This is a genomic window from Edaphocola aurantiacus (assembly GCF_019797745.1).
Taxonomy (GTDB): domain Bacteria; phylum Bacteroidota; class Bacteroidia; order Chitinophagales; family Chitinophagaceae; genus Edaphocola; species Edaphocola aurantiacus.
The window spans coordinates 571,432-612,983 of the sequence record NZ_VOSI01000004.1 but is presented as its reverse complement, the minus strand read 5'-3'; the positions used below and the strand labels follow the sequence as shown (position 1 = coordinate 612,983).

Below are 41,552 nucleotides of genomic sequence, written 5' to 3'. Positions count from 1 at the left end.
TTTTATTTTATCCTGCGTTTAAAAAAAAAAAAATGGTGTGCCCCCCCCCCCCCCCCCCCCCAACACTTTTAAACGGAATTCTTTACCTTGCAATTCAAAACAAAAGACCTTGCGTAAACATTTTGTACAAAATCTGCTGTTCCTCATCCTGGTTAATCTTATAGTAAAACCACTATGGATTATGGGTATCGACCGCACGGTGCAAAATACAGTGGGCAATACAGTATATGGCACTTATTATGCCATTTTCAACTTTACGCTGATCTTCCAGGTATTGCTGGACTTCGGTTTGCAGAGTTACAACAACCAGACGGTGTCCAAAGCGCCTCAGGCTATGCGTAACCTCTTTCCTAATATTGTTGTGGCCAAGCTGATCTTATCGGTCATATACCTGGCTATTGTCTTTATCCTGGGTTTGATCTGGGGCTTTGCCCAGCAGGATTTTATACTATTATCAATCCTGGCACTGCTACAGATTGCCAGTTCCTTTCTCTTATTTTTCAGAAGTAATATCTCAGCTTTGCAACGCTTTAAAACGGATAGTATATTCTCCGTACTGGATCGCTTTATCGTCATCGCTATCGTATCACTATTATTGTTCCTGCCGCAGATTAAGGCACATTTTAAAATCGAATACTTTGCCCTGGCCCAGCTTGTGGCGTTCTCTATAGCATTGATCGCAGCATTTAAAGTATGTACCCGGCTCAATACAATTCACTGGCATCATATACACTTGCGTAAGGTAAGGCTGGTATTGAAGCGTAGTATACCCTATGCCCTGCTGGTGTTCCTGATGAGCATTTATATGCGCTCAGATGTGGTCCTTTTAGAGAAACTGGCGGGAGAAGGCGTGGCCGGTAAGTATGCCGCAGCGTTTCGATTGCTGGATGTCAGCAATAATATGTCTGGTGTATTACTGGCAGGCTTATTATTACCGCTCTTCGGTAAGATGATTGCACAGAAAGAGGCCTTTCAGTCTATACTCAGACTTTCTGTAAACCTGCTGCTCCCTGCATCCTGGGGATTGGTGCTGATTACCCTGTTCTGGGGTGACCAGATCTTTACCGGTTTATACAAAGAAGTGACTACACAGGACACGCCTATATTGCAATGGCTCATGCTGTGCCTGCCCATGTACGCTATTAATTATATCTACAGTACCCTGCTTACTGCAAATGGCAGTATCAAAATCCTGGTACGCATTTCCCTGGTTGCGGTATTGCTTAACGTAGGACTGAATCTTTACGGCATTTATACTTCCGGTGGCGATGCCGCTATTTTCACAGCCCGCAATGCATTCATCACCCTACTCTTTACCAGCATCTGCAATATCTGGTTTGGCCGTAAGATCATGCAACTGCATTTCGATCCCAAATGGATAGCCAGGCTCCTGGCATTTGCCGGTCTGAGTTTTGCTGCAGCTTATGGTATTACACAAGTGGCAAGTGGCTGGTCTGTATGGCTACAAATCGCGGCAACAGCCGGTTTGGGCCTGCTGATCTACCTGCTGTGCGGCATTATTTCAGTAAAGGAATTACAAACTCCGCTGAAAAGATTTAATTCACCGCATAATTGATTTATAATTAAACCCTTAACAATCTTTTGTTTCTAATAAAGGCATTTATCCTCAAATAAATGTCAAATTTGCTATCTATATACAAAACAAACAATACAGCATATGAGGCTTTTCAGCACATTAATCGCAGTTTTACTGTCCGTTTCCATGTATGCACAGGAGATGCGAAAGATCTCCGGCATCGTAAAGGACAATTTTAACGAAGAAGTATTCGGAGCAGTAGTTCAATTAAAAACTACAGAAAACAAATACGTAAAGAGTACAACTACTGTCGACGACGGTAGCTTTATTATAGAAAATGTTGCAGCCGGCAAGTACATACTTTCTATTACCAGCATGGGTGCACAACCTATCGACAAAACAGTTGAGGTGGGTGAAAAAGACCTGAATATTGGTATTGTCAAATTCGGATCAGCAGCGACCAATCTTAAAGAGGTTACGGTGACCAGCACGGCCATTACCGGGCAGCAAAACCAGGATACCTCTACCTTCAATGCCAATGCTTACAAAGTTAATCCTGACGCTACAGCTGAGGACCTGGTGAGAAAAATGCCGGGCATTGACCTGAGCGGTGGTGATGTAAAAGCACAGGGTGAGAAGGTGAGTAAAGTACTGGTTGACGGTAAACCGTTCTTTGGCGATGATGCCTCTTCTACCCTTAAAAATCTGCCTGCTGAGGTTATCAGCAAAATCCAGGTGTATGATGAAAAAAGTGAGCAATCAAGACTGACTGGTGTGGATGACGGAGAAACGGTAAAAGCAATTAATATCATTACCAAAGCGGAAAAAAGAGAAGGTACCTTCGGCAAAGCTTACGCAGGCGGTGGCCTGGACTTCAATAGTCTCAAAGGCAATAGTAATATTACGGACGATGCCTTTCGCTACAGCGCCGGTGCGAATGTGAACTACTTTAAAGGAGATCGTCGCATCAGCATCATTGGTCAGAGCAATAATATCAATATGCAGAACTTCAGTTCGCAGGATCTGCTGGGTATTGCCAGCTCCAGCGGCGGACGCGGATTTGGCAGAGGCGGCCCTGGCGGCGGCAACAGCAGCAATAACTTTATGGTGAACTCCCAAAACGGTATTGCACAAACCAATGCTGTGGGCCTGAACTACACGGATAAACTGGGTAAAAAAGTAGAACTGACGGCTAGTTACTTCTTCAATAATACCAATACCAATACAACGCAGCAAACCGATCGCCAGTATGTACTGAACAATGAATCTGGTCAGACCTATGCAGAGCAGAGCAATGCTACTTCGCATAACTATAACCACCGTGTTAATGCACGACTGACATATACAATTGACAGCTTTAATACACTCCTGTGGATTCCGTCGGTATCATTCCAGCAAAATAACAGTACATCGAATATGCTGGGTAGTACCAACACGATTGACAACAGCATTGCGAATACTACCAAGAATGATTACACTTCCAAGCTGAACGGGTACAACTTCAACAACATGCTGATGTATTTCCACCGCTTCCGGAAACAGGGTCGATCTTTCAATATCCGTGTAAACAATACGGCTAACAGTAATAAGGGTAACAGCAACTTCTATGCAATCAACACTTACTACCCGACAACAAACCTGAACGACACACTGGATCAGTATGGCGATCAGAACCGTACCGGATGGAGTATGAATACTAATGTTGAGTACACTGAACCGATTACTAAAAACAGTGGTCTGCAGATCAGTTACACTAATGGATACCAGAAAACCAATTCTGACAGATTAACTTATAACTACGATTACAACACTTCTGCTTACACTGATCTGGATACTGCGCTGAGCAACCAATATACTACGGTTTATAAAACCAATGCTGCTGGTCTGCGCTATACATTCAACAATAAAAAGATCCGTTTCAATGCGGGTGCTGATGTACAGAAGGCGATCCTGGAAGGCGATCGCGTATTCCCTTACGTATCAGACATCAATAAAAACTTTGAAAACATTCTGCCTAGAGCGATGATGCGCGTGAACTTCAGCAAGACCAAAAACCTGGGATTGTTTTACCGTACATCAACTAATGCGCCAAGCGTAACGCAGTTACAAGACGTTATTGACAACTCTAATCCGCTGCAACTGACTTCCGGTAACACTGATCTGAAACAGGCGTATACGCATAACCTGTTCAGCCGTTACTCCAGCTCCAGCGCTAAGAACAACAGCATGTTCTTCGTGATGTTCAGAGGGTCATTGACCAATGACTATATCGGTAACAGCACTTATATCGCGGCAAATGATACTGTTGTGGGTAATAATGTATCTCTGGCAAAAGGTGGTCAGTATACGACACAACGCAATATGGATGGTTATTACAGCTTTAATGTATTTACCACATACAGCACTCCGATTCCGGCATTGAAATCTAACATCAATATTAACCTGAACGGTGGTATTACCCGTACACCTGGTTATATCAATGATGCGAAGAACTTTTCCAACAACCGTAATGCAGGTGTAGGATTAGTATTCAGCAGTAATATTAGTGAAAAAATAGACTTTACCTTGTCTTCCAATACAAACATGAATTTTGTAAAGAATACATTGAACAGTAATGCAGACAATAACTACCTGAACCAAAGTACCCGTTTAGCGGCCAACTATATTTTCTGGAAAGGAATGGTACTGAATACAGAACTGAACCACCAGTTTTATCAGGGTCTGACCAGCAATACTAACCAGAATTTCCTGCTCTGGAATGCTGGTATCGGAAAAAAATTATTTGCGAAGCAACAGGCCGAAATTCGCTTATCTGTATTTGACTTACTGGGTCAGAACAGAAGCATTGCACAAACCTTCACGGAAACCTATAATCAGACGGTTTCTTCGAATGTACTGCAACGTTATTTCATGCTGACCTTTACCTACAACATCAGAAACTTCAAGAAAGGCAGTTCTGAAAAAGACATGAGCAATGGCAATGAAGGTGATCGTATGATGCCTCCTCCGGGTGCTCCGGGTATGATGCCTCCCCCTCCGGGCGGCGGCGGCGGCCCAATGATGAATTAATCAAAATGAATATAAATATAATGGCGGGATGCAAATTGCATCCCGCCATTATATTTATATATACTCTTTGGTAATCTTATTTTCGAAGCATTATTTTTTTCGAAGCAAATCCGTCTTCTGTGGAGAAGGTAACCATGTACATACCGTTGGATAAACCGGAAAGGTTCAGATTGCGGGTACCATTCTGTGCCTTAGCAAAACCCGCTGTATATACTTCTTTGCCAGACAGGTCATATACTTTTACATTGATGTCCTGGCTGGATGTAAGGTTGTATTGCACCACCAGGTTACCATCAGTTACCGGGTTAGGATAAACAGAAATATTATCAGACAGGTCTTTAGCAGACGTTTTGATACCTGTTGTTGTAATCACCGAACAGTTCGATTTCACTGCACTAATAGTAGTCGCACCAGTATTAGCAGGATCAAGCCATGGTTTCAGTTTGCGGTTATCTGCGGTACCATTTACACTATAATCCCATACGTAGGAGAACTTACTGTAGGCTACATAATCACCGATATTAGTTGCTTGACCGGCAGCATTATTGATGCAGGAGGCCGGTACACTTTGATCGCCACCAATAGACAACTGGCCAATCAGGTAGCCATCTCCATTGAATAAGCCGCTACCCGATGAACCGGTAGATCCATAACTGTTTTCCAGTATCATAGCCCAGTGCGTATTAGCCGCTCCTAAGCTGGATGACTGGATCTGGTGGGTATACGATAATTTTTTATTATCGCCATCTGGGTGATGGAAGCCGATGAATTTCTTAGGCTCGCTGACACTGGTAGCAATACTACCACTGTTATTCCAACCAGACAATACTGCATCGTAGCTGCTTGGGATAGCTTGTTTCATCTGCAGCAGCATAAAGTCTCCTTTAATATTATTTGTACTTACACTGGAATTGTAATCAGCACGTGCTACAAAGTTCAGGCCCACCATGGTGTTGGAAGTCGGCTCCGCACCTGTTCCGGCACAGTTTTTATATTCAAAATTGAAACGGGTCAGTGCCTGGTTGAAAGTTGTGCTGGACACAGAGCCTGTTCCCTCACAGTGTGTTGCAGTAAGCAGATAAGCCTTACAGCTACCTACTGCATTACCCGTATTATTCACCAGTGTACCAGAGCAAAGGCTATATCCCTGGCCAGCCGGAATCAATATCTGTACGGTAGCTTTCCTGTTATTGGCATATTCTGTACCCTGCGGACATATTGCATTCACCATACAGGTAGAAGATAATCCATTCAGCTGATCGTCGACCTGATCCAGTGGCTGGTTGCCTGCATATATGCGCAGGTGCTCAATCGCACGGTGAAAAACGGCTGCTTTATCAGCATGCAGTTCGATGGCATTAATATCTACAAAAGGATCAATATTCAGCTCTACAGTTACCGTATTACCTTGTATGGCATCTGTTGCAAACGTACCGGAGGCGTCATTATTCTCTGCATCGAATGCGCCTAATACCTGTTTGTGGTTTTCATTGCTCAGGTATAAACGTACCCCTTTAGGCAGATTGAAACGATCATACAGCAGACCGATCGCCGGTGCACCGGCAATACTGATTTGTCCTCTCCATACGCGTTGGCCGTTATCCAGGGTTATCATCTGACCCGATTGCGGGAAACCAAAATCAGCTGTAGTATACAAAGCTGCCAGGAATGGTTTGGTAAAACGTGTATCTTCTTTGTCCTGTGCCAGGTAAGCATCCCAGTCCGGGTTGGCATACCGGGCTACCGGAATATTGTTAAAGTTGACATCTGTCTGGAAAGATAAGGGTAAACCTCCCTGGCTGATCTGGGCATGTGCACCATAAAAGGTACCTGCCAGTATTACGCCGATTAATAAAGACCTTTTCATTATAAATGATTATAAAATTGAGCTTACAATATTAACGAAAAAATAGATGTAAATCTGTTCCCAGGATCTGTACTTCAAAAAAATGACAAAGGAGTGGTACTATTTACAGTGCCACTCCTTTGTGTGTGTTATTCATTATGATTACTTCTGAATCATTACTTTTTTAGTGGTGAATCCTGCTTCTGTAGCTACTTTTACCAGGTACATACCATTCGGCAGGTTGCCCAGTTCCAGTTTGCGCACACCGGATTGTGCTTTTACGACTTCTGCCTGGTACACTGTCTTACCGCTTACATCATACACAGTAATATACATATTACCGGCATTAGGTAAGTTGTATTGCAGTTGTACATTGTCACTGATCACCGGATTAGGATAGATCGTAACATTATCAGACAGATCTTTGTTTACTGTATTTATTCCTGTACTGGACACGGTAGAACAATCTGCTGCATTTAAAGATTCTACAGTGGCTGCGCCTGTATTATTAGGATCCAGCCATGGTTTCAGCTTACGATTGTTGGCAGTACCATCAATACTGTAATCCCAGTCAAAAGAAAATCTGCTGTAGGTCACCCAGTTCATTGCATATACATCTGCTACCTGGCCTTTGGCATTTACATGACAGGAAGACGGCGGATTGGCCTCTCCGGCAACGGATGCAATACCGATCAGGTAGCCATCCGGATTAAATAAACCACTACCCGAAGATCCTCCGGCAACATAACCTTCCTGCAGCATCATTTCCCAGTGCGTATTGCTTACGCCGGAACCCAGATCAGTACTGCCTATAGTATAAGTATAAGATGTTTTTTTAGCATCGCCTGCCGGGTGGTGAAATCCTATAAATTTCTTAGGAGCACTGGTGGTGCGGCTGATATTGGCATTATTGTTCCAGCCGGCTACAATCGCATTGTATGAAGCGGGTACCGTCTGGCGCAGTTGCAGCAACAGGAAGTCTCCTTTAATATCTGAAGTAGAGAAGGATTCATTATAGTTGGCACGGGCTATTACATTAGCACCAGTCATAGACTGTGCAGTAGGCACCTGGCTTGAAGCAGCACAGGCACTTTTTTCGAAATTAAAACGAACCAGTATCTGATTGAAGGTGGTATTGCTTAAAGAGCCAGTACCCTCACAGTGAGATGCGGTAAGAATATAAGGTTTACTACAGTTAGCAGTACTATTTGCAGTGGTATTGACCAACGTACCGGAACACAGTGCGGCGCCGTTACCTGCCGGCAATAATGTTTGTACAGTTGCTTTTCTATCGCGTGAATAGCCATCTCCCTGCGGGCAGATCGCATTGATCATACATACAGAAGAGGCCCCAACAAGTGCGCTGTCAATAGCAGACGCAATCGTCTGTCCGCCACCAATGGTATATTGTGCCAGGTGCTCAATAGCACGATGAAATACAATTGCTTTATCAACGTGTAACTGAATATCACTCAGGTTTACAGCAGCGTCGATATTCAACTCTACATTAACCAGTCCACCTTGAACTGCATCTGTAATAAATACACCTGAAGGGTCATTATTAGTAGCATCGAAAGCACCTAAAACCTGGTTCTGCATTTCATTACTCAGGTACAATTGCACCCCTTTGGGCAGAGAAAACTTATCGTACAGCAGACCTATCGCCGGTGCATCCTGCACCATGATCTGTCCCCTCCATATACGTTGCCCGTTATCAAGCGTAACCAATTGCCCCGAGGCCGGAAAACTGAAATTTGCAGCGGTGTACAAACCGGCCAGGTATGGCTGATTAAAATCTGCCGAAGCCTGCTCCAGGTAAGCATTCCAGTCCGGATTACTGTAGCTGGACAATGGAATGTTGCTGTAGGATACTTTATTGCGTAAAGACAGTGGCAGGCCACCCTGGCTGATCTGCGCCTGGGCACTATATATTGTGCTTGCCAGGACTGCACCGATTAATAGAGATTTTTTCATTTATACTTCAAATAAAAATTAAGCTTACAATATTAACGAAATTACGAATATTAATATTGCTGCTAAAAAATATGTTAGTCCAATGACAAAGCACCTGAATACGCACGCTAGCATTCCAATCGCAACATCACATTAACTTAATGCAGTGCTAAAGCCTGTTTATAAAGGCTTGCGGCTTAAACCTTGGATATAAGTTGGCGTCATAGACTGATAACTTATAAAACCAGTAATAAAATGAAAACCTTTGTTTTTTATGCCCTGTTTTTATTTTTAGGGGCGATGCTTTTTCAAAGCTGCGTGGTGAGTCCTTATCCACGTCCATATTACCAAAATCATTACAGGCCACATGGTTATTACCGTAGTCCCGGCTATGCGCGACCACATATGTACCATGCACCCCGCCACTACAATAATCATTACCGCCCGAACCATCCGAGATGGTAGGGACCTGCTATAATAGTGTGGAGGTGAGCTTGTGTTAAATGCAAGAACGGTTCAGAATATCCGAACCGTTCTTATTACATATATCTCTCAAACTATCGTTGAATCATAATCTTTTTAGTAGCAAAACCATCCTCTGCCGCCACTTTCACCAGGTAGATACCATTTGGCAAACTGCTTACATCCAGTTTTTTCATACCGGATTGTGCTTTTAATACCTCAGCCTGATATACTGCCTTACCGGTTACATCATATAGGGTAATAGACAGGTTTGTCGCCGCCTGCAGATTGTATTGCAGTTGTACATGATAACCTGTAGCCGGATTAGGGTAAACGGAAATATTATCAGACAGGTCTCTGCTTACGGTATTTACACTTGTCGTATTGGCCGCAGAACAGTCAGATTTCACCGTAGCAACAGTAGTGGCACCGGTATTTGCCGGGTCCAGCCATGGCTTCAGTTTACGGGTAGTGGCCGCACCATCTACACTATAATCCCAGTCATACGCAAACTTGCTGTAATAAACGGCATCCATGGCATATACAGTCGCTCCGAAAGCATCTACTTTACAGCTGGCAGGTGGCTGATACTCCCCTGCTACCGAGGCGATACCTACCAGTACTCCATCAGCATTAAACAAACCACTTCCTGAAGAGCCGGGAGCCGCATAACCTTCGTTCCACAAAATCTCCCAGTGACTGCCGCTCGCACCTACATCTGCACTCTGCATGGCTTGTGTAGTGGATAGTTTTTTATTATCTCCATAAGGGTGATGAAACCCTATAAATTTCTTAGGAGCGGTATAACTGTTGGCTATAGACGGACTATTATTCCAGCCGGATAAAGTAGCACCTGCTGCCGTAGGAATATTCTGTAACAGCTCATACAACATAAAGTCTCCCTTGGTTTGATCTGCAGGAGTAGCAGAAGAGTACGCCGAACGGGCTACTTTCCTTACCCCTTGCAGGGTATGACTCGTAGTGGCCGCCGCACCTCCGGTACAGGCGCTGTTTTCAAAATTGAAGCGCACCAGGTACTGGTTAAAGGGGTTGTTGGCATCTTCTGAACCGGATTGATTACAGTGTGATGCAGTAAGGATATATGGCTTACAACTTGCGGTAGTATTGCCGGTATTGTTTACCAGAGTTCCGCTACAGGCCGACCCGTCGGAGTGAATGATCTGAACTGTTGCGGTACGGTTATTGCCATAACCCGTACCCTGCGGGCATATCGCATTTATGTTGCAGACAGATGATCTGCCATTCAGCTGGGCATCGATCTGATCCAGTGGCTGATCTCCGGAAATGGAATACAGCTTCAGGTGCTCGATAGCACGGTGGAAGACCATGGCCTTATCAATATGCAGTTTGATATTGTTCAGGTCTACATTTGCATCAATATTCAGTTCGACAGTAATTACATCGCCCTGTATCGCATCTGAAGAGAATACCCCATCCTCGATATTGTTGCTGTGATCAAATGCACCCATGACCTGCTTTTGATTGGCATTGCTCAGGAACATGCGTACACCTTTGGGCAGGAAGAAACGATCATACAACAAACCGATGGCCGGTGCGCCTGATATCTGTATCTTGCCTCTCCATATTTTCTGGCCATTATCTAAGGTGATGAGCTGGCCCGATTGCGGGAAGCCGAAATCCGTACCGGTCAGTAGAGCGACCTGCAAAGGATGATTGGTACCGGTTTGTTCTTTTTCCTGTTGCAGAAACGCATCCCAGTCCGGATTGGCATAAGTAGCTACCGGCATACTATTGTATATAGTTTTGTCCTGGAACGAAAGCGGCAGACCGCCTTTGCTGAGTTGTGCATGGAGGCTGCCTCCTGACACTATTGCACATACTCCGAATAATAAAAACAATTTTCTCATAAAGAATGCTTCATTTAATTTTCATCAAAAATAAAAGCCGTGATGCAGAGTACCCGGTTAATTAAGGTTAATCAAGCCCTGTTTAACCTTAATTAACCCAGGCAGGCTTTTATAGCCCTGCTACACGGCTATATCGAAAAAAACACATAAGCACCCACCAGGAGCAACACGACAATGCTTAAACCCAGTTCATAAGCATTCAGCTTGCGGCGATGACAAGCCACCAGGAGCAATAGGAGTAATAAAGACAGGTATATTAATCCCACCCGATGTTTTACCTCGCGCATCTCCTTCGGCAAAAGAGAAAGCGCATACGATAAACAGGCACTGATGGTCAGCAATATCCAGCCGAGAAAATCCTTTTTGTTGAATAATGTTTTAAACATAAGCAGTAGGTTTATTGGATAAAGTTGATGTAACAGAACGAAAGAAAATGGTAGCTTACCGGCTAATCTGGGCCGTAACAATTTGGCTACTTACTTCGAGAATGGCACTATCATCAGACTTCATTTCTATAATATCTGGCAATAGCTATAACTATTGCCAGATAATGTTTTACAGTTGAATATTTATCTTGCAGTTTTAAAATAGTATGTCATCACTCCGATCGCAGCAAAAGCCAGCCCTACCAGGATGCCACGTTTCATTAATACTTTATTATGCCTGTTGTAATATAGAAAAATCAACACCAGTATAAAGTTTATTGCCAGAGCGATATTTTTAGCCATCATAATTGTCTCATTACGATAAGAGGAAATAGGAATACTGAAGAATGCTATAAATAAGACAATAACGCCTAGCCATTTTTTATTAATACCAGCTTGCTTACGGATATTATAGTACATGTAAATAAATGCAAGGATACCCGCTATGAGCAGTGCTGCAAATTGGGCAAACTTAATCGTTGAATTACCATTGGCAGGAATGAGAACACTTACACCGCAAATGAATAAAGCTACATAAGCCAGCCATTGTTTCTGATATGTTGTGCGCATACAATCGTTATTTAGTGCAATTATTATAATTTATGAGGGCTCGATCTAAACAATTAGTATGCGCAATGCTTGCACAAGCTATTGTCCAACAGAAACCAAACTCCGGGCCGGGAACGGCTCCATAGGCAAGACCTATTAAATGGCAAAAACTATTGTGCCGAAAAGCTACTTTCTATAGTTTCATTTAAATATCGTGTCTGCTTTACGTTTTAATGTGCATCTATCGGATTCTGCTTAACCGGTTGATATTCAAACGGGGCCTCCATCATTGGTTTAGAAACCCACATTATAAGTAAATACAGGCCAGACATTAGTAGGATCCAAAATAAAAAGCGCTTCCATTTTCCCCTATTATAATAGAAAAACAATCCGAAAAAGATAGCGGCTATAAAGAGAGACACATTCATTATACAGTCTTTAATATCTTTCATTTCCTTTGGTATAAAAAAGGAAATTATTACAGAACCATAACATAAGAACATAGCAATAAAGCCCAGGTAGCGTTTATTTAAATCTCTAGTCATAAATTAATTTTTACAATTATTATAATCTCTTTGGGCACGTTCGATACAGCCATGATGATCTGCTATAGCTCCGGCTACCAAGACTGCATATCCCGCCAGGGCTGCACCTCCCGACAATGCCCCTCCTATTAAAGCTCCAGCAGTTCCCCAAAACATTGTTTTTGCGTATGCATCATTACAATCCTTAACATCCTGTGCATACTGCTGCCCGCAGGTCAATCCTATCGTTTGCCATACAATAATCTTATTCCACTCGTCAGACCAGAGTTGCGTAAGATCTGCCAGGCTCATATTAGCCAATGAAGGATATTTTTGTCTGATGGATTGCAGGTAACCGAAATTAGCCACTGCCAGATCTACAATCCGGTTGCCTTCGGAAATACCATAGGTAGTATATACTCCTCTCATTTGGTCAACTGTAGTGCAGGATTGTAATTGTGTTTTCAGTGCATCAAAATCAATGTTGGAATACTTTTCTCCCATATCTGCGGAAATGCGTCTCAATATTGTGTCATTGGTATACATCGCACGAAAATCCTGGTCTTCATGTAATACTGGTGTGGTCGTCGAAATGGTACTAAGTGTTGTAGGTTTCTGATTGTCCGGCTGCTGTGTCATCTTTGACTTATCGCAGGAGGTTACGGACAGTACACAGGCAGCAATCATAGCTGCAGTTAATTTCTTAAACATAGGTTTAGTTGTGGTTTTACCTTCTCCACTTTAATACAGGCTATCGAAGGAATTTATTTGCTCCTGTATTAACCATTCCCCTGGAGCTTTACCATACCGGTCCGATTCTGGAAGCTGTTATTTAGTGCACATATTAACGGCTACACAATTATCATTTGGCATAGATCAATTGAAGTATAATTATGGCTAATACAGGCCAAAAATGAAGATAATTTTCAACATAAAATCAAATTATATCACATATTTATCAATAGATATATTAAAAATTGATTAATAGAAGAAAATAATCAACATAAAGGATATAAAAAATGCGCTGCAAGAATCTTGCAGCGCATTTTTTATATGTAAAACCAGTTAAGGTCTTATACTAGCATCGTTACCGGGTTTTCCAGGTATGCTTTCAGTGTTTGCAGGAATGAAGCACCCACAGCACCATCTACCACACGGTGGTCGCAGCTCAGGGTCAGTTTCATGATATTACGTACCACGATTTCACCGTTCTCTACAACCGGAGTTGCTTCGATTTTACCTACCGCCAGGATACAGCTATCCGGTGGATTGATGATTGCCGTAAATTCATCGATATCCATCATACCCAGGTTAGATATGGTAAAGGTATTACCGGTAAATTCCTGTGGTTGCAGTTTTTTATCTTTTGCTTTTTTAACCAGTGTTTTCGCTTCTGCAGCAATAGCCGACAGCGGTTTCTGATCTGCAAATTTCACTACCGGAACGATCAGGCCGTCTTCGATAGCTACTGCAGTACCGATATGGATATGGTGGTTTTCTCTTACGAAATCGCCCATCCAGCTGCTGTTTACAGCAGGGTGCTTACGCAGTGCCATTGCAGATGCTTTGATCACCAGGTCATTGAAGGAAATTTTGGATTCAGATATAGCGTTCATTGCCGTACGGGCATCCATCGCTTTATCCATATTTACAGATATCTTCAGGTAGAAGTGAGGGGCGGTAAACATGCTCTCGCTCAGGCGTTGTGCAATTACCTTTCTCATTTGAGATAACTCAATGTCTGTATGAGATTCCTGACCTGCAATTACAGGTGCAGCCGTACCGGAAGCTGTGCTTGCTTTAGCAGCAGGTACATAATTCTCTACGTCTTTCTTTATAATACGGCCACCATCTCCGCTGCCCTTCAGCTCAGAGAGGGTGATACCTTTATCTTTAGCCATTTTTCTCGCCAGAGGAGAGATTTTCACACGGCTGTCATCGCTTTCTGTCTTTGTCTCCGCTGCAGGTGTTGCAGGAGCAGATGCAGCTGGTGCCGGAGCTGAAGTGCTTTCAGCAGCAGGTGCTTTATCTTTTTGTGCATAGTAATCCAGGTATGGTTGTACATCTGTACCCGCTTTACCCACGATAGCCATAACACCATTTACCGGTACGCCTTGTCCCGCAGGAACGGCCTGGTATAATAATACACCATCAGCGTAAGGCATTACTTCCATTGTCGCTTTATCGGTTTCTACCTCTGCGATAACATCGTCAGATTTAACCGTATCACCAACATTCTTAAGCCATGCCGCGATCTTACCTTCTTTCATGGTATCACTCAACAATGGCATCTGAATTACACTTGCCAGTGAGGTATCCGGAGCAGCAACCGGAGCCGCTGCAGCAGGTGCAGTTGCCGCCGGAGCCGGAGTGGCTTCAGCAGGTGCTGCAGGCGCAGCAGATTCATTCAGGTAAGAAGATATATCCTCACCCTCTTTGCCTATAATAGCTAAAATATCGTTTACCGGAATATTCTTTTTGTCGCTGATGTATAAAATGGTACCGTCGACATAGGGCATTACTTCCATAGTTGCCTTATCTGTTTCCACATCTGCAATTACATCGTCCGCTTTTACCTTATCTCCAACTTTCTTGTGCCAGCCCGCGATAACACCTTCTTTCATGGTATCACTTAATAAGGGCATACGTACTACTTCAGCCATAATATGTTTGTTCGTGTTTGTATTTAATTTTCAACCTCCAAATATACTGCATATCCATGATACAACGAGTATATTCAGCCTAATTTGTTTGTTTAAGGAATCGTAACCTTATTTCGTTTCGGGTAAGAAAGGTAACATCATCCATACCTGGTTACGGTTATTCATCAGCAGCTTAAACTGTTGATATGCATCAAAGCTAAAGCCTAATTCGTTCTGTACCAATTGCTTGGTTAATAATGCACTATTTGCATCTTTACCATTCACCATCTTCAGCAGGCGTTCAATATCCGAAGTCGGTTTTGGAAAGGTCACTACCCTGTACTCGCTGATGCCCGCCAGACTCGCTGCTGCTTTTATCGCTCTGTCCATACCGCCCAGGCCATCTACCAGGTGCAGATTCAGGGCTGCCTTACCAGTCCATACTCTACCCTGTCCTACGCTGTCTACATAAGCAATATCCAGCTTACGGCCTGCTGCTACACGACTTTTAAAGGTGCTATATATAGTATCTACTCCATGCTGAATGATCTGGCGCTCCCGCTCGGTAAACGGTCTGTTCATATCACCCATATCTGCCATTGGCGCGGTCTTTTCTACATCAAAAGTAATGCCCAGTTTATTATTAAACAGTTTCTCCGTATTCATCATCACCCCAAACACCCCAATACTACCGGTGATGGTATTAGGCATGGCAAATACACTATCGGACTGACAGGCAATATAATAACCACCTGAAGCGGCATAATCACCCATAGAGGTCACCAGTTTCTTCTTGGCTTTTAATAACTGCAGTTCGCGAAGGATGTTTTCAGAGGCCAGCGCCGATCCTCCCGGAGAATTGACTCTCAACACCACTGCTTTTATCGATTCATCGTCTCTTACCCTGCGGATCTCTTTAATAAAATCGTCGGAGGCAATAACAGAACCGGAATTAGCGCCGGCTTTGCCATCTATAATAGAACCTTCTGCGATCAGTAAAGCGATGTGATTACTGCTTGGTTTCTGCGATAACCTGCTTTTATAATCAGACAGAGAGGCAAAATTCAGTTCTTTATCTGCATCAATACCGGATTTTGCTTTCAGCAATTGCTCTACCTCATCCTGGTATTTCAGTCCGTCTGCCAGTTTATACTGAATAGCATCTGCACTGGTTTGGATCGCGCCGGCATTTACCAGAGAATCCACCGTGGTACTATCCATACCTGTATGCTGCACGACTACTCCAACCATTTCTGCCCACAGATCATTCTGGTAGGCCGAGATCTGGGTACGATTTTCATCTGTCATTTTATAGGCTCTCAGCGGCTCGGTCGCGCTTTTGAACTTGCCACAATAGAAGATTTCAGGTTGTACTTCCAGTTTATCTAACAGTCCTTTATAGAACATAATATTGGTACTCAAGCCTTTAAGCTCTACATTACCAACCGGATTGATGAATACGCTATCTGCAACCGAAGCAACATAATATGCCTTCTGGGTAATGCCATCTGCATAGGCATAAATAAACTTGCCACTGCTTTTGAAGCTTTCCAGCGCTTTACGTAATTGCTGGGAAGTAGCCCAGCCATTGCTGTTACCACCGGCTTTTAAAAATATACCCTTGATGTGCTCGTCCGTTTTAGCCATTTCAATGGCGCTCAATACTTCGAACAAACCGACTTCTGCAGCAGGGGCACCGCCGGTAATGGCCGACAGGATATTGGCCTGCGGAATCTCACTGATGGGTTTGGACAGGTCTATCTCCAGTATACTGTTGGACTTGATCACGGCTACCTGGCTGCTCGTTACCGAACTGGCCAATGCGCCCATAAATCCAAAGAAAATAAACATGAGCAGTATCCCCGATACTACTATGGCCAGCAATGAGGCCAGAAAATACTTCCAAAATCCTTTCATACCTGAACTATGATTAACTGTTTCTTGCATATATATTATATCTGCCGCAGCAAATTGTTTTACAGCGCAAATATAGCCTATACTTTTTCATTCCGGTTCTAAAATAAGTTTAGCATATGTTATATTATATTTCAGTATATTGCGTATAATCATATAATATATAGTATGCCATCTGTACGGCTAGAGTATGATATTTTTCCAGAGGCTGCGGCCCTGGAACCTTCTTTACAGGAACTGATCCGGGAAGCGCAGTATGCGGCTGAGCATCTTGCGTATGCTCCATACTCAGGATTTCAGGTCGGTGCGGCTGTCTTACTGGCCAATGGGCAGATAATCAGAGGCAGTAACCAGGAAAATGCCTCTTTTCCTGCCGGTACCTGCGCCGAAAGGGTTGCTCTGCATACAGCTGCCGTCCTGCATCCCGGTGTTACGGTTACCGCTATTGCCATTACCTATACCAAAAAGCAGATCGATCCGTCGATGATGCATGAGGTTTTATCTCCCTGTGGTATCTGCAGACAGGTGATTAATGAAGTATCGCAACGCCAGCAGGCAGCGATACATATATTAATGTGCAGTGCCGATGGCACTATCCTATCTGTTAAAGATGCAAAAGAACTGCTTCCTTTTTCTTTTGGCAGTAAAATGCTGTAAACCAGTACTGTATTGGCTTATACGTGTTTTAAAAACTTTCTGACACTACAAAGCTTTGTTATTTATTTGATTAAGTAATTTATTCGTTTTAAGTTCGCGGATTGTTTAAAAAAAAGTAGATAAAAAGTATCATGCGTAAGGGGTTTATCATTATTTCGACCTTGTTAGTCATACTAACATTGGGCTTATCTGTTTTCTTAAGTAAAAACTGGTATGTATTCTTCGGGATTACGGTCTTGCTCACCGCATTGGGGTATTACGACATGTTCCAAACCAAGCACTCGATCATGCGTATTTATCCCGTGTTTGGCAGACTGCGTTGGTTCATGGAAGATATGCGCCCGAAAATTTATCAGTATTTCGTAGAAAGTGACATTGATGGTCGTCCGATCAACAGAATCGATCGTTCTACAATTTACCAGAGAGCTAAAAAAGAGAACGATACCATGCCTTTCGGTACCCAACTGGATGTTTATGCCGAGGGTTATGAATGGATGTGTCACTCTATTGCTCCAAAAGATTTCAAATCACTGAATCACAATCCGCGCGTACTGGTGGGCAATAAAGATTGTTCCAAACCTTATGACCTGAGTATTTATAATATCTCAGCGATGAGTTATGGTTCACTGAGCTCTAACGCGGTTGAATCAATGAATGCCGGTGCACAAATCGGTGGCTTTGCTCATAATACCGGAGAGGGTGGCTTGAGTCCTTATCACCTGAAACATGGTGGTGACATTATCTGGCAGATCGGTACCGGTTATTTCGGCTGCCGTGATGCAAACGGAGGTTTCTCTCCGGAACTGTTTGCGGAGAAAGCACAGCTGGATAATGTGAAAATGATCGAGATCAAAATTTCCCAAGGTGCTAAACCAGGTCATGGTGGTATCCTGCCTGCTGCTAAAAACACTCCGGAAATTGCCGCAATCCGTGCGATCCAGCCGTATACACTGGTGGCATCTCCTCCATTCCACTCTGCCTTCAATACGCCAAAAGAGTTGATCCAGTTCGTACAGAAACTGAGAGAATTAAGTGGTGGTAAACCGGTAGGATTCAAATTATGTATCGGTCACAAATCTGAATTCATCAGTATTTGTAAAGCGATGATGGCCCTGGATATTTATCCTGACTTTATTACTGTAGATGGTGGTGAAGGTGGTACTGGTGCAGCGCCGCAAGAGTTTTCTAACTATGTAGGTGCTCCTTTACTGGATGGTCTGGATTTCGTTTCTAACATCCTCAGAGGTTTGGATATCAAAAAACACATTAAAGTACTGGCTTCCGGTAAAATGACCAGCGGTTTCCACCTGGTAAGAGCAATGGCTCTGGGTGCAGACGCTTGTTACTCTGCCCGTGCAATGATGATGGCGGTAGGTTGTATACAGGCACTGATGTGTAATACCAATAAGTGTCCGGTAGGTGTAGCAACACAGGACAAAACGTTATCAGTAGGTCTGGTAGTAGAAGATAAGAAAACACGTGTAGCACAGTTCCATAAATATACAATTGAAAACTTTGTAGAACTGCTGGGCGCTGCAGGTTTAAGCAGCAAAGAAGAGCTGACCCGCTCTCATATCTACCGTCGTATTTCCTTGAACTCAATGCTGACTTACGAAGAGATTTTCCCTTCTTACGAAATGGGTGCTTTCATTAATCCTGAAAATATTCCGCAACGTTACAAAACGGACTTTGCCTTTGCGAGCATGGACCGCTGGGGTATGGCGAATATCGGTAGCTGGAGTAATGATTCTAACAAATAAGTATATAAGTATACAAAACATAAAAAATAGAGGAGACTGATTTCAGTCTCCTCTATTTTTTTACTCTAACTCAAAACCAGGTGATAAAATGCTTTCGAAATCAGACAGTAATGACTACATTGCCGAAAATGTTTAAACACATTTATTGGATCATGAAAAAAGTACTGTTACTTTCTGCAGCCCTGTTAAGCCTCTTCGCATCCTGTACCAAAATCAATACACAACCCGATAATAACGGGAATAGCAATGGTAATAATACGAGCGCTACTTACTCTGCAAGTTTTACCTTTAACGGTAGCCAAACCAAACTTGGGTATAACAAGAATTTTGCGCAACTGGTATCCAGCTCATCAAATATGGTCGGAGGCTTTGCGACTAACAGCGTCAATGGCATCGTCCCCTACCCCTCATTAGAGATCGCTTTTGTCTTTGACCATGACGAAGTAAGCGAAGCTGTTTTCATGGCCTTAAAGGGGCAGACAATTCGCCAGAATACTACTAATGGTACGTATGTGATGATAAACTATGATTCAGATGCAAACAATAGCTGGTATGGAGATGTCTCTGCGGATAACAGTTATGCTATCCAGGTCAGCGATATTGCCTATTCTCATTCTGTAACCACCGTATTTAACGATGTGGATGTATATCGTGTAAAAGGCCTAGGGAAAGCGCTTGTAGAGAAAGACGGGAGCCAGAAAGCAGTAGAGCAGATCACCTTCGACATGTTGATGTCCCGTGTAAAATAAAACCTGAGAAGATATAAAAAAGAAGCCACCGCAAATGCGATGGCTTCTTTTTTATATCAGGAATAAGGTATTCCTAAACTGAAATTAAGCTTCTGTATTTTCAGTACCTTCTTCAGTTGTAGTAGTTGTTTCTTCTGCTTGAGGAGCAGCTTCAACTTTCTTAGTTGCACCACCACGGCTACGACGAGTTTTCTTAGCAGCTGCAGTATTTGCATCTTTGTTGTACACTGTATTGAAGTCTACTAACTCGATCATTGCCATTTCAGCAGCATCACCCATACGAGGAGCTAATTTAATGATACGAGTGTAACCACCAGGACGGCCTGCAACTTTTTCGCTGATCACATCAAATAATTCTTTGATAGACTCTTTGTTTTGCAGGTAGCTGAACACTGTACGACGATTGTGCGTAGTATCATTTTTAGATTTAGTGATCAGTGGCTCTACATAAACGCGTAAAGCTTTAGCTTTAGCTTGAGTAGTGATGATTCTTTTGTGCTCGATCAGTTGAGAAGCCAGGTTGCTTAATAAAGCTTTTCTGTGAGCTGAGGTACGACCTAAATTGTTTACTTTGTCTCCGTGACGCATGACTTAAAATGATTTAATGATACTGTACCGTGTCAAGGAATACAGTACTGTTTTATTACCCTGAGGCCGAAGCCTAATAAAACGATGATAAATGTTATGAAATAGAGAACCGTTTGGTTCAGGGGAACCAAACGGTAATATTATTGATTAGTGATTTGACTCACTCAGTTTTACGCGACTAACATCCATACCGAAGCTCAGACCTCTTTCACCTAAAACCTGTTCGATTTCAGTTAAAGATTTCTGACCGAAGTTGCGGAATTTCATTAACTCTTCCTGAGTGTATTGTACCAGCTCAATCAGAGAGTTGATCTTAGCAGCTTTCAGACAGTTGAATGCACGTACAGACAGTTCTAAATCTTCCAGTGGAGTATTCAGTACTTTACGTAATTGCAACAAGCCCTCATCTACAGTCTCTTCTTTCTCTTCACGTTTAGTGTCCAGAGAAATATTTTCATCTGTGATGATCATCAGGTGTTGGATCAGAATACGGGATGCTTCTTTAACGGCTTCTTCCGGATGGATAGTACCATCAGTAATCACTTCCATAACCAGTTTCTCATAGTCAGTACGTTGCTCAACACGGGTATTCTCGATAGAATACTTAACGTTTTTGATTGGCGTAAAGATAGAGTCGATAGCGATGAAATTGATTGCCGGGTCTTTTGGACGGTTCTCTTCAGCAGGAACATAACCACGACCTTTCCCGATATGAATTTCTATTTCCAGAGTAGCAGAAGTATCCAGGTTACAGATCACCAGATCCGGGGTCATTACCTCAAAGTTAGGAGTTGCTTCACCAATCATTGCTGCAGTGAATTGCTCTTTACCTTTGATTACCAGGGAAACTTTATCAGAAGAAATGCTTCCTTCTGTAATGGATTTAAAACGAACTTGCTTTAAATTCAGGATAATTTCTGTAACATCTTCAATAACACCCTTAATTGTATCGAATTCGTGGTCTACAGTAGCGATTTTGATACCGGTAATAGCATAACCTTCCAGAGAGTTCAATAAAACTCTACGCAGGGCATTACCGATTGTCACACCGTAACCAGGCTCCAACGGACGGAATTCAAATTGTGCTTCAAAGTCTGTTGCTTTTTGCAATACAATTTTGTCGGGCTTCTGAAAATTCAATATAGCCATATTGAAAGAGTTGTTTTTTTGAAGTTTCAACCGAACGATGTATCCGGTCTATAAATAATTTTTGTTGCAATATAATAAGAAAAATATCAATTACCTCAACCAGGGCTGAGGTAATTGCATTTTTATTATTTAGAGTACAACTCTACGATTAATTGCTCTTTGATATTCTCAGGAACAAACTCACGCTCAGGAGCAGAGATAAAGGTTCCTTTGAATTCTTTCTCGTTCATATCCAGCCAGTTAATGTTTAAACCTTTACCACGAACCAGGCTAATCACAGCAGTGTTAACTTTAGATTTTGGTTTCAGTTCGATTACATCACCAGGTTTCAGAATGTAAGAAGGGATGTTTACTGACTCACCATTCACCAGGATGTGTTTGTGAGATACCAGCTGACGGGCAGCAGGACGTGTAGGCGCTAAACCTAAACGGTAAACGGTATTGTCCAGACGAGATTCTAATAATTTGATCAGGTTCTCACCAGTTGCACCTTTCAGACGAGATGCTTCTTTATAGATGTTACGGAATTGCTTCTCTAACACCATGTAAGTGTATTTCGCCTTTTGTTTTTCTTTCAGTTGAACAGCATACTCAGATGGAGCTTTACGCTTACGGTTACCACCGTGCATACCCGGAGGATTGCTGTTTTTTGATAAGTTTTTACCTGATCCTAAAATTGGTTCACCGAAAATACGGCAGATCTTGTTCTTTGGTCCTGTGTAACGAGCCATTTTATATTTAAGTTTTATCGATTTTTGTAACACTCCTTTCAGCTCATCTAAAAATCGTAAAAGCCGATCTGAAAGGTTTTAAAAAAATAAGGAATATTATAAACACTATTAGATTAACCGCATTTTAGGCGATTAATCTAATAGCTATATAAAAAAATAGATTATACTCTACGTTTTTTCGGAGGACGACAACCGTTGTGTGGAATTGGCGTAATATCCTTGATGGTAACGATCTCGATACCGCTGTTAGCAACGGAACGGATAGCACCTTCACGACCAGAACCAGGTCCTTTCACGATTACATCTACTTTTTTCAAACCAGCATCAATTGCAACTTTTGCAGCATCAGCAGCAGCTTGTTGTGCAGCGTATGGTGTGTTCTTTTTAGAACCACGGAAGCCCATTTTACCTGCAGAAGACCAGGAGATCACCTGACCTTGTTTATTTGTAAAACTGATAATAATGTTGTTGAAAGTCGAAGTTACGTGCACATCACCATGTGGCTCAACCTTAACGACTCTTTTTTTGGCAGCAGCCTTAGCCGCATTTACTTTTCCTTTTGCCATTTTAAATAAGGTAATCTTTGAATGTTTAAAAAATAACTAAGCAACTAAGCACTTAGCTGGGTGAACCCTCCCTCCCGAAGAAGTGAATAGAGATCCGGCATCCACACCAATTTTAATTGGTTTACTTCTTCGCAGCTTTTTTCTTACCTGCAACAGTGCGACGTTTACCTTTACGGGTACGGCTGTTGGTTTTGGTACGCTGACCACGTAATGGTAAGCCTTTACGGTGACGCACGCCACGATAACAAGCGATATCCATTAAGCGTTTGATGTTCATTTGAACTTCAGAACGTAATTGACCTTCTACTTTAAATTCAGAAGCAATAATGTTACGGATAGAAGCTTGTTCATCATCATTCCATTCGTTTACTTTTTTATCGAAATCGATTTCTGATTTCTCTAAAATGTAACGAGCGGTGCTGCGGCCGATTCCAAAAATATAGGTCAAACCTATTTCGCCACGTTTGTTTTTAGGTAAGTCAATACCAGCTATACGAGCCATTTAAGAAATTTTGTTTAAAAATTTAAAAATTTAAAATTAACCCTGACGTTGTTTGAAACGAGGATTCTTTTTGTTGATCACATACAATTTGCCTTTGCGACGCACGATTTTACAATCTGCACTACGCTTTTTAATGGCTGCACGAACTTTCATGTTAGTTAATTATTATAGTTTTACAATTAAACTGATTTGGTCTTTCAGAAGGACAATCTTATTTGTAGCGATAAATAATTCTACCTCTGGTAAGATCGTAAGGACTCATCTCTACCCCAACTTTATCACCTGGCAGGATACGAATGTAGTGCATCCGCATTTTGCCGGATATCGTTGCCAATATCTCATGTCCGTTCTCCAGTCTTACCCTGAACATTGCATTGGATAAGGCTTCTATAATATTTCCGTCTTGTTTGATAAGGGGCTGTTTTGCCATAATTTCTAAAAGGAATGCAAAGGTAAGTTATTTTTCCTTAATAATGTAAAAAAATTATATTTTACATTACATTCGCAAGAGAATATACCATATTCCCTCCTGTTTTCTGCTACATTCATACAACTTTCCGGCTCCGAAAAGAAGCAGCATCCTGTGTAAATAGTACAACAATCGATCTGATCGGCGATAATCGGTACAGGCAATATGCCCGGCCGTACAAAAAAAGGAAGATGTTTGCTGCAAGTACTGAAATCGCAAATGAGTGTGCGAAATTATAAATAAGTAATCAATTTACATTCATTCTATTATAAAAATCTTGTTTCTTTTCGGAAACAGGATTTTTTCTTTATACCATATTCATATAATATTGAATATAAATTAAACCTAAATATGAAGAAAAAACAACCACAACCGGCTTTGTCTAAAAGCCAGGTCAAGGGGATTATTGTGCTGGGTATCCTGCTCCTCGGCACTACTCTTTTCTGGCGTCTTAGTTCCGTATTTGAAAACCACGAAACCAAACTACCAGTCTCCGATACCGGTAGTTACACTGTTACAGATCCAAAACCTTACGATAATAATAAAGAAAACGCCTGGGACGAGTCTGCCGATCGCATCAGCACGCCTGCTCCAAACACGGTTTTGTTCCCCTTTAACCCCAATACTGCCAGTGAGCAGGACTTTATCCGGCTGGGCCTGCCCGAAAAGGTAGCCCGTACTATATGTAAATACCGTAGTAAAGGCGGCCGGTTTTATGACAAAGAAGATTTTGCTAAAATCTATACACTCAGTGAGGCAGACTACAAGAGGTTGCTGCCTTACATCAGTATACCACAGGAGCCCGGAGCGCAGCGTAAGTATGCTTATAATAATAACAAGCATACTTATCCCAATTACAGGCCAGACAGCAGCCAGTCTTATCACCCATATCCGCGCAAGCAGAACAAGCCTATTCTGATCAATACCTGTACTGCAGAAGAGCTCATGAGTTTGCGGGGTATCGGCACGGGCTATGCCGGGCGCATTATCAATTATCGTGAAACCCTCGGCGGCTTTGTCGCAAAAGAACAATTGAAAGAAGTATACGGCATGAGCGACAGTTTGTATATGGCTATCGAACCATATATTATTATAGAGGAAAGTGCGGTCCGTAAGATCAGTCTGAACAATGCTACAGAGGCGGAATGGCTGCAACATCCCTATACCCGCAAAATGACAAAGTATATACTTCTATACCATAAGGATATAGGGAGCTTTAAACAAATAGAAGATTTCAGGAAAGTTCCTTTGATAAATGACGAAAAATATCGTAAAATTGCACCCTATTTATCATTATAATACTTAATTTATGGATTTTAAGTACACCGAGACGCAACAGCAGATTGCGGAAATGGTTAGGGATTTCGCCAATAAGGAAATTCGCCCAAATATGATGGAATGGGATGAGCAACAAATCTTCCCTGTAGATTTGTTCCGTAAGATGGGTGAACTGGGCCTGATGGGCGTATTGGTTCCTCAAAAATACGGTGGTGCAGAGCTTTCCTACTTTGAATATATTACAGTAGTAAGCGAGGTAGCTAAAGTATGTAGCTCTATCGGCTTATCTACAGCAGCACATAACTCTTTATGTACCGGTCACATCCTGTATTTCGGTAATGAAGAGCAAAAACAAAAATACCTGCCTAAGCTGGCCACTGGTGAGTGGATCGGTGCATGGGGTCTGACTGAAGCAAATACCGGCTCTGATGCAGGTAACATGCGTTGTACAGCCACCCGCGATGGCGATGACTGGGTACTGAATGGTACTAAAAACTGGATTACACATGGCATTTCCGGCAATGTAGCTGTAGTACTGGCTCGTACCGGTGAACCAAGAACCCGTAATAATGTAACTGCATTTATCGTAGAAAGAGGTACTCCTGGATTCTCTGCCGGTAAGAAAGAGAACAAACTGGGTATGCGTGCTTCTGAGACAGCTGAGCTGATCTTCGACAACTGCCGTATCTCTGATGCACAGCGTATGGGCGAAGTAGGTGAAGGTTTCAAACAAGCGATGAAAGTACTGGATGGTGGTCGTATCTCTATTGCTGCCCTGTCTTTAGGTATTGCTAAAGGTGCTTACGAAGCTGCTGTTAAGTATGCTAAGGAAAGAGAGCAATTTGATCAGCCGATCGCTAACTTCCAGGCTATTGCCTTTAAGCTGGCCGATATGGCCGTAAAAATTGAAGCTGCAGAATTGCTGATTTACCAGGCTGCAGACCTGAAAAACCGTGGTGAGAAAATGACTAAAGAGTCTGCTATGGCTAAGATGTATGCTTCTGAAATATGTGTTCAGGTAGCAACAGATGCGGTACAGGTATTCGGAGGTTATGGCTACACTAAAGACTTCCCGGCTGAGAAATTCTACCGCGATTCTAAACTGTGTACCATCGGTGAAGGTACAACTGAGATCCAGAAACTGGTTATCTCCCGCGATATCCTGGGGCTGTAATTCCCGGTTACGCGTTAATATATTTCCAACAAAGGCTTTATTCTTTCACAGAGTAAAGCCTTTGTTGTATTTTTGACCGACATGAATATCAGCAAGAATCAGATCAAATATATACGCTCTCTGGGCCAGCAGAAATTCCGCAAGGAGCACAACACATATGTGGTGGAAGGTATTAAGAATGTTGCAGAATGGCTTATGGCCGGTGTTCCGGTAGAATACCTGGTTGCTACAGAAGACTGGCTGAAGAGCAATCTGAGCCTCTATATCCACCTGGATCGCGATCAGTTACTGATCGCCACTGAGGCTGATTTCGAAAAGATATCGGGTTTCAAAACCCCAAACGAGGTATTACTCACCGTTCCGGTACCGGAAGCACCCCGTAATACGGACTTCAGTAATCAATGGGTACTGATACTTGATCGTGTACAGGATCCGGGCAATATGGGCACTATTATACGCACTGCCGACTGGTTTGGCATCCGTCATATTGTATGCTCTCCTGAATGTGTAGATATCTACAACCCCAAAGTAGTACAGTCGACTATGGGCAGCTTTCTGAGGGTAGCCGTACATACACAGGACCTGTATATGTTCCTGGAAACCCACAAACATATTCCTTCCTATGCAGCAGTATTGGGGGGACAGCCGCTGGCCACACTGGGACAGGCACCAAAGGGGTTTATTATTATGGGCAATGAGAGTAAAGGCATATCTGAAGAAGTGCAGCAGCTGGCTACCACAGGTATCACTATACCCCGCATCGGCGAGGCCGAATCGCTGAATGTATCCGTAGCGACAGGCATCATCTGCCATGCATTGATCGGATAGACATCAAAATGCGACAGTAAACATATATCGTAACAGTATTAAAAAAGTATGAGGAGCCATTGGGCTCCTCATACTTTTTTAATACTAAATTGGATAGCCTATTGATCACGCTCTCTACCGGCAACCATTTGCGGCTATACAGAAATATAGTCTTCTACTCTTCGCCGTCTTCATGCCACAAGAGCGCATCCATATCATCTTTTATATCCACTCCGTTCTCATTAATTTCGGTTTCGATCCTTTGCTGTGCTGTAGCTGCAGGCAGCTCCTGTACTTTTCTGAGCTGCCGCTCTATAGCCCTGCTGCGCACGCCTGCCTGGTCTATAGTATTGGTCGCTTCCTGTAGTTTTTTACGGGTCTTCTCCAGTACCGTACCAAACTTTACAAATTCGGTCTTCACCACAGCCAGTAAGTCCCAGACTTCGCTGCTGCGCTTTTCTATAGCCAGGGTACGGAACCCCATCTGCAAGCTGCTCAATAAGGCACTTAAGGTCGTAGGGCCGGTAATGGTTATTTTATAATCCTTCTGCAATTGCTCAAACAATCCCGGGGTCCTCAGTACCTCTGCATACAGGCTCTCAAAGGGTAAGAACATAATCCCGTATTCGGTAGTATTGGGTGGGTCAATATACTTTTCCCGAATATCTCTTGCACTTTTGAGGATCGCCTGTCTGAACGATTTTTTCAATTCCTCTATCCGTTCTGTATTCCCCTCGTCATAAGCCTCTACCAGCGCTTCATAATCTTCTTTAGGAAATTTAGAGTCTATCGGCAGCCAAAGTGTTTTTTCCAGGTGGTTATTATTAGGCAGCTTGATGGCAAACTCTACAATCGCACCACTGCCGGCTTTAGTCTTTACATTTTTCTCATACTGTTCATTGGTCAGCAAGTCTTCGAGAATATTAGCCAGCTGGTATTCACCCAATATGCCCCTGGATTTAACATTGCTCATGACCTTCTTGATATCCCCTACACTGCTGGCCAGCACCTGCATTTCGCCCAGTCCTTTATGTACCAGTTCCAGCCGCTCACTGATGAGCGTGAAAGAGTCATTAAACCGCTTCTCCAGGGTAGATTGCAGCTTCTCCTCTACCGTATGGCGCATTTCATCGAGCTTCTTGCTATTCTCCTCCTGGAGGTGATACAGTTTACGTTCTACCGTTTCCCGGATCTTTTCCAGTTTCAGCTCTGTATCGCCTTTGATCTGCTCTTGCTTCAGATTCAGATCATTAAACTTTTGTCGTTGCAATTCATTCAGTTCGCGGACATTATTCCCGAATTGGTCTTCAAATGATTTCAATCCCCTGCCCAGTTCCGATCTGGTATCTTTAGCATAGCCCAGTAACAGTTCGTTCAGGTCTTTCAACCCGGCATTAAGCTCCAGGCGCAGTTCCTGTGCCATGCGTTGCATTTCGCTCCGGTTTTGAGCAAGCTCAGTCCTCAGCAGGGGATCAATCTGTCCCAGCTGCCAGTTACTCTTCTCTACCGCTGCACTTAAAGCATCATGATTCCCCCGCGGTTTGCGGAACAGGATGAGGAGTACAGTAGTGATCAGCAGCGATAAGCTGACAAGGAGCAATACTTCGGTCAGTGTCATATAAAAGTTGTTGATAAAGCAGGTATAATAGCGCCCTGCTCTTCCTGTAAAGATACCCCATCTCCCCGCGATCTGTTGCAGTCCTTAAGGGATAAACTTATACACAGCCATATATGAGCAGTTGCTTCATATATGGCTGTGTATAAACGACAAAAGGTCTCCCTTGAGGGAGACCTTTTGAATAATATGGTTGAGAAGAATTAAGCTAATTCAACTTCAGCACCAGCTTCAGTTAATTTTGCTTTCAGGTCTTCAGCAGTTGCTTTGTCAACACCTTCTTTAACAGCTTTAGGAGCGCCGTCAACTAATTCTTTAGCCTCTTTCAGACCTAAACCAGTTAAATCTTTTACGATTTTAACAACGTTCAGTTTAGAAGCACCTGCGCTTTTCAGGATTACATCAAAGCTAGTTTTTTCAGCTGCTGCTGCTGCACCGTCGCCACCTGCTGCTACAACTACTGCTGCTGCTGCTGGTTCGATACCGTATTCAGATTTCAGGAAATCTGCTAATTCTTGAACTTCTTTAACTGTTAAGTTAACTAATGATTCGGCTAATGCTTTAACGTCTGCCATTTTTATAAGATTTTAATCGTTTTTTAAATAATTTATATAAGATACTGGAAGCCTAAATTTAGGTCCTTTATTAAGCTGCCACAGGCAACTTAAGGATGATTACTCCGCTGCAGGAGTCTCTGGTGCTTCTGGAGCTTCCGGAGCCTCTGGTGCTGGTGCTTCTTCTGTAGCAGCAGCTTCTGCGCCGTTCTCGTCTCTGTTTTGTAAAGCAGAGATTACGCGGCTGATTGGAGATTGTAACAAACCGATAACTTCGCCGATAAGCTCGTTTTTGGTTTTGATGTTTTTCAGCTGAGTCAGAGATTCGTCACCTACGAACAGATCTTCACCGATCAGGGCTGCTTTTAACACTGGTCTGTCACCAGGGTTATCTTTACGGAAAGCAGACAGGATTACAGCTGGTTCTTTAGGAGAATCAGAGAACATTAAAGCAGTAACACCGTGCAGGGCATCGTACAGGCCAGCATACTTCTCTTCATTCAGGCTTTCTAATGCCTTTTTGATCAGAGTATTCTTAGCTACGGTCATTTCCACTTCTTTCTCGAAGCAGGCACGACGGATGGTGCTGATTTGTGCTACAGTTAAAGACTCGGTATTTGTAATATAGAAATTACTATACTGAGAGAATTTATTCTTTAAAAGCTCAATTGCTTCTTGTTTTTGAGCAGTTGTCATTGTTTTAAATAATTTAATTCCGTTTGACAGGAAATGTTAATGAATGTGTTTCGCTAAACGCTAAGTATTAAGATACAGATTTTGCATCAACAGTAATACCAGGGCCCATAGAAGGAGCAATGGTAACACCTTTAACGTAAGTACCTTTTGCTGTAGCAGGCTTCATGCGCACCAGAGTATTGATTAACTCCTGAGCATTTTCAGCAATCTTTGCAGGCTCGAAAGATACGCGACCTACAGATGCGTGAATGATACCAGCTTTATCTACTTTGAAAGCGATTTTACCACCTTTTACATCGTTTACAGCAGCAGCTACATCATTAGTAACAGTTCCTGTTTTAGGGTTTGGCATCAGGTTACGAGGACCTAACACTTTACCTAAACGACCAATTTTAGGCATAACGGATGGAGTAGCGATGATTACATCGATATCAGTCCAACCACCTTCAATCTTGGTAATGAATTCATCCAGACCAACGAAGTCTGCACCAGCTGCTGTAGCCTCTGCTTCTTTATCAGCAGGACACAGAACTAATACTTTCTTAGTTTTACCGGTACCGTGTGGTAAAGTTACTGTACCACGCAGTGCCTGGTCTGCTTTTTTAGGATCGATACCTAAACGAACGTGAACGTCAACAGAACTATCGAAGTTAGTACAGTTCACTTCTTTCACCAGCTGAGCGGCTTCGCCCAGGGAGTAAGACTTATTTTTATCAACTTTAGCTTCTGCAGCTTTTCTTTTTTTAGTTAAGGTTGCCATTGTAACAACAATTTTTTAATTTAGGAATGAACTAATAGGGTTTAGTTTTGCCAAGGTGCAGCACCTTCAACTGTAAGACCCATGCTACGTGCTGTACCAGCAACCATTTTCATAGCGCTTTCAGTGGTAAAGCAGTTTAAATCGCTCATTTTATCTTTCGCGATTTCTTCAACTTGTGCCCAAGTTACTTTTCCTACTTTGTTACGATTAGGCTCTTTTGAACCGTTTTTGATTTTTGCATGCTCCATTAACTGAACAGCAGCAGGAGGGGTTTTGATAACAAAATCGAATGATTTGTCAGTATACACAGTGATCAGAACAGGTAATACTTTACCAGGTTTGTCCTGAGTACGAGCGTTGAACTGCTTACAGAATTCCATGATGTTTACACCTTTAGAACCCAGAGCAGGACCGATTGGTGGCGCAGGGTTTGCCTGACCGCCTTTACACTGGAGCTTTACATAGCCCGAAATTTCTTTAGCCATTGCTTAAAATTATTGGTATTAACGAGTAATTTTTAACTCTCCCAAACCTACATATATTATATGCAGATTTTTTGAGGATGCAAAGGTAAGATATTATTTTTCATAATCCAAAACTTTTATTTCATCCTCTTTTCTGAATTCGTAAAGATACCACATTTATATTATATAGTACCTTTGAAAATTATGATGACCAAAGAACAACTGCGCAAAACCTATCTGGAGCAACGTAAAGCAATTACCGAACAGGAACGGAACAAAATGGACGATCTGCTGCTGATACAATTGCAGCGGATACCACTCATGCAGGTGCAAACCCTGTTCAGTTATATTCCTATGGAGCATATGGCTGAACCTAATACATACTTCTTTACCCAATACCTGGAAACGATTATTCCGGAACTGCGTACTGCCTACCCCATCACCGATCTGAAAAATAGCACAATGGAGGCTTACCTGGCCGATGATGAAACCGAATTTGTTAAAAATCGGTTCGGAACGATAGAACCGGTAAGCACACAAATTGTTCCTCCCGGAAGTATAGACCTGATCTTCACGCCCCTGCTGGTAGCCGATGAGCAGGGCTACAGGGTGGGCTTCGGTAAAGGTATTTATGACAAATACCTGAGTAAATGCAGACCCGATTCCCTAAAAATCGGCTTCTGCTACTTTGAGCCTGTAGCGGAGATTTCTGATATTCACGAAAATGATATACCTTTAGACATCCTTATAACCCCCCACAATACATTTGTGTTTTAAACAGAATGCCCATGAAGTATACAAGTGTTTTAAGTATGTTAGGCATCGCCCTGATCTGCGCAGCAGGAACCTCCTGCAAAAAACCAAAACCAATTGATCCGACCAATGAAGGTATTGCCGACTTCATGCCGACCAATACTCAGAACTGGTGGTTATACGAAGCCAGCGATGGTACAATCTTTAAAAGATATTATACCGGAAGGGATACGGTAGTAGACCAGTTTAACTATAACCTGTTCGAACAGGTAGATACCAATACGGGTACGATCGTAAAAGAATTCTATGCCAAGTTTGAAGGCAACTACTATACCCTGCTTAAAGTAGACAACAGTGGCAGTGCTTATGTGAAATCACAGGTACTGAACGGTGATCCTAAAGTGGGCGATCAGTGGACCTCTAACGGTAGTTTTAATTACGGAGTGAACATCCCTACCAAACTGGAAAGTGAGGTGATGTCTGTAAACGGTACTTTTACCCTGAACAATAATGTGGTCCTGGACAGTGTTATCGAAGTAAAAAGTGACCTGTATGGTAAACTAAACTTTGTAACCTGGACCAATTGCGGTACCATTACCATGAAGTTCCGTAAAAACGTAGGGGTCATCAGCGAAGATTATAATATCAATGTGGCCGGTTTCTTCCAGAAACAATATTCCAACCACCTCCTGAACTATCACCTGGAGCCATAACAAGAACCTGAATTTAGTTTATATAAAAAAGAAGGATGCTGAATAGCATCCTTCTTTTTTATATATCAGGTACTCCTGACTATTTAATAAACTTACCTACTTGTTTTGCAGTAGCCTTCTCATTGTACACTTCATAGAAGTAAGTACCCTGCGCATAATGGCTCAGATCAATTTGTTTCTGAACACCATTAATTGTTTCCTGGTGCATCACCTGGCCTAAAGTATTATAGATTACCAGTGTGTTGCGCTGCGGAGCAGTAACTTTCTGTTCGAAGATCACATAATCTTTAGCCGGGTTTGGATATACCGTAAAGCCCAGGTTCTGACTAGGAATGCCTTTCAGGCTGCTAGTACCCGCACTCCAGAACAGCTCTACTTTATCAATGAACATTGTATTATTCACATAATATCCAGTTGTAGTATCGGATGCACTGGCTGCTGATACAAAACCCACTACCAGTGTATCTGTAGCTGTATTGTTACTGCTGTTATACATAACCGGTACAATATACTTATGGTATCCGCCCGCGCTCGGTGGCACCATAGTGAAGCCCTCTCCGATCAGTGCCATAGAATCGGCAGTAATCTTTTTGTAAGCCAGTACAAATGCCAGACCGGTATCATGGTTGCTCGCCGGTGCATTGATATATGCCGTTACGCTATCAGCTCTTTTACCATACATCGGTGTACCGTTTGTATAAGTAAACAGGTCCATTGGATTTATATTACCACCATTCTGTGCCTGCAGGAACGCTGCCAGGTTCAGATTAGGTTTAGCATTGGTAAATAAGGCAGGAACTGTTTTTAAGGTATCACCAAAGTGTTTGGTCATGATCTTTGCACAGTAATCACCCTCATATTTATCAGCAGATTTATACAGTTGCTTCTGCCCGCTGAAAGGCATGCCGCTTATAATTAAAAATGGTCCCACCTGGTTGTCCAGTACATCATCAGTAGCATACCAGGCTGTAGGGTGCTCCAGCTGGTATAATCCGCTTGGTGCTACCCAGGTCTCATAAGTACCGTTAGTAATTGTAGGGGTTTGTGCCATGCTGGCGGTAGCAGCCATCATCACAGCGGAAATGGTGAATAGAATTCGTTTCATTTTATTATGTTTAAATAGTTGTACAACAAAACTAAAGTTCAAATATAACTATTAAATACCTTAAGAGAAATACCCCGGTAGTTATTATCCTGCAAAAAGGCTTTACGGGATTACCGTAAAGCCTTGTCTGATTTAATGTATTTTGCTGTTTACTGGAAGATATTTATCTCGCGTTGTATCCTTGACCAGTATATTTTATCAATATTGATGTTAAATGTGATCATTTTGCCGAAGCCACCTTTGCCCAGGATATTATTTTTATAATCCCTGTATTCAGGGCTCATCAATAATGGAACATTCACATCCAGGTAAGGCGTCAGTTTTACCGTAAGGCCGGCATCATACAGGAATCGGCTCTGATTAGGATTCACCTCTTTAGCTTTGGCAAAGGTCATGATATCTGCAAAAAACTGTACCGGAAGCCCGATCGGCAGATCGATTTTAAGATTCAGTGCAGCCATCCAGTCTGTCGTAAAACCAATAGGATTGCTGTACAGCAAGGTCGGCACTTTCATACCTCCATCCCGGATGTATATCTGCTGCGCGGCCAGCCCGCTCTGCATATTACGGCCAAAGAAGGTCTGGTCGTACAGGTAATCATTCCAGCCGGAATAAGTAGCGTTAAAACCATAACGGCGAGCATCATTATTATCGGCGCTGTAGGTAAACATTTTACCGGCAAAGGCCCTCAGGTATACCGCCTTTTTGCGATAGAAGTAATCGATCTTAAGATTACCCTCTGCAGAGATCTTCGTAAAGTCTTTACCACCCTGTGCTTCCAGCAATAAACTATATGGATTGAAGGTGCGTTTCTGTTTCAGTCCAAACTGTATGCGACCATAGATCTTCGTATCATAGCCGTCTTTCGATGGATAATAAATGCTGTCTACCGGGTTCTGATCAAAACGGTATTTACCCTCCTGGATATAGTACCCTTTAATAGAAAGGTAGCGCTCCAGTGTACTTCTCGGATTTGGTTTCTTAAAGATAAAACGCAGCTCCGGTGCTACTTTCAGGAACTGAGCCTCAGGATTATCAATATTGTCCAGCATAGTTCTGCGATAAGAAAAACGCTTGCCTTCAATATTAAAATCAATTTCCTGCAATGCACTTCCTGATGGATACCATGCTTTACTGATCATTCCGGTACCCACTAACGTTTTGGCTCCGGCACTGTACATCGGCGCCAGTATGTATTGAAATGATTTTTCCGGCAGGGTTACATTATGCAGGGTCAGTCCCAGCATAAAACGGTCATATACATTATAACCGATTGCAGGTAATACCCACATCGTTTGCTTGCCCGCTCTTTCTGTACCACCAAACCCGCGCAGGGCAAAGCCTTTCTTATTCTGATTATTAGACAGGTTATAGTCCGGCAGCATACTGCCAATACCTACATAAGATGCTTTCTCTGCAAGATTCACCTGTACCTTACCTTTAAAAGGACTTACCCATACATAATGGTCCAGGCTATCTACCACCAGCGGCACAGGCAATTGTATACCGGTTTTATTGGTCAATGTTACGACACTACCCTCAGCAGTATGTTTTACTTTGCCCACACCAAAATCTGATCCTTTATTATTATACAGACCGTCGGTAAAGAACCAGTTGATATCTTTATTACTGTGCTTCTTCATCACCGCCTCAAAATCTTCCGGCTGCGGATGTTTGAACTTCCACAGATCATAATATTCTTTCATCGCGGCACTGAACTCCTCCACACCCATATATTCACTGAGCAGGGTCAGGTATGCCGGTGTTTTACCGTACACATCACCGCCATAACCCATATTGGTATACTCATACGCCGGCAGGCCCACAGCCTGATCGGTACGGGTAGCCATAGGCATGGTATAGCCCAGTCTGCTCACCTGCTTTTCGAGCTTTGTCTTTTTATCATTAATCCCTTTTACCGGGATGCTGGTCACCAGTTCTTCATAAAAGCTGTTGATGCCCTCATCCATCCAGGGATGCATACGTTCATTAGAACCCAGGATACCATAGAACCAGTTATGACCTACCTCATGCACAATCACGGTATGATTGGTTTCTTTATCATAGCCCGGTGCAATAACCGTTACCGTCGGGTATTCCATGCCACCACCGGCCCGCAGAGAGCCTTCTACGGCTTTCACCGTCTTGTACGGATACTCCCCGACCATCATACTGTAGTATTGCACAGCAGTCTTTACAGACTCGGTAGATTGCTCCCAGCCTTTTACATTTCCGGGTTTGAAAGCCGTGTATATAGTAGTGATCTGTTCTGTACCCGGTACCATAACCGTATCTTTTCTGACGATCCAGCGCTTATCGGCAAACCAGGCAAAATCATGCACGCGGTCTTCCGTATAACGGATGGTCTTCATCGTAGTGGCAGAAGGTACTTTTTTATTGATCGTGGTATCTCCCGGCTTAGGCAGTTCTTTATGCGCCAGTCCGTCCAGCCACTTTTCTTCGGCAGGAGTTTGCAGGTTGCCCGTAGCCATCACCACATAATTCTCCGGCAGGGTAATGCTTACATCATAACTGCCATATTCGCTGTAGAACTCACCCTGGTCCAGGTAAGGGATAGGATGCCAGCCTTTGTTATCATACACTGCAGGCTTGGGAAACCATTGGGTAATCTGGTAGCTCTGCCCTTCATGCCCCAGTCGGGAAAAGGTTTTAGGAATCTTCACTCGGAAGGGAGTCTGAATGCTCGCCTGCCCACCCGGTACGATCGGCTGCGGCAGTAAGACCTTCACAATATCCGGATCATCTGTAGTCACCATTCGGGAAGGAATCTCATCTACCGTAAACTTCAGGCTGTCGATATAGCCCCAGTCTTCTTTTTTGGCAAGATAGTGTGCGGTGCTTTTATTCTCTACGGCCTGCTTTTCAAAGGCGGTACGGTCGCTGCTATAAGCATTGGGGTACAGATGAAAATAAATATAGTGCAGGGTATCCGGCGAATTGTTGGTGTACTGCATCGAAACCACACCATTCAGAAAATGGCGTTTGTCATCGAGCGTAACCTCAATTTTAGTATCTACTTTTTGCTGAAAATAGTTTTTTTGTTGTGCGCTCAGGGTGGTAAAGCAAGCCTGGGTCGCCAGCAGGAACAAGAGTCTTTGCTGCATACAGTTTATAGGGATAATGGTTATCCAGACAAATGTACTGAAAAGTGAAAAGGAAAATGTCAAAAATAATACTGCACCAGACCTGTTCCAATCCTGTTTAAATAATTAAACCCTCGGCAACCAGATCGAAAAGGTACTGCCTGCACCCAGATCGCTGACTACTGCTATGCCCCCGCCCTGCGCTTCCATCAGTTCCTTGCTGATGGCCAGCCCCAGGCCAGTACCCTCTTTAGAACTGCCGGGTATTTTAAAATAGCGGTTAAAGATCTTGTCTGTGTATTGTGCATCTATACCACGACCGGTATCCCTTACATTGAAGCGGATAAAACCCGGTTCCTCCATCAGGTGCAGTTCTATCTGGCTCTCTTCATAAGAATAACGAATGGCATTGGTCAGCAGATTGGTCAGTACCCAGCTGGTCTTCTCAGCATCTGCACGCATCATACCCATATCTTCTGAGCAATGAATGGCTATGTGAATATTTTTCTGTGCAGCAGGCGTACGCGTAGCGGCCACTGCGGCTTCCAGTACGTTTACCGGGTTTATATTTTGTACCGAGAGCTGCATTTTACCGCTCTCCAGTTGCGTCATGTTCAGCAATTCACCTGTAATCTTCAGCAGGCGTGCAGTGTCCTCTCCTATACTGTCTACCAATTGTTCCTGCTCCCCGTTCAATGTGCCGACCTGCTTGTTTTGCAGCAGTTGCAGGCTCATTTTTATAGAAGCGATCGGAGTTTTGAACTCATGCGACACCGTAGCCATGAAATTGGTTTTGGCAAAATCCAGTTCTTTAAACACGGTTACATTGCGCAGCAGGATGACCTGCCCGATAAATTGTAAAGCCTGTTCGCCAGTAGGCGTAATATGGATCGGGATGATCTCTTTATCAAAATAACTTTCTTTTCCATTGGCGAAAATGCTGATCTGCTCCGGCTTACGCACCTCTTGCTCGGGTACAAACAGATCACGGATCAGGTCGCGCACCAGGTCGTTATGTACTGCTATATCCTGTATTTGTTTGCCCAGCATGTCCTCGCTGCCCAGCCCCGTAATGCTCAATGCCTGTTCATTGGCAAACAACACAATCTTGTTTTCATCAATCCCGATCACAGGGTCATGCATATTATTGATCAGCGCTTCGATCCTGTTCTTAGCCTGTATGATCTTATCCAGACGGCTTTCAGAATATTCCTCCAGCTTCTCTGCCATGGTATTAAAGGAGCGGGCCAGTGCCCCAAACTCACCACTGCTTTCGAAGTGTACCCTCTTTTTATAATTCTGCTGCGCAATCTCCCGTATGCTTTCCGTCAGCTCTTTAATAGGATTGGCAATATTACTCGGCAGATTTACCAATAGTACAAATGCGATCAGAAAACAAAATGTACCGACCACGCTGATCCAGAAAATAGCGGCTTTGGCTGTGCTATTGGCCAGGTCATTTTTACGCTCGATGGCGGCCATATTCAGGCGCATCAGTTCCGATATTTCGGAGCGTAACATAGCCTTACTCTGGGTATCTCCGGGTGCAGCTTTCAGCAAAGCAATATGATTGCCGATGCGGCCAGTCACTTCCCGCTCCCCCTGTTCCGTAATATTTTGCTGCTGTTTATCCAGGCTGGACTCCAGTTGCTGTATTGCCGCTCCCGATGCTATTGGAATGCGGTCTATAGCCAGCAGCATGCTACGCCCGTATTCCAGGGTATTATAGTTATCGACCAGGATATTATGCGTATCTCTTTTCAGCGCATTGACATAATACACGCTGGTTGCCGCCAGTATCAGGATCAGGGCAAACAGCAGGCCTACGCCGGAAAGGAGTTTGGTTTTGATGTTCATGGGTACTCAATTAGGTACAAAGTTCTTCATTAACTCAATATAATGATGTCAATATCTTCTGCAGCCATTTTTTTCAGCAGGCGGTTAAAGATATTGGTGGACAGGATAATGCGCCAGAGGCTTATATGTGGTTTGCCCAGGCACACAGTGGTGATACGATGCTCCGAAGCCTGTTCGGTAATGGCCGTCGCAATATTATCGGCAGAGACTTTAATGATCTCCGCCCCCATCTCTGTTGCCAGTTTAAAATTATGAATTAAATGCCTTTGTTTATCCAGGGGTATTTTATCGGCCTGTTCTCTGGGGATCTGCACATAAAGTACAAACCATTTACTGTTGTAATAATTGGCCAGCCGGGCCGTTTTACGAATTACATTACGGGCAATCTTTTCATTGCTGCTGATGCAGGCCATAAAACGTTCATGCCGCATGACCGCACTCTGCGGTACCTCCGCCGCCACCTTACGCTCTACAGCAGATGCCACCTCTTTCAGGGCCAACTCCCGCAATTGCAGGATATGCTCCTGTTTGAAGAAATTAGTCAGTGCCCTTGCTACTTTGGAGGCTTCATAGATCTTGCCTTCTTTCAATCTCGCGATCAATTCATCTGCCGTCAGGTCAATGTTTACGACTTCATCGGCACGGGCTATAATGCTATCGGGTATACGCTCCGACACTTCTATGCCCGTTATCGTCCTGATCTCTTCGTGCAGGCTTTCTATATGCTGGATATTTACGGCACTGATCACATGTATGCCCGCATCCAGCAGGTCCAGTACGTCCTGCCAGCGTTTCTGGTTTTTACTACCCTCAATATTACTGTGTGCCAGTTCATCTACAATAACGATCTCTGGTTGCAGGTTAATGACCGCCTGCACATCCATCTCTTCCAGCTCTTTGCCTTTGTAAAATAATCTGCGCCGTGGAATGATGGGTAACCCTTCCAGCAATGCATGGGTCTCTTTACGGCCATGCGTCTCTACATAAGCAATGCGCACATCTACCCCATTCTGCAATAAGGCATGTGCTTCCTGCAGCATACGAAAAGTTTTGCCTACACCGGCTATCATGCCGATGTAGACTTTAAACTTACCTCTTTTCTGCATCCGTATCAGGTCGAGGAATTCTGAAGGGCTTGCTGCATCCATTATGTGTATATTATAATCTGAACAATAATGCCAGGATGAAACGGTTTTCTGATTTCACCAGGTCCGGTCTCCAGCTCGGGTCCAGTGGTGTTGTGGTATAACCGCTTTGTGAGGTGACGCCACCGGGACCGGCAAAGTATGGCACATTAGCGGCACGGTGTACAAATTCTACACGGAAGGTAAGGCTCTGATTAGGCATAAAATCGAGATTGGTAGAGGCATCCCATCCGCTGAAAGCATCTCCGGGATTGGCAGAGAAAGGATAAGCTCCTTCTGTTTTGGTCGGATCGCTCGGATTAGGCAATGGACTGGCCTGACCGGTCGGATACAACACCAGGTAGCGTCCGGGATTGGTCATATACCCGCCTCCAATAGTCCAGGCCATTTTGTTCTTCATAAACCATATACGGTTATAGAACATCGCGCTGGCAAAGTATTGTGCCGGCTTAGCCGGATCACTGTTATCAAAGCCATTCACCCCACCACCTTTTTCAAAACCAATATCGCCCGTGAGCGAGAAAGCCATGCGGCTGATGCCTTTGGAGCCTGGTCTGTTATAATAACGGTGCAGCACACTATTATCGGAATGGAAGCGTTTACGCGCTTTGATGCCCGCAGCATCGGTTCCGAAATAGTTATTGCTGATCACTTTCAGGTTACTGCTTTTGGACATATAACAGAAGCTACCGCCAAAGCCCGGCATACTGTTGAAACGGCCATAGCTTTGCCAGCCGTTGATCAGCCAGGCTTCTACCTTAATGGTCTTTGAAGGATATACCTGTAAACGTACCCCGTTAAAGAACCATGGTGTATTATCGGAGGTAAAAGAGGCCTGATATTCCCAGTTCTCTGACTGATAGTAAGAGTTCAATCCAACATAGGACATAAACAAACCGGCATCTACATTAATACCATACCATTTATTAAAGTGGTAACCCACTGAGGCTTCACTCAGGTAGCGATACGCATCGGCCAGTTTATATTGCCCTCTGTACGGACTGTAATCATTACGCGGTACGACCATAGAACGGGTACCGAACTGAGTCATCACCCGGGCACGGGCATTTTTATAATTGAAATCGCCTCCGAAATGCAGGGCATTTAACTGCACTTCGTTATTGCGCGACAAAGTGGTAGACCCTACGACAGTATTATCATTCGGCCGGTTGAAGGAATGGGTGTAATTGACATCCACCATAAGACTCGGGGTAAAATATGGGATGTGAAATACCGATGAATCCCTGCGGTCATTACCGTTCTGCCAGCTCTGGTCTATGCCTTCAAAAGGTTCTCCTTTTTGTTGTGCGGTAAGGGCGAACGGGAACATGCCTAAGAGGGCAGCTACGCTTAATTGTTTAATAGAAGTACTCATGTTAATGGTCTGTATGATATATTAAAGATGGTTATTTATTTTATGATTTTGAAAGTTTGTCCAGAGCAATATTCAGCTCCAGTACATTGACGCGTTCTGGTCCGAACAGGCCCCAGAGCGGTTTTTGCGTGTGTTGCTGTATTAATTGTTTCAATTCACTTTCCGGTACAC

At 43.3% G+C, this 41,552-nt stretch carries 37 protein-coding genes (1 of these 37 running past the window's edge); 10 read left to right on the top strand and 27 right to left on the bottom strand.

Features of this window, described 5'->3' with window-relative positions:
* Nucleotides 1–109: 109 nt before the first annotated feature.
* Nucleotides 110–1,576, top strand: a complete 1,467-nt coding sequence (locus FTD44_RS14735; RefSeq protein ID WP_222167146.1) for an oligosaccharide flippase family protein — start codon at nucleotides 110–112, stop codon at nucleotides 1,574–1,576.
* Between the two features lie 102 nt (nucleotides 1,577–1,678).
* Nucleotides 1,679–4,606, top strand: a complete 2,928-nt coding sequence (locus FTD44_RS14730; RefSeq protein WP_222167145.1) for an outer membrane beta-barrel protein — start codon at nucleotides 1,679–1,681, stop codon at nucleotides 4,604–4,606.
* Between the two features lie 76 nt (nucleotides 4,607–4,682).
* Here FTD44_RS14730 and FTD44_RS14725 read toward each other — a convergent pair whose 3' ends face one another.
* The 9 genes from FTD44_RS14725 to sppA form a co-directional block, all read right to left on the bottom strand.
* Nucleotides 4,683–6,473 (bottom strand): T9SS type A sorting domain-containing protein, encoded by a 1,791-nt coding sequence (locus tag FTD44_RS14725; protein ID WP_222167144.1) that lies wholly within the window; start codon nucleotides 6,471–6,473, stop codon nucleotides 4,683–4,685.
* A 141-nt stretch (nucleotides 6,474–6,614) separates the two neighbouring features.
* Nucleotides 6,615–8,426 carry a T9SS type A sorting domain-containing protein gene (locus FTD44_RS14720; protein WP_222167143.1) on the bottom strand — a complete coding sequence of 604 codons (1,812 nt, stop codon included), beginning with the start codon at nucleotides 8,424–8,426 and terminating at the stop codon, nucleotides 6,615–6,617.
* Between the two features lie 536 nt (nucleotides 8,427–8,962).
* On the bottom strand, nucleotides 8,963–10,756 hold the full coding sequence (locus tag FTD44_RS14715) for a T9SS type A sorting domain-containing protein (RefSeq protein ID WP_222167142.1): 1,794 nt from the start codon (nucleotides 10,754–10,756) through the stop codon (nucleotides 8,963–8,965).
* Between the two features lie 128 nt (nucleotides 10,757–10,884).
* Nucleotides 10,885–11,142, bottom strand: coding sequence for a hypothetical protein (locus tag FTD44_RS14710; RefSeq protein WP_222167141.1), 258 nt, complete (start codon nucleotides 11,140–11,142; stop codon nucleotides 10,885–10,887).
* A 183-nt stretch (nucleotides 11,143–11,325) separates the two neighbouring features.
* Nucleotides 11,326–11,751 carry a hypothetical protein gene (locus FTD44_RS14705; RefSeq protein ID WP_222167140.1) on the bottom strand — a complete coding sequence of 142 codons (426 nt, stop codon included), beginning with the start codon at nucleotides 11,749–11,751 and terminating at the stop codon, nucleotides 11,326–11,328.
* Between the two features lie 209 nt (nucleotides 11,752–11,960).
* Complete coding sequence (locus FTD44_RS14700; RefSeq protein WP_222167139.1) at nucleotides 11,961–12,275, bottom strand: hypothetical protein; 315 nt, start codon at nucleotides 12,273–12,275, stop codon at nucleotides 11,961–11,963.
* A gap of 3 nt (nucleotides 12,276–12,278) precedes the next feature.
* On the bottom strand, nucleotides 12,279–12,965 hold the full coding sequence (locus FTD44_RS14695; RefSeq protein ID WP_222167138.1) for a hypothetical protein: 687 nt from the start codon (nucleotides 12,963–12,965) through the stop codon (nucleotides 12,279–12,281).
* 362 nt (nucleotides 12,966–13,327) lie between these two features.
* Entirely contained in the window at nucleotides 13,328–14,917 is a 1,590-nt protein-coding gene (locus tag FTD44_RS14690) for a pyruvate dehydrogenase complex dihydrolipoamide acetyltransferase (RefSeq protein ID WP_222167137.1), read from the bottom strand.
* 108 nt (nucleotides 14,918–15,025) lie between these two features.
* Entirely contained in the window at nucleotides 15,026–16,813 is a 1,788-nt protein-coding gene (gene sppA, locus FTD44_RS14685; RefSeq protein ID WP_222167136.1) for a signal peptide peptidase SppA, read from the bottom strand.
* A 165-nt stretch (nucleotides 16,814–16,978) separates the two neighbouring features.
* Between sppA and FTD44_RS14680 the strand changes: the two genes are divergently transcribed.
* From FTD44_RS14680 to FTD44_RS14670, 3 genes are all read left to right on the top strand, one after another.
* Complete coding sequence (locus FTD44_RS14680) at nucleotides 16,979–17,467, top strand: cytidine deaminase (protein ID WP_222167135.1); 489 nt, start codon at nucleotides 16,979–16,981, stop codon at nucleotides 17,465–17,467.
* A gap of 131 nt (nucleotides 17,468–17,598) precedes the next feature.
* Nucleotides 17,599–19,227 (top strand): FMN-binding glutamate synthase family protein, encoded by a 1,629-nt coding sequence (locus tag FTD44_RS14675; protein ID WP_222167134.1) that lies wholly within the window; start codon nucleotides 17,599–17,601, stop codon nucleotides 19,225–19,227.
* A 152-nt stretch (nucleotides 19,228–19,379) separates the two neighbouring features.
* The gene (locus FTD44_RS14670; RefSeq protein WP_222167133.1) at nucleotides 19,380–19,976 is read left to right on the top strand and encodes a hypothetical protein; all 597 of its coding nucleotides are present in this window, start codon (nucleotides 19,380–19,382) and stop codon (nucleotides 19,974–19,976) included.
* Nucleotides 19,977–20,060: 84 nt separating this feature from the next.
* On the opposite strand, the gene rplQ is transcribed toward FTD44_RS14670, so the two are convergent.
* From rplQ to infA, 7 genes are all read right to left on the bottom strand, one after another.
* A complete protein-coding gene (gene rplQ, locus FTD44_RS14665; protein ID WP_222167132.1) occupies nucleotides 20,061–20,564 on the bottom strand; it encodes a 50S ribosomal protein L17 in 504 nt (167 codons plus the stop codon).
* A gap of 147 nt (nucleotides 20,565–20,711) precedes the next feature.
* Nucleotides 20,712–21,713, bottom strand: coding sequence for a DNA-directed RNA polymerase subunit alpha (locus FTD44_RS14660; protein WP_129019465.1), 1,002 nt, complete (start codon nucleotides 21,711–21,713; stop codon nucleotides 20,712–20,714).
* 125 nt (nucleotides 21,714–21,838) lie between these two features.
* On the bottom strand, nucleotides 21,839–22,444 hold the full coding sequence (rpsD, locus tag FTD44_RS14655) for a 30S ribosomal protein S4 (protein ID WP_129019466.1): 606 nt from the start codon (nucleotides 22,442–22,444) through the stop codon (nucleotides 21,839–21,841).
* A gap of 161 nt (nucleotides 22,445–22,605) precedes the next feature.
* A complete protein-coding gene (gene rpsK, locus FTD44_RS14650; protein WP_129019467.1) occupies nucleotides 22,606–23,010 on the bottom strand; it encodes a 30S ribosomal protein S11 in 405 nt (134 codons plus the stop codon).
* A gap of 121 nt (nucleotides 23,011–23,131) precedes the next feature.
* Nucleotides 23,132–23,512, bottom strand: coding sequence for a 30S ribosomal protein S13 (gene rpsM / locus FTD44_RS14645; protein ID WP_129019468.1), 381 nt, complete (start codon nucleotides 23,510–23,512; stop codon nucleotides 23,132–23,134).
* Nucleotides 23,513–23,548: 36 nt separating this feature from the next.
* Nucleotides 23,549–23,665 carry a type B 50S ribosomal protein L36 gene (gene ykgO, locus FTD44_RS14640; protein WP_086099068.1) on the bottom strand — a complete coding sequence of 39 codons (117 nt, stop codon included), beginning with the start codon at nucleotides 23,663–23,665 and terminating at the stop codon, nucleotides 23,549–23,551.
* Between the two features lie 58 nt (nucleotides 23,666–23,723).
* Nucleotides 23,724–23,942 (bottom strand): translation initiation factor IF-1, encoded by a 219-nt coding sequence (infA, locus tag FTD44_RS14635; RefSeq protein WP_129019469.1) that lies wholly within the window; start codon nucleotides 23,940–23,942, stop codon nucleotides 23,724–23,726.
* Nucleotides 23,943–24,332: 390 nt separating this feature from the next.
* Between infA and FTD44_RS14630 the strand changes: the two genes are divergently transcribed.
* The 3 genes from FTD44_RS14630 (at nucleotide 24,333) to FTD44_RS14620 (ending at nucleotide 27,261) form a co-directional block, all read left to right on the top strand.
* Complete coding sequence (locus FTD44_RS14630; protein WP_222167131.1) at nucleotides 24,333–25,280, top strand: ComEA family DNA-binding protein; 948 nt, start codon at nucleotides 24,333–24,335, stop codon at nucleotides 25,278–25,280.
* 10 nt (nucleotides 25,281–25,290) lie between these two features.
* Nucleotides 25,291–26,433: an acyl-CoA dehydrogenase gene (locus FTD44_RS14625; protein WP_222167130.1), complete on the top strand. Its 1,143-nt coding sequence runs from the start codon at nucleotides 25,291–25,293 to the stop codon at nucleotides 26,431–26,433.
* Between the two features lie 81 nt (nucleotides 26,434–26,514).
* Nucleotides 26,515–27,261: a TrmH family RNA methyltransferase gene (locus FTD44_RS14620; protein WP_222167129.1), complete on the top strand. Its 747-nt coding sequence runs from the start codon at nucleotides 26,515–26,517 to the stop codon at nucleotides 27,259–27,261.
* 154 nt (nucleotides 27,262–27,415) lie between these two features.
* Here FTD44_RS14620 and FTD44_RS14615 read toward each other — a convergent pair whose 3' ends face one another.
* The 5 genes from FTD44_RS14615 to rplK all read right to left on the bottom strand — a co-directional run bounded on the left by FTD44_RS14615 (nucleotide 27,416) and on the right by rplK (nucleotide 31,350).
* Nucleotides 27,416–28,858 (bottom strand): DNA recombination protein RmuC, encoded by a 1,443-nt coding sequence (locus FTD44_RS14615; protein ID WP_222167128.1) that lies wholly within the window; start codon nucleotides 28,856–28,858, stop codon nucleotides 27,416–27,418.
* Nucleotides 28,859–29,058: 200 nt separating this feature from the next.
* Nucleotides 29,059–29,430: a 50S ribosomal protein L7/L12 gene (gene rplL / locus FTD44_RS14610; RefSeq protein WP_129019474.1), complete on the bottom strand. Its 372-nt coding sequence runs from the start codon at nucleotides 29,428–29,430 to the stop codon at nucleotides 29,059–29,061.
* Nucleotides 29,431–29,529: 99 nt separating this feature from the next.
* Nucleotides 29,530–30,105 carry a 50S ribosomal protein L10 gene (rplJ, locus tag FTD44_RS14605; RefSeq protein ID WP_129019475.1) on the bottom strand — a complete coding sequence of 192 codons (576 nt, stop codon included), beginning with the start codon at nucleotides 30,103–30,105 and terminating at the stop codon, nucleotides 29,530–29,532.
* A gap of 67 nt (nucleotides 30,106–30,172) precedes the next feature.
* Complete coding sequence (rplA, locus tag FTD44_RS14600; RefSeq protein WP_129019476.1) at nucleotides 30,173–30,865, bottom strand: 50S ribosomal protein L1; 693 nt, start codon at nucleotides 30,863–30,865, stop codon at nucleotides 30,173–30,175.
* Between the two features lie 41 nt (nucleotides 30,866–30,906).
* Nucleotides 30,907–31,350 (bottom strand): 50S ribosomal protein L11, encoded by a 444-nt coding sequence (gene rplK / locus FTD44_RS14595; protein ID WP_222167127.1) that lies wholly within the window; start codon nucleotides 31,348–31,350, stop codon nucleotides 30,907–30,909.
* A 183-nt stretch (nucleotides 31,351–31,533) separates the two neighbouring features.
* Between rplK and FTD44_RS14590 the strand changes: the two genes are divergently transcribed.
* Both FTD44_RS14590 and FTD44_RS14585 read left to right on the top strand, forming a co-directional pair.
* A complete protein-coding gene (locus FTD44_RS14590) occupies nucleotides 31,534–32,106 on the top strand; it encodes a 5-formyltetrahydrofolate cyclo-ligase (RefSeq protein WP_222167126.1) in 573 nt (190 codons plus the stop codon).
* An 11-nt stretch (nucleotides 32,107–32,117) separates the two neighbouring features.
* Nucleotides 32,118–32,795, top strand: coding sequence for a hypothetical protein (locus tag FTD44_RS14585; protein ID WP_222167125.1), 678 nt, complete (start codon nucleotides 32,118–32,120; stop codon nucleotides 32,793–32,795).
* Nucleotides 32,796–32,874: 79 nt separating this feature from the next.
* On the opposite strand, the gene FTD44_RS14580 is transcribed toward FTD44_RS14585, so the two are convergent.
* The 6 genes from FTD44_RS14580 to FTD44_RS14555 form a co-directional block, all read right to left on the bottom strand.
* A complete protein-coding gene (locus FTD44_RS14580; RefSeq protein WP_222167124.1) occupies nucleotides 32,875–33,900 on the bottom strand; it encodes a T9SS type A sorting domain-containing protein in 1,026 nt (341 codons plus the stop codon).
* Nucleotides 33,901–34,049: 149 nt separating this feature from the next.
* The gene (locus tag FTD44_RS14575) at nucleotides 34,050–37,025 is read right to left on the bottom strand and encodes a M1 family metallopeptidase (protein WP_222167123.1); all 2,976 of its coding nucleotides are present in this window, start codon (nucleotides 37,023–37,025) and stop codon (nucleotides 34,050–34,052) included.
* Nucleotides 37,026–37,130: 105 nt separating this feature from the next.
* Nucleotides 37,131–38,861 carry a sensor histidine kinase gene (locus FTD44_RS14570; protein WP_222167122.1) on the bottom strand — a complete coding sequence of 577 codons (1,731 nt, stop codon included), beginning with the start codon at nucleotides 38,859–38,861 and terminating at the stop codon, nucleotides 37,131–37,133.
* Between the two features lie 29 nt (nucleotides 38,862–38,890).
* On the bottom strand, nucleotides 38,891–40,009 hold the full coding sequence (locus FTD44_RS14565) for a sensor protein KdpD (protein ID WP_222167121.1): 1,119 nt from the start codon (nucleotides 40,007–40,009) through the stop codon (nucleotides 38,891–38,893).
* A gap of 10 nt (nucleotides 40,010–40,019) precedes the next feature.
* On the bottom strand, nucleotides 40,020–41,381 hold the full coding sequence (locus FTD44_RS14560) for an outer membrane beta-barrel protein (protein WP_222167120.1): 1,362 nt from the start codon (nucleotides 41,379–41,381) through the stop codon (nucleotides 40,020–40,022).
* Between the two features lie 40 nt (nucleotides 41,382–41,421).
* Nucleotides 41,422–41,552: the end of a K(+)-transporting ATPase subunit C gene (locus tag FTD44_RS14555; RefSeq protein WP_222167119.1), read on the bottom strand. It continues 436 nt past the right edge of the window; 131 of the gene's 567 nt are visible here — the last part of the coding sequence; the start codon falls outside the window, past its right edge; the stop codon is at nucleotides 41,422–41,424.

Coding starts and splice junctions, on each gene's coding strand:
- rpsD (WP_129019466.1), bottom strand. CDS start 22,444: ATGGCTCGTTACACAGGACCAAAGAACAAGATCTGCCGTATTTTCGGT.
- sppA (WP_222167136.1), bottom strand. CDS start 16,813: ATGAAAGGATTTTGGAAGTATTTTCTGGCCTCATTGCTGGCCATAGTA.
- FTD44_RS14630 (WP_222167131.1), top strand. CDS start 24,333: ATGAAGAAAAAACAACCACAACCGGCTTTGTCTAAAAGCCAGGTCAAG.
- FTD44_RS14720 (WP_222167143.1), bottom strand. CDS start 8,426: ATGAAAAAATCTCTATTAATCGGTGCAGTCCTGGCAAGCACAATATAT.
- FTD44_RS14625 (WP_222167130.1), top strand. CDS start 25,291: ATGGATTTTAAGTACACCGAGACGCAACAGCAGATTGCGGAAATGGTT.
- FTD44_RS14710 (WP_222167141.1), bottom strand. CDS start 11,142: ATGTTTAAAACATTATTCAACAAAAAGGATTTTCTCGGCTGGATATTG.
- FTD44_RS14570 (WP_222167122.1), bottom strand. CDS start 38,861: ATGAACATCAAAACCAAACTCCTTTCCGGCGTAGGCCTGCTGTTTGCC.
- FTD44_RS14670 (WP_222167133.1), top strand. CDS start 19,380: ATGAAAAAAGTACTGTTACTTTCTGCAGCCCTGTTAAGCCTCTTCGCA.
- FTD44_RS14700 (WP_222167139.1), bottom strand. CDS start 12,275: ATGACTAGAGATTTAAATAAACGCTACCTGGGCTTTATTGCTATGTTC.
- FTD44_RS14560 (WP_222167120.1), bottom strand. CDS start 41,381: ATGAGTACTTCTATTAAACAATTAAGCGTAGCTGCCCTCTTAGGCATG.
- FTD44_RS14620 (WP_222167129.1), top strand. CDS start 26,515: ATGAATATCAGCAAGAATCAGATCAAATATATACGCTCTCTGGGCCAG.
- infA (WP_129019469.1), bottom strand. CDS start 23,942: ATGGCAAAACAGCCCCTTATCAAACAAGACGGAAATATTATAGAAGCC.
- rplK (WP_222167127.1), bottom strand. CDS start 31,350: ATGGCTAAAGAAATTTCGGGCTATGTAAAGCTCCAGTGTAAAGGCGGT.
- FTD44_RS14575 (WP_222167123.1), bottom strand. CDS start 37,025: ATGCAGCAAAGACTCTTGTTCCTGCTGGCGACCCAGGCTTGCTTTACC.
- FTD44_RS14730 (WP_222167145.1), top strand. CDS start 1,679: ATGAGGCTTTTCAGCACATTAATCGCAGTTTTACTGTCCGTTTCCATG.
- FTD44_RS14590 (WP_222167126.1), top strand. CDS start 31,534: ATGATGACCAAAGAACAACTGCGCAAAACCTATCTGGAGCAACGTAAA.
- rpsM (WP_129019468.1), bottom strand. CDS start 23,512: ATGGCTCGTATAGCTGGTATTGACTTACCTAAAAACAAACGTGGCGAA.
- FTD44_RS14585 (WP_222167125.1), top strand. CDS start 32,118: ATGAAGTATACAAGTGTTTTAAGTATGTTAGGCATCGCCCTGATCTGC.
- FTD44_RS14660 (WP_129019465.1), bottom strand. CDS start 21,713: ATGGCTATATTGAATTTTCAGAAGCCCGACAAAATTGTATTGCAAAAA.
- FTD44_RS14705 (WP_222167140.1), bottom strand. CDS start 11,751: ATGCGCACAACATATCAGAAACAATGGCTGGCTTATGTAGCTTTATTC.
- FTD44_RS14615 (WP_222167128.1), bottom strand. CDS start 28,858: ATGACACTGACCGAAGTATTGCTCCTTGTCAGCTTATCGCTGCTGATC.
- FTD44_RS14690 (WP_222167137.1), bottom strand. CDS start 14,917: ATGGCTGAAGTAGTACGTATGCCCTTATTAAGTGATACCATGAAAGAA.
- FTD44_RS14695 (WP_222167138.1), bottom strand. CDS start 12,965: ATGTTTAAGAAATTAACTGCAGCTATGATTGCTGCCTGTGTACTGTCC.
- FTD44_RS14680 (WP_222167135.1), top strand. CDS start 16,979: ATGCCATCTGTACGGCTAGAGTATGATATTTTTCCAGAGGCTGCGGCC.
- rplL (WP_129019474.1), bottom strand. CDS start 29,430: ATGGCAGACGTTAAAGCATTAGCCGAATCATTAGTTAACTTAACAGTT.
- FTD44_RS14565 (WP_222167121.1), bottom strand. CDS start 40,009: ATGGATGCAGCAAGCCCTTCAGAATTCCTCGACCTGATACGGATGCAG.
- FTD44_RS14675 (WP_222167134.1), top strand. CDS start 17,599: ATGCGTAAGGGGTTTATCATTATTTCGACCTTGTTAGTCATACTAACA.
- rplQ (WP_222167132.1), bottom strand. CDS start 20,564: ATGCGTCACGGAGACAAAGTAAACAATTTAGGTCGTACCTCAGCTCAC.
- ykgO (WP_086099068.1), bottom strand. CDS start 23,665: ATGAAAGTTCGTGCAGCCATTAAAAAGCGTAGTGCAGATTGTAAAATC.
- FTD44_RS14580 (WP_222167124.1), bottom strand. CDS start 33,900: ATGAAACGAATTCTATTCACCATTTCCGCTGTGATGATGGCTGCTACC.
- rplA (WP_129019476.1), bottom strand. CDS start 30,865: ATGGCAACCTTAACTAAAAAAAGAAAAGCTGCAGAAGCTAAAGTTGAT.
- FTD44_RS14725 (WP_222167144.1), bottom strand. CDS start 6,473: ATGAAAAGGTCTTTATTAATCGGCGTAATACTGGCAGGTACCTTTTAT.
- FTD44_RS14715 (WP_222167142.1), bottom strand. CDS start 10,756: ATGAGAAAATTGTTTTTATTATTCGGAGTATGTGCAATAGTGTCAGGA.
- rplJ (WP_129019475.1), bottom strand. CDS start 30,105: ATGACAACTGCTCAAAAACAAGAAGCAATTGAGCTTTTAAAGAATAAA.
- rpsK (WP_129019467.1), bottom strand. CDS start 23,010: ATGGCAAAAGGAAAAGTAAATGCGGCTAAGGCTGCTGCCAAAAAAAGA.